Raw genomic sequence first — 48,360 nt, forward strand, 5'->3', positions numbered from 1 at the left:
CGTCAACATTTCTTCGATCATTGGCTCGAAGGGCGGCTTCGGCCAGACCAACTATGCGGCCGCCAAGGCCGGCATGCACGGCTTCACGAAGTCGCTTGCGCTCGAGGTAGCAAAGAAAGGCGTGACGGTGAACACGGTTTCACCCGGCTACATTGCGACGAAGATGGTAATGGCCGTGCCGCAGGAAATCCGTGAAACGAAGATCGTTCCGCAAATTCCGGTAGGCCGGCTGGGGGAGCCCGAAGAGGTCGCCTCGCTTGTACTGTATCTGTGCTCGCGCGAGGCCGGTTTTGTCACCGGCGCCAACATCGCCGTAAACGGAGGGCAGCACCTACAGTGAGCCTGATTGAGGTTCCCGGCCAGCACTTTCAAGGTCTTTGTCGGGCGAACCTGGTAACCTGGCGGTCTGTTTAATGACCGCGGGCGTGAAACGATGTTCGAAGAGGTGATGGAGCGATTCGAGAAGCAGGCGCCGATCAGCGTGATGGCCCGATTGACGCTCGAGCATGCGATAGCGCCGGAATGGGTGAATGAGGTGTTTGCCGCGAGCCGGCAGCGGCAGTATCCGGGGTGCCAAGCCGGAAACCCAGAATATGCAGTGCACTAGATATTTCGGATTTCCGGCCGGCGTTGTCGGGTAGCAGCAACGCATTGCTGCGCCGCTGCCCCCTGAGAACGTAGCGCGCAAGTTTCCCCGCACTACGCTCAAGCCTTTCTAAGCCCCTTTGCAGGAACCGGCTTCACAACCTCGAACGTCAGTCAATCAAACGTACTGTGGCGGCTGAGCCCATCCTCATCGTCTTCAAGTTGAATTCCTTCTCCGCAGAGCAGAACGCTTCTGGAGATAGGACTCCCACTTGGGATCAAAGGGATTGACTGCTGCCTGGATTTTGCAATGACGCCGTATCGGGGTGTCCGATACGTAGGCCAGCCTGACCCAGCTTAGCCTTGCGGACTCGTCCAGGATGGTTGCCGCGAAGACCCAGTGCCGAGACCCCATGCAATGGAAGTACCGGTGCTTGATCCGTAACCGCGAATTTAGGCACACCGTAACGGGAAGCGTTCGCGATAGATGATCGAGCAAGGCCGCATCGCGGCGATCGGGATCGATCAGCGATGTCCAGGCTTTGGTAAGTGTGAGTTCGATGACGCGCGGGCGAATGGCCCGTGCGTCATCGCATGTCGCTCAGACTCAGACGGTGGATGCCACGGTTTTTTGTTGTTCCGCGTAGTTGAACGGTAGCAGGTCCGTGACGTCGGCGTCCGGTGCGCGCTGCGGCAGCTCCTTCAGGATGTGCAGCAGGTACGGGCGGTGACATCGCCGCGAAAATCGAAACCCTGAAGGAGGTGGCCAAAGCCTATTTCATCCGTCTGTACATGATCGAGAACGGCATGTTGCCGGAGCTGGCCCAGCTCACCACGATGGATGAGGACGGCAAGCCACTCGTTGATGTCTACAGCATGCAGACCGAACACATTGAACAGCTGCAGAAGGCGTTCGGCGAATTCTTCAAGGGCCTGTTGCCGATCACCAACCGGGCGAACGAGAAGTTCAAGACGGTGCAGGACAAGAGCACGACGGAAGCCACCGACAGTTACTCATCGGGTTCGGATACATCGGGCGGTGATGACTGCGGTTTCGGAGGCGGGGGCGGGGAAAACATGGGGCGCGGTGAAATGCCGGACTTTGGCGCCGGTGAGGAGGGACTGGGCGTCACGCAGCCAGGCGAAAGGGGTGAACACGAGCCTGCAGAAACTGGATCGGAGTCCGGAGGGCGTGGCGACGAAGGAGGTGAGGCTACTTCGTCAGAACCGGAGAAAACGACAAGGAAAGGGAAGGGGGGAAATGAGGAGGAAGAAGAACCCAATGAGGGCGACGAAAATTCGGGCTCGTCGATTTATTGACCGACAGAGGAAAGGCAAGGTGCGTCTAATCCAGGCGAACTTATCGCGCTTGTTGTCCTTTCCCTGACGTTTGCCGGTAGCGCGTTCGCACAGGATTACGCTCATCACAGAGCCGATGCACATCGCGCGGCAACTGAGCGCCGCATGCATGAACATGACCAGCGCATGCATCGCGATGCCCGTGATGACCGGACGCACCATGATCAGATGGGCCAACGAGAATCACGACGATCATATGGCGCATTAAAGTTCGCGATTTGCTGCACCTGCCTGTTGGCGGATTATGGGGATGTGTGCCTACTGGCTGGGCCGTGGCGTGTGATATTCTCTCCGATCTCGCTGCGGGTCAGCTCGATGTCGCATGCCACGGTTTTATCCATGGATGTCTTGTTGAGCGCAGAAATTCATCAAGCATCTTTACCGCTGGGGGACGAATGAAGCAGACGGTCGGATACGGAGACGCGACCACAACGGGCGGCCGGGTGATCGGCGCGAGTTCCACGACGTTCGAAAAGTCGAAACGAATGTCAATGGGCGGCGATCTGGCCACCTGCGGCAATTGTCAGGGCACGTTCCCGATCCACGGTACCGTCAATACCTGGACCGAAGGCGGGAAGTCGATGGTCGGACATCTTGACCTGGTGCTGTGCCCCTGCAAACAGAACCGGGTGCTGGCGTCGTCGGCCACCACGATCTACATCATGAACGATGGCCGTAGTTCCGGTGCGGTCGCGACACCAGTCGCGCAGGCAGGCGTGTTGCCTTTCCAGCATGGCGGGCAACCGACGCAGGGCGCCACAGCGAAACCGGCAGTGAACAGCGTGACCGGTGCCTCAACCGAACCGCGGATTTGTCCCGATATGACCGATGAGGCACTTCGGACGCTGATGATGCAGCTTCGGGACAAAGCGGTTGCGCTAATTTACGCCCGGGTGGCGGAACTTGGTTCGTGGACACCCGCTGCGAAAGCGCGCGTGCAAACATGGTTCGGTCGGCACGACGGCAAAATTCGTCAATACCTTCTCGACCGATTGCCGAAACTTGCAGAGTTCATGCAGACCCTGCGTCCACAAGACATCCTCAAATGGACGGCCGCCAAGGGGACCTCGTTGTGCGATCTTTTGATTCCGTTCGTTGACGATGGGTACCGCGTTGCTCAAGTCTGCCCGCCAGATAACACGCGTGTTATCTATATATATCCGCCCTTCTGTACGCTTCACGATGACTCACGGTCCGAGCCGTCCAGACTTTCAACATTGGTTCACGAGTGTACGCACTTCGAAGAGACTTTCGGTGCTGTAGACGTAAAGCAGGATGATACGGGTCCTGCTCTGCTTAGCTACTGGGCACAGCATGCTTCCGGCAATTCCCCGAAGGACCAGCCGATGAGGAATGCGGCGAGTATCGCGTACTACATTGCTCTTGAAGCAGATAAAGATGAATATAAAGCGACGGGCGATGTGCTCGATGAGCTACTCGGTCCCTGATACACCCGATCTTCGATACGCGCAAGTCTTCAGGTACACCCAAATGAGAATGGGGTTGGAAGCTGTTGGCCATTGTCGTTGGCCTGAATCTTTTCGATGACGATTGCTCCGACGCAACGTTGCATCCGATGTGTCAAAAAAACACGGCCAGACCGCATCCAGTCGGGTGTGACGAGACAACAGCGTGTGATGGACTTCGCGGCCGACACTCAGTCCGCGCGCGGCATTGGTCATGAGTGACCTGTGAGCAGTGTGCAGTTCATCGTGAAGCTGAGCATTGCGTTCGAAATCTGAACCCACTGATGCCGCGTCGCCGGAATCCCTTTTCAAGTCATGATCCACGATATCCCCGACCGCTCTGTTACTTTCACCCGCGTTCCGAACTCGCCGCGCTTCCTGCTGTTCCTGATCTGCCTGTTCGCCTCCGCCGGGCAACTCGCGATAGACATCTACGTGCCCGCACTGCCCACCATGGCGCGGTTCTTCGCTACGTCACCGCAGGCGATCCAGATGAGCGTGTCCGGTTACCTGGCAGCCTACGCGTTCGGCCAGCTCGTTTTCGGGCCGGTTTCCGACGCGTACGGCCGCAAGCGCGTGCTGGCGTTCGGGCTAGTGATCTTCACGATCGGCTGCCTGCTGTCGCTCGCCGCGCGGAATCTGGAGACCTTCATTCTCGCCCGCTGCCTGCAGGGTTTCGGCATCGCCGCCACCAACCTGCTCGCGAAGGCGATCATCACCGATTCGTTCTCCGGTCGGGCGCTGATGCACGCGTTCACCTACATGGCAACGGCGTGGGGGCTCGCGCCGATCGTGGCGCCCGTGATCGGCGCCCACCTGCAGACGTGGTTCGGATGGAGGTCATGCCTTGTCTTTCTGCTCGCCTATTCGCTGGTGATGTGGGGGCTGCTGTGGTGCTATCGCGAAACGTTGCCGCGAGCGGTGCGCCTCGCGCCGCGCGCGCTGATCACGAACGCGGGCAAGGTGCTCTCGAGTCCGGTGTTCCAGAGCTGTTTTCTCGCGCAGGGCCTGTGCTACAGCATCCTGCTCGTCTTCAACATCGTCGGGCCGTTCATGGTGCAGAATACGCTGCACAAGCCGCCGACGTATTTCGGCTACCTCGCGCTGGGCATTGGCATGATGTATTTCATCGGCGGCCTGTCGAACTGCGTGCACGGCCCGCGTCTGCCGGGCGTGGAGCAGCGCCTGCGCATCGGTGCGCGCCTGATGGCGGCTGCGTCGATCGCGATGCTGGTGCTGGCGCTGACGGTCGGTCTGCGCGTGTGGACGCTCGCCACGCCCGTGCTTGTGATGGGGCTCTGCGCGGGTGCGATGTATCCGCCCCTGATGGCCAGAGGCAATTCGCTGTTCCCGCATATCGCGGGTCTGACGAGCGCGATCCTGGGGTGTGCACTGCTGCTCGTGTCGTCGGCCATGATGGGGCTCGCCGGCTTCGTATCGGTGCAGGTCCTGACGCCGCTCGCGATCTTCTTCGTGATCCTCTCGTTCACGGTCGTCGCGATGGTGACGAAGCTGCTGCGTCATCTGCCGCGGGTGCAGCCCGACGCCGTCGTGCGCCACCACAGCGAGGCGGCCTGAGCGCGTTAATGCGACCCACCCCCAGACATCGTTGATTGGCAGCCTCGAACAGGACAGGCTGGCAGGCCATCAACCGGATGTTGCGCGGTGGGCAACAACCATCTGTTACCGGTTGTGCTCCGGGTTGATCATCCGCTCGACGCGCATGCGCCCGGGCGGCTCGAAATACGTGCCGAAGCGCACGAGTCCGGCCTTCTTCAGGTGACACGTCATCCAGAAGCTCACCAGCAGGCCGGGGTCCGGCCGCTCGTCGATCTCGACATCGATTGCGCGGATACGCGGCTCGAACTTCAGCAGCGTTGCCTCCATCTGGTTCCTGAGATCGTGAACGGAGGCGGGAAGATTCCGGTACACATCGGTGAGATCAGGTAGCCCGTAGTCGGGCACGTGCTTCAGCGCTCCGGCGCGCGTGTTCAGGATGCGCCGGATATTCGCCTGGACGCTGAGAATCTCGAGCGTCCTGTCGTCGTGAGCTTCGAGCGGCTCGCCGTCGATATGGCCGAGCAGCATCTCGTAGAGGGAGGGACCGGTGGGCATCGCATTGACCTCAGATCGAAGCTTCGGTGGCGGGAGCGTGGCGGTAAAGCGTGACCGTTGCGTCGTGTTCGCCGTCCACCCGATCCACAAAATCGATCGTAAGATTGCCCTCATCCGACATCGATAGCCGTATCCCGGCGGGCGCCGCGCCGTCGGCCATCCGGGCGAGCAGCTCGCGCGATACCGCGGGCAGAATCCGCTGGTTCAGGAAAGCGTCAACGCTGCGCGCACCGGACTCACGGGCGAGACACAGTTGCGCGAGGGCCGCCGTCAGCGCGTCGTCGCTCGTCAGCGCGACGTTGTGCTGCCGGTGCAGCCGTTCGGCCACCTTGCCGATCTTCAGTTTCACGATGGATTCGAGTGCCGCCGCCTCAAGCGGCCGGTAGACGAGCGTCTGGAAGCGGGCAAGCAACGCCGGCTGGAAATGCGCGAGGAGCTGCGGACGGATCGCCTCGAGCAGTTCATCCTGCGAGATGGCCGGATTCTCTGCCGTCGCCTCGTCGATCTGCGCGCTGCCGAGATTCGACGTCATCAGGATCACGCAGTTGCGGAAATCGATCTCGCGGCCCTCGCCGTCGCGCATCGCACCGCGGTCGAACACCTGATAGAAGAGGTCGAGCACGTCGCGGTGCGCCTTTTCCACTTCGTCGAGCAGGACCACGCAGTACGGCCGTTGCCGTACCGCTTCGGTCAGCACGCCGCCCTTGCCGTAGCCCACATAGCCCGGCGGCGATCCCTTCAGTTGCGAGACCGTGTGGGCTTCCTGATACTCCGACATGTTGATGACGGTCAGCGCCGATTCGCCACCGAACAGCAGGTCGGCGAGCGCGAGAGCCGTTTCCGTCTTGCCAACGCCGGATGGGCCGGCGAGCAGGAAAACACCTAGCGGAGCGTGTTCGGTTTTGAGGCCGGCTTTGGCGGTGCGCAGGCTCTCCGCGAGCGCGGCGAGTGCATTGTCCTGCGCGACAACGCGCTGGGCCAGGCCGTGTTCAATCGCAAGCAGGCTGCGCAGTTCGTCTTCAACCAGATTGCCGACAGGCACACCGGTCCATTCGGACACGACACGCGCGATTGCCTGCGCATCAACGTCGGCGAAGATCAGCGGCGTCTTGCCCTGCGCATCCGACAGGCTGCGCTGGGCGGCCTCGAGCGCCGCACCGTCGCTGCCGGCTTCCCGATGGCCGAGCAACCCGTTGACCAGTTCCAGTTCGCGCGTGTAGCGTTGCTGCAATTGCTCACATTCCGCTTTCGCCGCGGCGAGTGCCCCGGTCAGCGTCTCACGCTCACCTGCCAGTCCCGGCACACCAACCTGCTGGTCAGAATCGAGTGTGGCGAGTTCAAGTTCCAGCGCGCTCACCGTTGCGGCTGCACGCTGCAGGTCCGGCGGCGGCGATTCGAGCCCCATGCGCACACGTGCGGCAGCCGTGTCGATCAGATCGACCGCCTTGTCCGGTAGTTGACGCGCCGGGATGTAGCGACGCGACAGCTTCACTGCCGCCGTAATCGCTTCGCCGCGGATATGCACGTTGTGGTGTTTCGCATAACGGCTCGCCAGTCCGCGCAGCATCAGGCACGCCGCATCGTCGTCGGGCTCCTCGACCTTGATGAGCTGGAAGCGCCGCTCGAGCGCGGCGTCGCGTTCGAAGTATTCCTTGTATTCGGCCCAGGTGGTCGCGGCGATGGTGCGCAGCTCACCACGCGCGAGCGCGGGTTTCAGCAGGTTCGCGGCGTCGGCGCCGCCGGCGGCGTTGCCCGCACCGATCAGCGTGTGGGCCTCGTCGATAAAAAGCAGGATCGGCGCGGGTGAGGCCTGCACTTCGTCAATCACGTTCTTCAGCCGCTGTTCGAATTCGCCTTTGACACCCGCGCCCGCCTGAAGCAGACCGAGATCGAGCGTGAGAATACGCACGTCACGAATCACATCCGGCACGCTGCCAACGGCGACGCGCAGGGCGAGTCCCTCGACCAGCGCGGTCTTGCCAACACCTGGCTCGCCAACGAGAATCGGATTGTTCTTGCGGCGCCGCGCGAGCACGTCGACCATCTGCTGGATTTCGCGATCGCGGCCGAAGACCGGGTCGATGTCACCGCGCCGCGCTTTTCCGGTCAGGTCGATGGCGAAGCGGGCGAGGGCGTCACCGTCTGTACCACGGCTGACCCCAGGCGGGGGCGCCTTCCGTTGCGCCGGGCCGTCTGTCGGCGCAACACCGTCGGGCGATACAGGTGCTTCGCTTTCCGCGGCATCCTTTGCGTCCTGCCGTACCCCCTCGACCGAGTACCGGTCCAGTTCACGCAGCAGCCGCTGGATCTGGGTGGAACTCACGGACAGAAGCGGCCAGGCATCGGTCGCGCGCAGCACATGCGGCGCATCGGCAATCGCCTGTAGCAGGTTCGCCGAGCGGATCGGCTGCGCGGAATCACCGGCTGAGGCATAGAGCCAGGCGCTTTCGAGCACAGCCGCGAGTGACCGGGAAAGGGACGGCTTGCCACGCAGCTCGCGAGGCAGACGGTCAATCGCCGTGAGCAGGGCATTCCATACGGCATCGACGTCGATCTCATAGCGGCGCAGGATCGCGGGAATGTCGCCGTCGCCTGCTTCGATCAGCTTCAGCAGCCAGTGCTCGACGGTGATTTCACCGGCGAGGCGCGCATTACAGAGATTCGCGGCCGCCTCGAGCGCGCTTGCGCAATGAGGATTGAGTTTGCGAAGCAGGTGAGTGGTGTCGCGCATCGTCATGGTGGTACCCGATCCTGGGACGCGGCAGAAAGGAGGTCCGCCGGTAACAAAAAACGCCAGTCCACAAGGTGAACTGGCGAAAAGAAGGCCGGTACACAACCGATGCGAGGATCAGTCGGGCCAGTACCGGCTTCCGGAGAGACTGTCTTTTAGGAGCGCTCGTTCCACGTGTCCTTGTGGATGATGTTGCCGTCCTTGTACGACCACGTGACCGTCTCGTAGCGCAGTTCGACTTCTTCGAGGTGGTTGTGCTTCTCGTATGCCGGGTTCTTGATGTCGAGCATCTTCGGCCGCACGGCGACGACTTTCACGTTTTCGAGTTTGGTGTTGAAGTATTCCTTTTCCTTGCCCGCGTCGTCGATCTTGTACCACCTGAGCTCGACCGACTTGAGCGTCTGGCCACTCGTGACCGCCTTGTAGAGGTACGGTGTCGACGCGTCCGTTTCCTTGGTCAGCGTGACCGGCTTGTGCACTCGCGCGCCGGTGAGCTTGCCGGTGTTGGCGTCGGTCGGGATGCTCACGCCATGATCGAACGCGGTGATCTCGATGCTGCCTTCACGCCCCTGGACCGTTACCGAACCCTTGACGTCCGCACCGCCGTCGTCCTTGAACCACGCATATGCCGGAATTGCCATTGCTTCTACTCCTTTTGCAGGTACTGCGACAATCGCCCGGAGCGAGCCCCCGAGCCTGGATTTTCCCGAAGCGCTCGCTCCGGGGGCTAAAATGTTGTGGCGGGTTCAGCCGCCCAAGGCGTCGGGACCACCGGGAACATCTGGCACGAGCGTGATTTCCACACGCCGGTTCCTTGCCCGTCCGTCTGCGTTGTCGTTGCCTGCGATTGGGCGCGTGTCGCCATATCCCTGAATGGCGAACTGCGTGACCGGCAGGCCCGAGACTTCGACGAGCCAGTCGCGCACGGCGCCTGCGCGTGCGACGGACAGTTTCAGATTGCTGTCGGGGCTCCCGGCGTTGTCGGAGTAGCCCGCGACGAGGATCCGCTTGTCCGGGTGTGCCTTGATCATTTCGAGTGCGCCGACCATCGCACGCGTTGATCCGGGCTTGAGCTGGGCGCGTCCGCTGTCGAACAGCGACATGCTGTCGAGCGTCACGACCGCAGGCGGCGCAGGGGGCGGCTGATACGAGGCGATCGCACTGTTGAGCGCGGGGATAAGAGCCGCGCCACGGTACATGCCGAACGAAAGTCGCAATGGCACGCCACTGCGCTGGTATTCCTGCAGCCTGTCGCGATCCGCAACGAGCGTCTTGAGTGCGTCCCGCCGTGCAGCGTCATGCGCGGGCGGAATCATCGAGAACCGGCCCAGATCTGCCCCAACCTGCGCGAGCTGGCTCCGGTTGTTATGCCCGGAGGACCAGAAAGCGACGGCGGCGGCACACGCAGCGATGCACAGCGCATGAGCCAGCGCGCGAAGCCGCGGTGAAATCCAGAGCCGTCTCGGCATGGCTTCGATCAGGGCCTGTGGCAGTGGCCACGGTGCTGGCGATGGGCCGAAGGACGGGAGCACGAGTTGCGTGCGCGCCTGCAATGCTGAAGCCCAGGCACTGCTCGTCTGAACGGCCGGTCCGCAGTCGATCCACCCTGCACCATACAGAGGGAAGGGTGTGGCCGGCTGCAGTCGATCGCGCAACGGACCGACAACCGCGCGCTGGGTCCAGTCGACGAGCGCCGACAGGCCGGCGGCACGCCAGGCAACGGAGCGATCCGTGTCCAAGGCTCGCGCCCTACCTTCGGCGCCCCGTATGACGGATTCGAACCGGCTCGCGTTTGTGATCGGTGTGGCCGACGACACGCCGTACCATGTGGGTGAAGAGCCGGGCTCCCATGAATTCGCAGTCAGTCGCTGATAGACGGCGAGATACCCGGGCAGACGGCTACCCAGCATGCGCGACGCGTCGCTAAGCGCCTGGCGCACGAGGCGCATCTTCTGCGTCAAGGCGTCATCGTCAGGGTAAAGCGCCGGGGCGATGGCCAGGACGATGCCGTCGGGCACGCGGCCATCGCGCCACCGTCGCACGGCAACCGCGAACTGCGGAAGGCTTTGGGGATTGTCCACCCGCAGCCAGATTGCCCCGTCGCCCACGTGCGCGAGCAGGTCATTGTCTGTGCCGCGATTGAAGATTGCATCCAGCCCGTCGCCAGTGACGAGCACGACAGGCATCCGTGAGCGGAGGCTCTCAGGGAGGCTGGTCATGCTTCGGGTCAGCGCCGCAAGCACGACGGTGTCCTGTTCTACTCGATGTCGCATACTGACCGTTCGCAAGGCGATCAGTGCTGCGCCGGGCGTAAGCGCGGCGCCCGCGAGGCACCAGGCGAGTCCGGTCCCGACTGGCACGACGGCCAGAACGAGGAAAATCGCAAGAATGGTCGCCAAAGCAACCAGTGTCCGGTAAGGGTAGCCCGAACGAATGCCGTTGCGAAACGAATCGGGTGCTGCGGGCATTACGATTTCGCCGCGAGCAGGTGCGACACCTGCAGATCAAGTGCCTGTCCGGCGGCGACAAACACAATCACCGCGGCGGCGCACGCAAGCCCAGCCACCGCCCAGGGCGAGAGCCGGTAGAGCCAGTCGAGGCCGCGCGTGCGTGCTGCATCGACGATGAGTCCGTCATCGCCTTTTGGCGCGAACCGTGCGAGAAGGTCGTTTAACGCCTTGACGACCGCCGTGCGCTGGGTCGCGCCTTCACGGGCGTAGCGTCCTTTGAATCCAAGCCCAAGCACCACGGCATAACACTCCAGCAGTTCAACGTTGGGCGGCGCTTCGCGCATCCGCTCGGCCAACCGGTCAAAGACATGTTCGCCGGCGTCGTGCTCGCCGAACCGCTCCACCTGCAGCGGCTGGGCTGCCCACTGCGAACGGATTTCTTCTGGCAGCTGCACGAGGACGGTTTCGTCAAGCAATCCGCATTGTGCATAGACCGCGTCGCGCTTCACGTCGGCAGGGGCGCGACGCGCTTCGAGTGCGCTTTCGAACTCCTCGACCAGTTCAAGGCAGCGCTGCCTCAACTGGGGAACGGCAGCGGTCGTCGCACCCTGCGCGAGCAGGGACACCTCGAGCGCGGTGTTCCGGAACAGGGCGACGAGGGGAAGAGGGGCGAGCGTCGTCATCGAAGGGCTCACGAGGTCAGCACGGCATACAGTTCAAGGGATGCGTCAGCTACCGTGGTGGGCAGATAGATCTGGCAGGCATGGGCCGCAAGCATTCGCGCGTGCGCGGCGTCGGTGGCGTCGAGTGCGAAATACTGGTTCTCGAGGCGCACCGGGATGGCCGCTGGCACGCGCTGTACGACCCTGAGCGGGACACCGGGGAGCGCCGAGTTGACAATGTGCGCGATGTCGTCGGGCGCGCCGATCTTGCAAAGCTTGGGGATCTGTTCGGCGAGATCAAACGCCGGCAGCGCTGCGCTGACCGACAGGTAGTAGTCAGCGCCTTCCAGCAGACGCTCATCCTCGAACTGTCCAGTCCACGTCGTCGGGGTCTTCTTCGTCAGACCGATCGGAACCACCCGCGACGGAATCACCGCATCCAGCAGATCACGGATCAGCGATTCGAGCTTCCCGAAGATTTCATCCTGACGTGCGTGCTCGTAGGGCGGAATCTCGGTGAGCGCCGTGCCGGTCGAGAACGTCATCAATGCCCCGGTCAGGCGGGCGAGCACCATGTACAGTCGCTCGGGAGGCTGATAGGGACGGTTGACAAAAAACCGCAGCTCTGGCCAGTGCGTGTGAAGGCAGTGCATCAGCCAGAAAAGTGACACGTCCGCCACACCGAACTCGGCAACCTGATCGATGCGCTCACTGCGCCTGCCGGCCAGCGCCGTCGCTTTTGCGAGCAGGATGTCAGCGATACGTGCCACGCGATCCTCGTGGCGTGTGTGGCCACTGAGCGTCAGGCACGGCGGCACATACGCGGGATCGACCTCAAAGACGCCCTGTGTACCCCGGATAAGCCTTGCAATCGGGCAAACGACATCATCTGCGTGCGATTCGAAGTCGAAGAGCAGGCGCACCGCATGGCGCTCGACGGCCATCTCCACGTCAAGCGAGCCATTCACATCCGGCACCTGGACGTATTCGCGAAAGTACCGCCGCGGGCGCGCGAGCGTCTCTTCTTCCATCTTGCAGTTGTTTCCTTCCGCGTTGACCAGCGGAAGGGCGGCCAGTACGACGACGCTCTGCACGTCCAGTGCGATGTCGCGGCCCAGGTCACGGGCAGGTGGCAGTGCGTCGGCAATCGACGTGTCGATCGGGGTGCCATCCACGAACCGGAGTTTGAGCCCCTCGAGCTTGAGTCGACCCAGCTCAAGCGCTTTTCTGTCGACGTCGACGCTCAGCACCCCCCAGGGCTCGGCGACCGCGAGGGGCGCGAACTGCTGCTGTGCGAATCCCCACCAGCGATCCTGTTGCTGGAAGTGATGCTGGGCAAGGACGAGGCCCTCCTGCCAGAGCGGTTTGAAGGTCCGCATGGTGTGGTTATTGAGTTTACCTAATAATCGTGAACACGGATTTTAACCACAAGCTGCAGTGATCCGTCTATAGCGACGCGCGACTATTGTGATTTCAAAATCAAAAAGAATTTGTCGTGACGTCAACTGGGACTGGCATTTATAAGTTTTTGACATTCTTGCGGTCTGGTTTTTAACAATTTCTCAAGAAATGTTGTGAAAAATAGGATCTATCTGATTGACATATGGATGCTGGCATGAGAATTACGCGCGACACAGGCTTATCGATTTATGCCAGCACATCTCAACATTTTGAGGAACAGTTAATGTTCGCCATTCCTCGCAATTGATAATGAAGTTTGAGACGAATTTCCATTTGACGAGTGACGGGTTTACCGCGTCTAATGCAGTCCTCACTAAGTATCGGGTAGTGCGCGCGTGATGTGGGTAAACCCAAACCCATGAAGTCATCGAGTGGCGGATCAATGTGGGCGCGACGGGTTTGCGCTGGTTGTTGCTTGATGCACGCCGCGCTCTTGAGTCTCATCTACCGTAGAGGGATGCATGGCAGACAGCTATCAGAAAGAAATTCCCAAAAGCAGAATACAGATCAGTGTCGACCTGCACACGGGTGGCGCACAGAAGCGCATGGAGCTGCCGCTCAAGTTGCTGATCGCGGGCGACTTCAGCGCCGGTAAGTCACGGGGCTCGCTTGCGGAGCGCAAGAAGGTCGACGTCAACAAGTTGAACTTCGACAGTGTGCTCGGAGAATTCAACCCGGAACTGAAAGTTGCCGCGCAGAACACGCTCGCTGATGACGGTTCAGAGTTGCCGGTGTCGCTCAGCTTCAAGGCGATGAAGGACTTCGAGCCTGAGCAGGTGGCACGCCAGATTCCGGAGCTGCAGGCGCTGCTCGCAATGCGCAACCTGTTGCGCGATCTTAAATCGAACCTTTTGGACAACGGCACGTTCCGCCGTGAGTTCGAGAAGATCCTGAAGGATTCGGCGCTTTCCGACCGCCTGCGTGGTGAGCTTGCGCAGATCGCGACTGCGGCGACGCAGCCTGAAGGCCATGCCTAAGCGGAGCAGGCCCAAGGCCGTTTTTACCGCATCCCGGACACACGTAGCGATAGGACATCCCATGGAACGCAACGAATCCCAGCAAGGCAGCGCGATCGAAACGGTCGTGCTTGAGAGCGGCAGCGTCTACGAGTCGTTGTGCAGCAAGATCAACCTGAAACCCGTCAGTGCAGCGCGACCGCTTGAGGCTTTCCAGGATAACGACCTTCTCTCCGAGTCGTCGGCCGACGAGCGGCTCGCGCGGGCGATGAGTGTCTTCATGAATCTCGTGGTTGACGCGAGCAAGCCCGTCGATCGCCTCGACAAGTCGCTGCTCGATTTCCACATCGGCCGGCTCGATGAGCAGATCAGCCGGCAGCTCGACGCGGTCATGCATACGCCCGAGTTCCAGGCGCTCGAGGGGTGCTGGCGGGGCGCGAAGTTCAACATCGACCACACGGACTTCCGTAGGAACGTGCGGATCGAACTTCTCGATCTCTCGAAGGAAGCACTGATGCAGGATTTCGAGGATAGCCCCGAGATCATCCAAAGCGGACTGTACCGGCACACGTACATTGACGAATACGACACGCCGGGCGGCCAGCCGATCAGCGCCCTGATCAGCAACTACGAGTTCACCAATTCACCGCAGGACATCGCGCTGTTGCGTAACATCTCGAAGGTGGCGGCCGCTGCTCACATGCCGTTCATCGGCTCAGTCGGGCCGAAGTTTTTCGGCAAGGAGACGATGGAAGAGGTGGCGGCCATCCAGGACATCGCCAATTACTTCGACCGCGCGGAATTTATCAAGTGGAAGTCGTTCCGCGACACGGACGACGCCCGATACGTGGGCCTGACGATGCCACGTGTACTTGGCCGGCTCCCTTATGGCCCGGACACGACGCCGGTGCGTGGATTTAACTACCAGGAAGACGTCAAGGGTCCGGACCACGACCGCTATCTGTGGGTCAACGCATCGTTCGCGTTCGCCGCGAACATGGTGCGCAGCTTCATGGACAACGGCTGGTGCGTGCAGATCCGTGGGCCGCAGGCCGGTGGCAAGGTCGAGGATCTGCCGCTGCACCTCTATGACCTCGGCACCGGCTATCAGCCGAAAATCCCCACGGAAGTGCTGATCCCCGAGACGCGCGAGTTCGAATTTTCCAACCTCGGCTTCATCCCGCTGTCGTTCTACAAGAATCACGACTTTGCCTGCTTCTTCTCGGCCAACTCGGCGCAAAAGCCGGTGCTGTACGAGACCAAGGAGGCGACAGCCAACAGCCGCATCAATGCGCGCTTGCCGTACATTTTCCTGCTGTCGCGCATCGCGCACTACCTGAAGCTGATCCAGCGCGAGAACATCGGTACGACCAAGGACCGGCGTCTGCTCGAGCTTGAGCTGAATACCTGGATCAAGGGGCTGGTGACGGAGATGAAGGATCCCGGCGACGAGCTGCAGTCGTCGCACCCGCTGCGCGAGGCCAGGGTCATCGTCGAGGACATCGAGGATAACCCGGGCTTTTTCCGCATCAAGCTGTTCGTCGTGCCGCACTTCCAGATCGAGGGTATGGACATCGGTCTGTCGCTGGTGTCGCAGATGCCCAAGGCCAAGAGTTAAAACCAGCCTGCTGGTCCGCGTGCTTCACCTCGGTGAGGTGCGCGGCCAGCGACTGTATTCCCTAACGCCAATACGCGAGAAATGCATGAAATCCAGTCAGCTCTACCACCGTCCGTCGTTCGCATTCGTTTCCGCCTCCTGGACCGCTCTGCTGGTAGGCGTCATTGCCTATGTCGTCGGGCTCTGGAACGCCAGCATGCAACTGAATGAAAAGGGCTACTACTTCGCTGTGCTGGTGTTGGCGCTGTTTGCAGCTGTGTCATTGCAGAAGAGCGTGCGTGACAGGCTCGAAGGCATACCGGTAACGAACATCTACTATGGCCTCGCTTGGTCCGCCCTGATCATCGGCGTCCTGCTTCTTTGCATTGGTCTTTTCAACGCTTCGCTGGCGCTGAGCGAAAAGGGGTTCTACGGCATGTCGTTTGCGCTGAGTGTGTTCAGTGCAATCGCGGTACAAAAGAACACCAGAGATATTGAAGCTGCGAGTGCTGCCGACATCAGGGGCGAGCAGCCGTTCGACTCGCGCGACGGCGGCACGCCGCTCGATGCGATCGATCGCGCGGTCTGACCAGCTCTCTGCCCCATCTGAAATCGCATCGTGTCGATGTGCGATTCGATTGAGCAGCCCCGCATGGTCGCCAGACTCGTACGGAGTGAGGAAAGCGGCTATCTGTAACTGCATTAACTAACGGTTCACTGCTGCGCCTAGCCATGTATAGGGCAGTGCGCAGCGTGACCTTTTGAGGGAGCAGCGAAAGTGGGTGTGAACGAAGCGAATGGCGTCCTCAAGCGGGGCACCCTGCAGCCGTATGATCTCGATGTGCCCGGTACCGCGAGCGCACTGGGCTTTGATGTTCTCGAATTCAGGGGCGTCGAGGAAGCCGGTGCGCCGACTTCCTGCAGAATCACGCTCACGCACGCGCTGGCTGACCTGCCACGTGCGGATTTTCTCACGAAGACCGCGACGTTTTCGATCCGCCCACCAACGCTGGCAGGGGTGCCGTTGCCGGCCGGGCCGGGGCGGCGCTTCCAGGGTGTCATCACCCAGTTTAACCAGCTTTCGAGCAGCCGGGATCAAACGACCTACGAGATCGTTCTGGAATCGCGTCTCGCGCTTCTGCGCAACGTGCGGCGCTGTCGCTTCTTCCTGGGCATGACGGCTCCCCAGATCGTCGAGCAGATCCTGCGGGAACACGGTTTTGGTGGGAGCACGAGCGACTTCGAATTCACGCTCCTGCGCGACTATGAGAAGCGCGCATTAGTTACGCAATGGGGCGAAACGGACCTCGAGTTCATCACGCGCCTCGCCCGGCGCTCAGGAATGTGGTTTGTGATGCGCGAGGGCGAGTATGGAGAGGTGACACATTGTGGTGACGACTTCACGCATTACGAGCGCAATGCGGCGTTTACCGCACCTTACAGGCCGGCCTCGGGGCTGGAAAGCACCGGCGCTGAAGCGGTGGAGTCGTTCGAGACGCGCACGAAGACCATTGCCCAGTCGGTGTCCGTGCGCCACTACAATTATAATGCCGCACCGCGGAAGATTGATGGCGAAGCGAACGTCGTACCCGATGACAAAACGACGTACGGCACGCCGGATGTCTGGGCTGCGGGCCACCTGACGGACGATCAGGCCGAATGGGAAGCGCAGTTGCGCCATCAGGCCCTGCTGTGTGAACAGGTCGTCTACACCGGCACGGGCAATGCACTGTGCGTGGCGCCGGGGCGGGTCTTCCAGTTCACGAACCGGAACTTGCCTGACGCCGAATACGGCCAGCTCATTACGCGCGTCGAACACAGTGGCTCGCGGAAGGTCGCGTACCAGAATACCTACACCGCGATTCCCTCACACCTGATCTACCGTTTGCCGCTGCTCGAAGAGACCTGGCCGAAGGTCCAGGGCACGGTCAGTGGCCGAGTCACGTCGCCGGACCGGTACAAGTTAGGCTATATCAACAGCAAGGGCGAGTATCAGGTTGCGTTTGATCCGGATCGTGATCCACGCATGGCGGGACTGACAAGCTGCTGGATGCGACTCGCGAAACCCTTCGCGGGCGCGAAGAATACCGGCTTCCATTTCCCGCTGATCGACGGAACCGAGGTGCAGATCGCCTTTGAAAACGGCAATCCGGATTTACCTTTTATCGCCCATGTCATGCACGACGAGGTCAACCCGGACCTGATCACGAGCGATGACCGCTGGATGAGCCGCAACGCGATTCATACGCAGTCGAACAATACCGTTCAGCTCGAGGACTTCCCTGGGGAAGAGCATGTAAAGGTTGCCACCGAGCACGGCAAATCTCAGCTCAGCCTTGGACATATCGTGGATCGGGACCGAAAGAAGCGGGGTTCCGGGCTGGAGCTTCGCACCGACCTGAAGGGCAGTGTCCGCGCCGGCGAGGGGCTTTTTCTGTCCGCCGACAAGCAGGAGAAAGCGCTTGGCGAGCAGATCGACATGAAGGCGGCGATTAACCAGATGCAGACCGCCGTCGCGCAGGCGCAAGGTCTTGCCGAAGGAGCGCGCGTAGCCCAGGCGGAGATCGCAGACATCAAGGCTGAGAACCGGTGGCTCAAGGAGAGTGTACAGGATCTGAAGAAGGCCGTCCTGATGCTATCTGCGCCAGCGGGTATTGCGGCCGTTACGCCCGAGCGCATGTCGATTGCCGCCGGCAAGGATGTCAATGTATCGACTGCGGCGGGCTTTAACGTTAGCACCGCGCGTAATGTAGTGATTGCCGCTGGCGAAGTCCTGTCGATGTTCGCAAACAAGATGGGGATCAAGCTGTTTGCAGCTCACGGCAAGGTCCAGATCCAGGCTCAGTCAGATGGCATGGACATCGTGTCGGAACAGGACATGCACCTGACCAGCGCTAGCGGCACGCTCACAGCCAACGCGGCGAATGGGGTGGTGATTGGCGGTGGCGGAAGCGCGTACATCAAGGTCGCAGGCGATAACGTCGAGATCGGTGGTTCGGGAAATCTGATCCTGAAAATCGCTGAGGTGAACAAATCGGGCCCTGGTGCATTATCGCTTCCCCTGCCAAAATTCAACCAGACCGACCTTAGGCACGACGATGTGTTTGTGCTGACCGACCAGCTGACGGGCCGCCCTTTGCTGGATCGGCCGTACCGGATTCAGCTGGCGAGTGGCAAGATTGTCGAGGGTGTAACGAACGCAAAGGGCGAAACATCGATCACACAGGACGATATCGCCCAAGGGATCAAACTGCTTCCGAAAACGGGCAAGGGTGCTTGAGATGAATGACGAAATCCAGACGACGAATACCGGTGACGTCCTGGCCGACGCGGGGGCGCCGCGCTATCAGCACGATTATCCGACGCGCGTGCTGCCGATGCAGACGGACGTCCACGGCAAGCCTTACTTTGATTCATATCTGACGCCAACAAGCTACCCGGTCCGGTCCGAGGCGCCGCTTCCTCCGCACCTGCCAGGCGTGATCATCTTCGTCCATGGCGTCAATTCGGAAGGCGAATGGTACGACGCAGCGGAGGCCGCCCTATGCAGGGGTTTGAACGAACGGTTAAATCGGACCGATCTGAAGGAGAACAGGTATATAGACAAGGATCCGATAACGCAGAAGAAAAAGCCGCGTGAGGTCGATCCTGATTGGAAGGGCCGGTCCCCGGTGATACGGTTCTATTGGGGCTACCGGGCGCCGGGGGGGCAGGAAAAGAATTGGCAGATCGCACTGAAGAACGAGCGCGGAACGGACTTCTGGAACCAGAAGGACTCCGAACAGCCCGGGCCATGGTACTGGGGCGGCGGCCCGTTTGCGAACGGTACGAACAACCTGCAACAGCTATGGAGCAAGGAAGGCACAAAGCGGCATGTGGCCGGCTTTTTTGACGTTCAGCTCTTCAATCCGGAATGGGACCGGGAGCTTCACGACTGCCCCCCGCGAGACTATTGCGCGCATGCGGCGGAACGGCTGGCGTCACTGGTCGATGATATCCGCAGGGAACATCCGGGCGATACCGTGACTATCATGTCGCATAGTCAGGGAACCATGATTGCCCTTGCCGCCACTGCGTTGTGCGAGAAGCGCGCACCTGACGCCGTCGTGGTCATGAATTCGCCCTTTGCGTTCGACGACAAGATCACCGACTACCTCATGTGTGGCAATACGCGTCCGACCGAGGGTGCCCGCGCGCGCACATTCAAGGCGATCGCCCAGCGGATCGGTGAGAACAGGAAAGTCCTCGGTCCAGACGACCTGAAGCATCTGCAGGTCGGAGCCACCGCCGACATGGATTTCTGGAGGCCAGACGTTGCCCTTTCGAATGGCGTATCGGAACGGGATAACCACGGTCGACTGTACGTATATTTCTGTCCGCACGATCGCGTGATGGGATCGAAGCCTCTGCAGAGTATCGGCTGGCAAGGTATCGACGACAAGCTGCTCGCAGAGCTTCGCGATACGGTCAAGCAACGGATGCTCGCTCGGGGGACCGCGTGTGGGGACGAGCCCGGAGTCAAGAATTTCGGCAAGTTGCCGCCGATACCCGACCCGATGAAAAAACCGGAACGGCCTGTTGAGCCACATATCGAACCGCCCAGGACGCCCAATGATTTCTGGAATGGCAACAAGACAGCGTTAGGTGCACCGCTGTGGGTGGTTCCCAACGAGAACCAGACCGTCACCGTTAATGCTGAGCGCGTTCCGAATCCGATTACGGCGGAGGAAATGTCGCAGCCTGTCCAATACCTCGGGGACGGCACCCCCGTTTATTTTGATCGAGCGCCGCAAACCATGCCTCCTTGGGGTGAAATCGACCCGAAAAATGGCGAATATATCGAAGGTGACTTTCCATATTTTGCATCCATCTACCAGCGGCAGTGGTACGAGGAGCGCGCGGACGTTTATGCGCCTACAGGGAAGATCCGTACCCTCGAATCGGATTCGGAACTTCAGGATCGCATTGCTTCGTACCGACCGATGCCAACCAATCACAGCACGTTGCCGCAGCATCAGGAGTTCATGCGGCGTGTGGCGGCATACGACCTGCCGGTCGGATTCTGCGACAGCTACCAATCGCCAGAATTCTGGGGCAAATTGATCCACAAGGCTGACTGGACACACTACGGAGAGGACCCCTATTTCATGTCGGGCGAACTTGCCGTGCCGAAGCAGCCGGCCCGAATCATCGATAGCGAAACCGTTGCGGAGGAGGCCAGCAAGGCTGACGCTGAGCAGCGCAGATGGAGAGGCGCATGAACATCCTTTCTGTTTGCCGGGTTCTGGTCACGGCCCTGATCGCGGGCATTGCGCTCCCAGGCTGCACGACGGATCTGTCAGCCCCGTCCTACCAGAAGGCGGCGGAAGAACCCCATTACGATGGACCGCCGAAAGTCATCTACCGGATCGACGATCACCGTTTCGTCTCGCTGGAAAACTACGACCGATGCTATGGGGACACCTACTACAACAACACGAGACTGGGGATTCGCCATAAATTGGCTCGCGGAGGGGGGATTGTGACGTATCTCGGCCGCCTGATCATTGACGACCCTACCGAGATGAATGTTGTTATTCCGTCGGCACCAGGAGGCGGATGCAGTTCGCGTGGCTGTAACGCCTCGCTGGTGTACTCCACCGATGGGGGAAATACGTTCCATGGCATGTATTACATCGAAGGGAGCCAGGCAGCAAGCAAGGACTCGGAGAGATACACCATTGCCGTGACAAAGGATAAGTTTTATGTGGCGGAAAGGTCGTACAACTCGTTTAACAGGGATCTGTATGTGAAAGAGTATCCGCTCGTCCGCGGGATTGATTTTGATCAGCCGTACCCGCCAGGTGTTCACGGCCGCAACTTTGCTGCTCCTGATACGCCGACCTTTCCGGTAGGGATCAGGACACCGTCCGGTCAGGACCGCTTCATCTGCGACATGTCGGTCTCCGATGGCACGTCAAAAAAATAGCAGGAACACGGACGTGCACCAACCTTTTGATCAAGGATAGCCTCATGAAAAAGCCCGCCTGTCTTGGCGATCCGACCACGCATGGTGGAAGGATCGTCACCGCATCCTCTACCTTTTCGCTCGATGACCGCAAGGCCGCCCTGCTGGGTGACCTCGTTTCATGTCCGCTGCACGGGGACAATGAACTCACGGAGGCGGGCGAAGGCATGACGGACGAAGGAAAGCCAATGATCATGTCCGGCTGTCACTCACGATGCGGATCGATGGTGTTGCCTGGCGAATCGGGCGTCTCGATCGAATGAGCATGCGCTGGCTGATACCTGATGTCACCGAACAAGCCGAACCGCACGCGCCTCCGATCTGGCAATACGGTGTCTTGTACCTGTTGATCCAGCTGGTCGGTGCTGGACTGGTCGTGCTTGCGTGGCCGAAGGGGCAGGCGACGATGACGCCCGCCTTCTGGATTGCCATCATCGTGCTGCCCGCGTTGCTCTGGGGCGCTGCCAGCGGAGCGGTTTACTGGCGTTACGAGGAAGTCCGGAACCAGTGCGCCTGGTGGAATCTGCTCGGAAGGGTTCGAAGCTTTAAATGGCGCAGTTGGGCACATGCGCGGGTCGCCATCGTCAGCAGCGTCGTGTTGACGCCTGAGGAAGGGCTTGCTGAAAGCATATTGGGTCTTGAAGGGGCTGCGCCCACCAATCCAGACAAAACGCTGTCACTGGATCAGTTCGGCACATCGCATGGACGCAACAGGCTGGAGGAAGTCTTTGCCAGTTTGTTGGCACCGCTCAGGAACGATATCGACAAACTCGCCCCATCGAACGACGTCGAGGTTGTGTTACACGTCGGTAGGGAAGACTGCTCACGAGATCTGGTGCGCGTATGGAAGCGTCTGGAATTCCGTGGAGAGCCGGCGGTGAAGTGGCTGGCGGCCGATGTTGAATGGCCATTGGCCGAGCGGTGGTTCTCTGAGCCGGTGCCCTCCTGCCGTATTGTGCTCGCGTGTCAGCTACACCGCGAAGGAGAGAGCGAATTTTCGGAAGTGGCTGTCGGCCTCGTGCTGGGGAACCCGTCAGCATTGGGGGCGCGGCGCTCGGGCATCAAGCCCCAGGCGGTCATATTCAGGCCGATCGTCGCCGAGCCGGATGACATTGCACAATCCCTGTCGACGCTACTGCGGGCCGAACAGGCGCCCGTGAACAAGATCCGGCATGTCTGGATGAGTGATCTCGAAAAGATCACAGGCCGACGCACCGACGCAGCGGTGCGGGAGGCAAAGCTCGACGTCTCCAGTCACGACGTCGACCGTGCGATCGGCAAGCCTGGTCCCGCCAATCCGTGGCTATTGCAAGCCGTCGCGGCAGAGGCGGTTCAGTATGGGGAGGGTGCACAACTGGTCGCCACCGGCTTCAGGAGTGCCGCGACGCTAAACATCGTCGCATCCGGAACTGAGGCGCCCGATGCGCCGCCCCATGGAACGAGCGACGTGGTGTCGATTGGCTGGCTCATCGCGATGACCTCGCTTTTCGTCTTCATCTTTGTGAGCGCGAGGGTCTTCATGCCGTCTGACAGGGACGGGCCGCTCATTACGATGCTGCTTGCACTTTGTCCTCTTTTTGTCGCATTGCAGGTTGCGATCACGCTCTATATGCGCCGCTCCACCGCACGCAGGTTCTGGCAGCAGTTCTCCTGAATGACCTCGCGTCGCAAACCACTTCCCGAACGCTGCTTTGAGCGATAGAACATGGTAAAGCCAGTTGTCCATAACCCCCAGGCACCGCATACGCGCGGCGCGAGCCTGATCGTATTTGCCCTCGCGCTGCTCATGGTCCTTGGCTTGCTGACGTGGCTCGCTGCACGGCAGTACGAGTGGTCCAATGCACGGCTGCTGGGCATCGAACTCGCGGTCGTCATTGCCGTGTTCGCGTTGATCGGCGGATTTGTGCTTTCGGGACGAGGTACACGCGATGCGCTGCAGGGTACCGGGCGTTCGGGGCAAAGCGCGCTGGGTACTGGAGCTGCTTCCGCGGGTGCCGTGACGCTGAAGGATCTTGCCCGCATACTTTACCTGCGGCACGGTCTGTTCTGGCGCTACCGGGAATCGTGGCTGCTGCTTGTCGGCAATGCACACGCCGTTGCCGCGCATATGCCGGATCTCGCGACGCAGGCCTGGCATGCGAGGGGCGAGACGGTTCTGCTCCACTGTCCCGTCGACCAGAACGGCCTGCCGGACCGGACATGGCTGAGATGCCTCGCGCGTCTGCGCTGGCGCAGACCCCTCGATGCGATCGTATGGCTGACCGATCCGTTCGAGGACGAACTGTCGGCGCAGCGTTCGGCGGCCGCAGCGAAAGCGACGCTCACGCAGATCTCGCTCGGTTTGCGCTGGTCCGCACCGCTGCATGTGGTCACGGCTACGGGCCTTGCCGCCGTCGACAGGGATGGCGAGGAGACGATTGGCTGTACGCTGCCCCGCCGCTACGATGACCGCGCGGTGAGCAGTGCATTGCAATCCCTTGGCCAGCGCCTCGCGGTCATCGGAACAAGCGTTGTCGCCCAGGACGGCCGAAGGCGCTATCTGGCAGAACTCTCGCAACGACTGGAAAACTGGAGCGTACCGCTCACCCGGTTTGGCGCCGTTCTCGCGCAATCGCGTCACATGCCAGTCGAGCCGCGCGGGACATGGTTCCTGCCGGCCAAGCGTCAAACGCCGTCAACGCCGAACGACGAACTCGTTGTGCCGGCCATCTGGCAGCGGATCGGATCATTGGGGCGCCACGCGGGCGGCCGCCGGGTTGGCTGGCATCCGTCTACCGTAGGTGCTGCGATCGTCGGCACCCTGGCTTGCCTCTGGATCGCCGGAATGTTTATCTCCGGTGCAGCCAACACGCGTGAACTGCTTTTTGCAAACCAGCTGACACAACATCTCTCATCGACCCGAGACGGCCGCACAGGTCTGCACGCGCTGCTCGATCTCCAGCACAACATCGAGCGTTTCGAGTATCGCGCGTCGGCAGGCACGCCGTGGTATTCGCGCTTCGGCCTGAACCGCGACAGATCAATTCTCGTCGGACTGTGGCAGGCCTATACGCCCGCGAGTCGTCGTCTGCTCGTCTCACCGGTGCAGCAGGGGCTCGAATCGTCGCTGACAACCGTGGCTGCGATGCGTACGGACGTCTCCGACGCGGCAACGACCCAGCAGGCGCTCGCCGGGCACAAGACACTACGCACATACCTGATGCTGGCTGAACCGAAGCGTGCCGACGCGAAGGTGATGGAGCCTGAACTCACGCGAAACTGGTTCACGAATGCCGACCTGACAACGGGCGAGCGCCAGGATCTGGCTCACCAGTTCTTCCCGTTCTTCGCGCAGCATCTTCCAGCCCATCCCGACTGGGCGATCCAGCCCCGAGCCGACCTGGTCAACGGTACGCGGCAGACACTGCTTGCGATCACGGGCGTCAAGAATTCAACGGATACGCTCTACCATTTGATCCTTGACGCGGCGGCAGGAAAATACGGCGACCAGACTCTCGCGACGATGCTGGCCGGTACCGACGCAAGAGGACTTTTCCACACGTCGGTGACGGTGCCCGGCATCTATACGCGGCAGGCGTTTGACGGGCAGATTGCACAGGCGATCGATGATGCCGCGGCGCGGCAGGACGTTTCGACAGACTGGACGCTTGGCGTAACGTCGTCCGTGCAGCCACGCCTGGAGTCGGCCGAGGTGCTGCGCAAGCAACTCCGGCAGATGTACTTCGACGACTACGCGCAGCACTGGCAGAGCTTCGCGAACTCGATCCAATGGGAACCGGCACCCACGCTTCCGGCAGTCGCCGAGCAGTTGCGCCTCTTTGCGGACGCGCGGCAATCGCCGCTGATCGCGCTGATGAAAACACTCGACTACCAGGGGCGCGCGGGCGAGAACGTGGCGTCGCTGTCTGATACGCTCGTCGCCAAGGCGCAGAACCTCATCGGCAAGCATGAGTATGCCGGGCAGGCGGAAGGCGAAGTCAAGGCGCTGGTGCCGGCCGCACCGCTCGACGCAGCCTTCGGTCCGGTCTTGCGCCTCGTGAGCCCCGTCCAGGCGCAAGGTGGCGCCGCTTCCAGCGTGAGCATGTCGCGCTATCTCGACGCCGTGACGACGTTACGCCTGAAACTCGAAGCGATGACGAACAGCGGCAGCATGGACGATCAGGCGAAGCAGGTCGCCCAGTCACTGTTCCAGGGCAAGAACTCCGACCTTTCCGATACCCGTAACTATGCTGGCCTGATTGCGGCGAGCCTCGGCGAGCAATGGTCGGGCCTCGGAGAATCGCTTTTCCTGCGCCCGGTCGATCAGGCCATGCAGGCGGTGCTCAAACCCGCGCAGGTGAGTCTGAACGACGCGTGGCGGCAAAGCGTCGTGGAACCGTGGGCGAGGTCCTTCCAGGGACGCTACCCGTTTGCGTCCAGCGGCGATGATGCGTCGTTTCCCGAACTGGTGCGCTTCATCCGCGACCAGACGGGGCTCATTCCCGCATTCATCAACCAGCAACTGGCCGGTGCCCTTGAACTGCACGGCGACCAGTGGGTTCCGAGCAGTGCGGGTGGGCAGGGAATACGGTTCGATCCAACCTTCCTGCACAACCTTAACGTGCTGCAGGGTATCGCGTCGCACCTGCTTGCATCGGGTGCCGCGCAGTATCGTTTCGACCTGATGCCGCAACCGACGGGCGATGTGACCGAGACGCTGCTGACGATCGACGGGCAGAAGCTCAAATATTTCAATCAGGCCGATCGCTGGCAGCCGTTTGTGTGGCCGGGCAACGATCTGCTCGTCACCGGTACCCGCCTGGAGTGGCAGACCGTTCAGTCGGGGCTGAACAAGAGCTTCGAACGCGATGGTCGCTGGGCATTTATCCGCATGCTGGAATCGGCCCATGTCGAGCCGTTGTCGAACGTGCGCTTCAGGCTCACCTGGTCGGCGAAGCCTGGCTCTTCGGGCGTGACGCCTCCGTCAGCTGGTACCGCCGCGGTGCCGGTACCAGCGAGTGATCCGGACAGCCTGTTGCCGGGCACGCCGCTGGCACCGCTCCCGAAAGCCCTTAGCCATCCGATCACCTACGTGATGCGAACTGACGCAGGCAAAGGGCCTCTCGAGCTGCTCGCGCTGCGCGGCTTCACGATGCCGCCGCGTATCTTCTCGCCAACGCCAGGTCCGGCGGCCATGAAAAGCGCCGGCCCTCCGCCACTGCCTGCCTCAGCCGTTGCAGCGGCGCGGCACGCGGCTATCCCGCTGCCGCACGGTACCGTTTCTGACGTTGAGTGATCATGTTCGCGAATTTCCTCAAGCAGCTTTTTGGCGCACGCAATCCCGATGAACTTGCGCGTGCACGCATCGATACGTGGTCCGACTGGCTACAGCCGCTACCCTCGACCGACGGTAGCGGAGTGGGGCGCGACCCTGGCTACGATGATGCGTTCATGGTGGTCAAGGAAGAGATCGGCAAGCTTTCCGATGTCGACAACGCCCTGATCGCGAGTTCGTGCGAGCAGCTCATCAAGGAGGTCGGCAAGGATCTGCGCCTCGCCGGGTACTACGTGTTCGCCCGGGTGCGGCAGGACGGCGCGACGGGCTTCGCCGATGGACTGGAACTGGCCGCGGCGCTCGTCGACCGCTTCGGCCCGGCATTGCTGCCCTCGCGTGCTGAAACGAAGCGCAACGCGCTCGAATGGATTGCGACCGCGCGCGTGCTCGATCAGCTCGACCGGCACGATGCCTTTGCGCCCGCCGACCTCGAACGCGCGATGGCGGCCCTGAATCTCCTCATCGGGAGCACGGGCGAGTGGCCCGAGGCGGCCCGACCGAACCTCCAGCCGCTGGTCTCACGCTTCGGAGGCAAGGAAGAGCCAGCGCGGACAGACAACGACGCATCGGTTGTGCGCCCGGGCGTATCCGCGCTGTCGTCAGGTGGAACGGCGATCGCCTCGATCGAATCAGCGCGCGATGCGCTTGAGCAGGCGCGCATGGTCGCCCAGTTCCTGCGCAATCAGGAGAACGGCTATCTGCCATCGGTTCGCCTGATCCGCTGCGTGCGCTGGGACACGCTTCACGACGTGCCGCCGGCCGATGGTCAGGGGCGCACGCGACTGGCGCCGCCGCGTCCCGAACTTCGCCAGCAACTCAAGCGCCTCGTACTGCAGAAGCAGTGGCACGAGCTGCTGGAGCGCGTCGAAGGTGCCTACATGGAGGGCGTCAATCACCTGTGGCTCGACCTGCAGTATTTCCAGCACGTCGCGCTCGACCATGCCGGTGCACCGTACACGGAATGGCGCGACATCCTGCGGGCAGACTTTGCATTGTTCCTGGAACGTCTGCACGGGATCGAACGTCTCGCCTTCAGCGACGGTACCGCATTCGCCGACGATGCCACTCTGGAATGGATCGCCAGTCACGCGGTCGTTCGCAATCTCGACGAGGGCGAGGCACTCGCCGCGCTGCCCGTCTCGACCGACGATGGGGATGGCGCTGCGGCTAACTGGCAGGAAATGGAGCAACAGGCGCGCGAGCTCGTGCAGGCTCAGGGAATCGAGGCGGCCTTTGCCTGGATCGACGGTCTGCCCGGTATCCGCTCAGACCGTCAACGCTACCTGCAGCGCTGGGTCATGGCACGCGTCGCGGATCACGCCGGACGTCCGGACGTCACCCTTCGCCTACTGGCCGAACTGGACGCAGGTGGCCAGCAGTTCCAGCTCGCCGGGTGGGAGCCATCGCTGACGTTCGAGGTCAAGCATCACCTGCTCAAGACGCTGAAGGCATCCATGAACCGCAAGGATGCCGACAAACTGTCCGTTACCCGGCAGATCGAAAAACTCGGTCACGAAATGACCGTGCTCGATCCAGCCCGGGCCATCGCCGCTTTGTAAAAAGATACCCTGAGGAATATTGCATGGACGACGATTCCACGCTGCGCTATTACGAATCCGAGATGCGCTACCTGATCGCGGCTGGCCGGGAGTTCGCGGAAGCCCATCCGGATCGCGCACGCATGCTCAATCTCGATCGCGTGGGCGACCGGGACCCGTATGTGGAACGGCTTTTAGAGGCCTTCGCATTCCTCATCGGGCGTTTGCGCAAGAAGCTCGACGACGAGTTGCCGGAAATCACCGAGTCGCTGGTGAGCCTGCTGTGGCCACACTATCTGCGCACGCTGCCGTCGCTCTCCGTGCTCGAATTCGAACCGGACTTCGGCACGCTGCAGAAGCTCGAATCGGTTCCCGCTGGCATCGAGGTGAACTCCGACCCGATCGGCGCCGAAGGCACGCGCTGTACCTACCGGACCACCCAGCCAGTGGACCTGCTGCCGTTGCGGCTGAAAGCGGCGGGGGCTGCGGCGCGGGCTGACGGGCGCTCGACCATCCGCCTGTCATTCCATATCGAAGCGCAGTCGCGGCAGAACACGCTCAGTGCGCCCTACCTGCGGCTCTATCTGAAGGCCGACCGGCCGGTCGCGATGGCCCTGCACCTTGCGCTTACGCGCCATGTCGACGATGTCCTGCTGCGTATTCCCGGTGCGCATGACGGCGAACCCCGATCGCTTCGCGACGCGTATTTTGCGCCCGCTGGTTTCGGCACGGATGAACGGCTGTGGCCCAAGCCGGACAACGCGTTTGGTGGTTATCAGCTGCTGCTTGAATATTTCAGCTTCCCCGAGAAATTCCTCTTCGTGGATCTGTTCGGCATCGACCTCGCCGCGCTGGCACCGAGCGTCACCGAATTCGAGGTCGAAGTCGTGCTGAACCGGACGTATCCAGCGGATCTGCGATTCTCCGAAAAGAACATCCGCCTGTTCTGCACGCCGATCATCAATCTGTTCCGGCTCGATGCGGAGCCTGTGCGCGTCAATCACCACGAAACCGAATACGCGGTACGGCCGCGCCAGCGTCACGGTGGCAACGTCGAAACGTATTCGGTCGACGCCGTGGATGCGCACGACCACGGCTCAGGGGCGCGTGTCGAGTACGTGCCCTTCTCCAGCTTCAAGCATCGCGGCGGCATGCTGCGGCACGACGCGCCGGAGCGCTACTATCACGCGCGCGTGCAGCAGGGGGCGAAGGGCCTTTACGAAACGTGGGTGGTGCTCGGTGGCCACGCGTGGGAGAACGCGGAAGATCTGCCGCGCGAGACATTGTCGCTGCGCGTCACCGGCACGAACGGGATGCTGCCGCGCAAGGGTCTGCGCGAGGCCGGCATCAACGAACTGATGAGCGGCGTGTCGAACGTGGCGCGCGTGCGCAATCTCGTGTCGCCGACCCTGCCGTTGCACCCTCCGACGGGCGACCGCTTCCAGTGGCGGGTGCTGTCGCATCTGGCGCCGAACTACCTGTCACTGATCGATGCCGAAGTGCTGCGCGGCACGCTTGCGCTCTACGACTGGACCGACGGCGAGATGAATCGCCGGCGTCTTGACGGTATCCAGAAGGTCACCCGCAAGGGCCTGCGCAAGGTAATGGGCGGGGCGGTCGAACGCGGCCTGCAGATCGAGGTCACACTCGACAGCCGGGCGTTTGCGGGCGAAGGCGACCTGATGCTGTTCGGCGAGCTGCTGCACCGCTTCTTCGAACTGTATGCCGACGTGAATCTTTTCACGCAACTGGTGATCGTCAGCCTGCCGACCCAGGAGCGTATCGAATGGCCGGCGAGCAAGTCGGACCGGTCACCGATATGAGCGAAGCGGACGACGTGCGCTACGACATGGGTGGCATGGGCTTGCGAAGGCCAAAGCTCGCGCCGTTCGTGCGTGCGGTGCTGGCCAGCGCACCGCGCATGAACATCTTCCAGCTCTGCCGCCTGCTCGAGCTGCATACACCGGAGCTCCCGGGTTTTGGCTCACGGGACGCGGTGGCGCACGAACCGGTGCGCTTCCGGCCGAAGGCGCTCGTGGGCTTTCCAGGCTCAGAAGTGGCGGGAGTGGAGTTCGATGAAGAGCGGCCAGAGGCGCCGCCCTCGGTGCGCACGACCTTCCTCGGGCTGTACGGTGTGGACGCGGCGATGCCGTCGCACCTGATCGATGACATCGTGCTGCGGCGCGAAGGACACGAGAAGGCAATGGCCTTTCTCGACATCTTCAACCATCGCATTGTCACGCTGCTTTACCGCGCCTGGCTCAAATACCACTATCCGGTCAGCTTCCGTGCGGGTGGGACCGATGAGATCTCGAACTATCTGCTGTGCCTGGCAGGTCTCGGAATTGGTAACGCGGCGCACAAGTCGGGCCTCGCCCCTTCAAGACTGCTGGCGCTGCTGGGGCTGTTCACGCAACGCTCCCGCCCACCCGAAGGGCTCGCGGGCGTGGTGCGGCATCTGCTCGACGGTGCACAGGTTGCGGTGCGCGAGTTCTATCCAGTGTGGGCGCCTGTCGGGACACCCCAGGGGCTGACGGCCCGCCCGCCGCGGCGATCGGCGGGCGGTACGGCACTGAGCGGCCTGGGCGACGGGCACGTGCTCGGTTCCCGCCTGCTCGACAATTCACAGGCGGTGCTCGTCACCATCGAGCCGCTCGATGCCGCGCAGACCCACGCGTTGCTGCCGGGCGAACCGCTGCATGACGATCTGATGCGTCTTGTGGCCGTGTATCTGGGCCAGAAGTCCGACGCAATCCTCCGCATGAAGATCCCGGCATCGAATGCGCCGAAGCTCGCGTTGACGGCCGGTGCGGCGCCCGCCGGTGTGCACCGGCCACGGCTTGCGTGGACCGCGTTGATTTCGCCAGCAGCCGACCAGATGGTGACGATTCACCTTGGCCGGTACGACTCCCTCGAATGCGAAAATTAAGGAGATCCGATGCGGATAATCCCAATCATGACTGTCGTGTGCGCAAGCGCGCTGGTGTCGGCGTGCGGTGCGTGGCAGTCGGTGTCGGACGGTACCGCGGGTGCGTATAACGCCGTGTTCCACAAGACGGTCAAGACGCTAAACGTGGACCTGAGCGCCCGCGCTTCGCTGAATAGCGGAACAGGCGAGCAGCCTCTATCAGTCGCCATTCGCATGTACCAGTTGAAGGACCGCAAGGCGTTCGATGCCGCTTCCTACGATGACCTGCTGCAGAACGACCGCACGGTGCTTGCACAGGACCTGCAGGATACAGCGAGCGCAATTGTCACGCCGGGAGGAGCGATCAACCTGTCGCAGCCGATGCGCGCCGACACGCAGTATGTCGCGATCGTCGCATTCTTCCGCGATGCCGCAGGCGGCAGTAACTGGCGTCGCGTGTTCCAGAAGAAGTCGCTCTCGGCGGATGACCCGCTGAAGCTGCAACTGGTCGACGACGAACTCGTTGTGGCTGGCGACGTACCGAAAGTGCGGCCCGCGCCATGATTGCGGCGAACCTCTTCGTGACGCCGAGGAACTGGCCAGCCGCGCAGGGACTGGTGACGGCTTCGGCGCAGTCCGTTTCGCTGGCCACGCCTGCGGAATGTGTGCGTCGCGTGGGGCAGCATTTCCCGGACATCTGGCCGAGGCTCGATCGGCTGCGCGTGAAGTATGCCGACGGAGCACACGGATTCCCGGATCACTGGTACCTGCCGTTTAACGGTATCGTGCCGGTGCTTGATGATCTGCTCGAAGAGATGGTACAGGCCGGCGCGCGGGTCGGGAACGTGCCTGGCGTCACCGTCAACATGCTGGCCACTCTTGCGGGCTGGCGTGTCACTCAGGGCGTCTACCGGTTCGATCCGACGCTGTATAACGCATTGATTGCGACGCCCATCGAAGGGAAGCTTCCAACGGAATTGCTCTCGCGCCTGCCGGAATGGACCGTCTACATCGAGACGCCGGGGATGCGATGGGCGGGTGAAACGCTGCACGGAGTCTTCGCGCAGGTTGGGGACCTTCACGACGGGGCGGAGATACTGACGTTGGTCGCACATACCGCAGGCCCCAACCATACCGTGTCCGGCGTCTCGATACGGCTCGACGAAGAGACGATTGAAGCCTCGCTTGAGGCAGTGTATTTCCGTCACGCGGCGAAAGGCCTGGCGCTGGATGCGGATGAGTTCTCCACACTTCATGTCGTACCGCAGCTTATTTCACTGCTGCTTTACCTGTGCAGCGAGGCGGCCGAAATTGGCGATGGCGCACATCGCCCGGTCCGACCCGTACCGCGAAAAACGAAGAAGGGCACACGCATGTTCCCGGCCGAACGACCAGCGGCATGGGGCGTTGGCATGCGTCTGGGGGCCGCTCTGCGAAGAACCTGGAACGACGAGGACCGGGCCGGCAAGGTACCAGGATCAATAAACGCTAGTCCGCGTCCTCACGTGAGACGTGCTCATTGGCATAAATTTTTACGTGGATCTCGACAGAACCCGAAGCCGGTGTTGCGATGGCTACCGCCGATGCCGATCAACGTCGATGCAAGCGACGATCTCGTGCCAACTGTCCGGCCAGTTGTCGCGGCCGTGTCGGCGCCACGGTCCAGCTCTCCAAAGACCGACCAATGAACAACAAACCTGATTCTCTTCGAAGCACGGGTGCCGGCCTGCTAGCCAATTGCCCGGGCGAATCCCCGGTCCACCTCCCCGGAGGTGTGCGAACGGATTTCCCGGACAGCAACCATCTGGCCGAAGGGCCGGACGGCGACAGGGTTCTGGTTTCTGAGTCGGGCAGTTCGCTAATGAACTTACATCCCGGGCATCGCATAACAGCCGCCGTCATGAGCATGTCGCCGCCTTATGTGCTCCTTTTTGCCGCGTGGATCAGCGCGTTTGTCTTCGGCGTATACATCATCGTGTTTTACGGCGGAGCGCTGTTCACGGGCGGCATGCAGGACTGGAATCAGGTGCTGCCGCAGCTCTATGAAGAGGCATCGAGACCAGCGACGTTCGCGATCGGCGCGCATTTCTTCGCTGGCGCGGTCGTGCTGCTGCTTGGCCCGCTTCAGCTCATTCCGGGTCTGCGCGCGAGAACGCCGGCGCTCCATCGCACAACAGGACAGATCTACGTATTCGCGGCGCTTGGCGCCGGACTTGGCGGCCTGGCGTATCTGGTGCTCAGGGGCGCAGTCGGCGGCTTCGCGATGGATGCTGGCTTTGGTGGCTACGGCACACTGGTCATGCTGGCGGCGGTCAACACCGTGCGCCACGCCCGCGCGCGTCGCTTTGCGTTACATCGCGCATGGGCGATACGTCTGTTCGCGCTCGGCATCGGCTCGTGGCTATACCGGATCGACTACGGCATCTGGCTGAAGCTCGTGGGCGGGATTGGGCACACGCATACTTTCGACGGCCCTTTTGACCACGTCATGAATTTCGCCTTCTACGTGCCCAACCTGATCATTGCCGAGTGGATCATCCGGGCGCCACGCAGCAGAATGACTGTGCAGACACCGAACCGCATTTTCCGCGCGATGCTGATCGTCGCAATCTGCATGGTTCTGGTATCGACGGTCCTGTTTACGCATTCGTACTGGGGGCCTCACATTGTCGCGCGATTTGTTGCACCGCGCGGCGTCTGACGTTGAGCGTGGGCCATGATTCGTCAAATTGTCGCCAGTCAAAAACCACCGGCAAAGCAGGTGGCTTGAAATTGTGAGCGTCTCAAACGCACCCATAAAACCGTGAGCCGCCCATGGGCGGCTTCATGATCAGTTTCATCTGGTCGATCGCTGTCTGAGTGCCGGGCGAGCAGTCCGGCGCGACGGCGGGGAAGGGCGTGCAAACGAACACACAAGCATCAACAGCAGGAGAAGGCGGACATGCAGGAACAGGAATACAGTGCGGGAATCGGAGATCTGAAGAACCTCGCTGGGCAACGCTCGCGCGAGGGCAACGCGCAGAGGCCGGATCGGGTTGGGTCTCGCTGGACACCGGCGCGGGCCATCGCGAGCCTGCTCGGCGCGCTGCTGTTCGCGTGGGGATTTCTTCACCTGATCCTGGTGCTCGTGTTCCCCCGGGCTTCGCCAGTTCATTGATGCGCGACATGGGCGCAAGCCGGATTCTGTCGCACCGTTCGACGGAGAAATGAAAAATGATACGCTATCCTTACTAAATTTCATCATGCTGACGAAAACCCGTTTTACCATTGTCGTGCTTGCGAGCGCCGTGAGTTTTGTCGGGCTGCCCGGCTGAGCCGGACCGGCAAGCCAGCCCATGCCATCTGATGCGCGGATAGAAACAGGTCACATCACGGGCAAAAGACTTCTCGCCCAGGTTGATCAGTCATCGTCCTCCCCGGTCAGCGCCGGCGTGGGCGGTGGCGCCATCAGCGGTGGTGGCGGATTCGGCGGCGCCGGACTGGGGATCGATCTGACGAACCTGTTCAGCCATCCAGCGAAGACACAAAACGTCTACGAATACGAGCTCACCACCGCCGCTCATCAGGTCCTGAAGATCAACAGCAGTGTCGAACTGAAGGAAAGCGACGTCGTGTCGGAGCAGCCGGGCATGTCACGAATCGAGGCATCATTTGCGTGCTGACAGACCGATCGCCTGGCGTGAAAGGCTCGCGAACGTCGCCTGCGCGCATGGCGGGTCGCGCTGCAAGGCGGCACTGGAGGCGCCCGGACGGGTTCGTGCTGAATCCTGCTATCGCGAACCTGACCCGTACGCGCTGTTCGATCCCGACTCCGGCCAGTGGCATTTCATCGCCCGTCAGACATCCTGATTGATGCTCCGAACCATGACAACTTCAACGAAGAGGCGGGGCGGGTCGCCGCCACTGACGATTGAGCAGATGCAGGCCACTGCGATCGCGCGCGGAGGCCGATGCCTGTCGACGCAGTACGTGAATTCGACAGCAAAACTGGAGTGGGAGTGTGCCGAGGGACATCGCTGGTTCGCGTATCCCAGTAATGTCAAACGCGGCACCTGGTGCGCAGCCTGCGTGAAGGAAAGGACGTACCGGACCCTGGCCGACGTGCAGCAGGCCGCCCAGGCGCGCGGTGGCCGCTGCCTGTCGGAAAAATATGAGAACAACTACACCCACCTGCTGTTCGAATGCGGCACCGGCCACCGCTGGCAGGCCCGAGCGCAGTTTATCCTGAAGGGGACATGGTGCCCGCACTGCGCGCGCGCCCAGCGGCGACGCACGCTTGAACAGATGCGTGAACGGGCCGCCCGCCGTGGCGGACAGTGCCTGTCGGAGACCTACGTTTCCCCACCGCAGCAGTTGCTGTGGCGCTGTGCTGCTGGTCATGAATGGAAGGCAACGGCCAACACCGTGTATGACCACTGGTGTCCCGAATGCAAGGTCAAACGCCGCCGTCTGGGGATCGGGAACATGCATGAGCTGGCCGCTACGCGCGGCGGCGCCTGTCTCTCGACTGACTATGTCAACACGAAGACGCCGCTCGAGTGGCAATGCGCGAAAGGACACCGGTGGCAGACGCCGCCCATGACAATCATCGCGGGAAGCTGGTGTCCCAGCTGCAGCCAGAAACGCTACACGCTGGCCGACATGCAGGCGCTGGCCCACTCGCGCGGCGGCAAATGCCTCTCAGATACCTATGTCTCAACGCTGCGTCATTTGCAGTGGCTATGCGGGCAAGGCCACGCGTGGTCGACAACGCCCGCGATCGTGCTCCAGGGCCACTGGTGCCCGGAATGCGCGATTCTGGCGCGGTGCGGAAGCGACAAGGCTCGCCGCAAATATCTGGCGGCGAAGTCGCGCCCGCTAACGAATGGATTGCCGACAGAAAGGAAAGCGGCAAGGTAACAGGACAGACATGACGAAAGCAGAAAAGAGACGCGCCTCGACGTCGGCGCAGGTGGTGGAATGCATGACGCCGGACACCGTGTATAGCCTGGCACAGATCGCGCGGCTCATCGGCACCGGTCCGCCCGAAGCGCAGCGGCTGCTGTCGGCGTGCGTGGCGAAAGGCAAGGTGAAAGAGTCGCGCGCCGGCAAGCGGGCTGCCTACAGCCTGCGCACGGAAGAGGACATCCGGATCGAACGTGAGCGCGCAGCGTTGAACACACTGCCGCGAGGCGTGCTGCAGGGCTACGACGTGACACATCGCCGCTTCCGGGAACTGTGCATGGCGACCCGCGGCCCGCTTCCGGGCGCGCCGGATCGCAACGTGGACGGCCCGCCCGATGAGTGAGCGAACCGATGGACCCAGAAGTCCGGACGCGATGAGCGGCAACCGACACTTTTCTGAAACAGTCAAAGCATGAACATGAATGAATTTCGCCGGCTGGCAGCAAAGATCGATCAGCACATGCAGCAGCTTTCTGCCCAGCAAGTCAACGACGCACAGGCCATCATCAACCGCATGATGGGATACGTGCCCGATCTGCACAGGATCTGGGTCGGAACATCCGACGATCAACTCATCGCACTGTCCAACGAATTCCCCGGTTTTTTCCGCTACGCCCTGATCATGGAAGAGGCGTTCGAAGCCGAACGCAACAAGGCATCGCGGCCCTACGACGGCATGGCCCGGTGTTCCGAACAGCAGAGGCAGCTGGGGGCTCAATTGCTGACAACGGCGGCAACACTTGAGCGCGGCTATCAGGCGTTTCGTGGAAGCGGCAACCTGCAAGTCTTCCAGTCTCAAGTCGACGAACTGGGCAGACTGCATCGTCAATGGCTTTCCGATCTGGAAAGCTTCAAAAGCTCTCTACGCTCGCAGGGCACCGAACCCAAGGTATTGGAGTACGTGAATGAAGCGTTCGGACGTATTGCCGAGCGCATCAGGAAACTTGCAGGTTGAAGTGGTGGCGGAAATTTCTGGGGATGCCGGCTTGGGACTCCGATAGGGCCGCGTAAAAATTCGTCGTCGTGCCGATCGTCAGGTTGATTCACACATCACCCCATCGGGTAAAATATGGGCACCCCGCCGCTCGCCGAAATGATTGCGCACAAGCGCCGTATCGAGTCGCACGTCGGCGACAAGCGATCAGCATCACGTCTACCGTGTATCACCGTGAGAACTCCATGAATCTCAATCCCGAATTCGACGAGCCATTGACCGACGAAGAGTTGGATTTCCTCGAACGCTTTCTTTCGAGCAATGCCGTTTGCGACGATACGATGGACGCCGTCATGTTGCATGGCTTTCTGACCGCCGTCATTTCTGGACCGAACGTGATCATGCCGGGCGCGATTTTTCCGTGGATCTGGGATGCAAGGCACGCAACACGTCAGCCCAGATTTCTGTCACCAGGTCGGGCACGCAAGGTCACCGGGCTGATCATTCAATACTGGAACGACGTCAACAACACCCTGAATCACTGTCCCGATCTGTTCACGCCTCCTCTGCACACAACCGAGTGGAAGGGTGAAGAGATTCTCATCTTCGACGAATGGTGCGAGGGCTATTGCAAGGGCATCGGCATCGACCGGGAAGCCTGGGAGCCGCTGATTGAACGGCACCCCAGTTGGTTCAATCTCATCCTTTTGTTCGGGACAGCCTCCGGATACGAAGATCTGGTGCAGCGGGATTACACGGTCGAGCAACGTCGATCGTTCGCAAACCTGCTCACGGCCTCCGCGCTCAATATCCATCAATACTGGTGCGAGGAGCGCCGGAAATTGATGGAACAAGGCGAGCGGCCAGACATGATCCCGGCAGTTTCAAGGCCGAAAGACGGGGCAAGCAAACAGACCGGGCGCAGGGATCTGGCCGCGCAAGACGAGAATGAGTTCGAAGACCTGTTCCTGGTCGATTCGCTCGGCCGTCCGACGGAAGAAGCGTTTCACCCACTTGCATTGTCCCCGCTGTCTACGACCATAACCCGCAGCGGCACCTCTGTCGATGTACACATCTATCGGTCCGATAATGATGGCCGCGATGGCTGGGTGCTGGAAATCGTCGACTCGTTCGGGACGTCCACGGTTTGGGACGATTTGTTCCCGACCGATGGCGCTGCGTTGACCGAAGCGTTCAATGCAATCGACGCGCATGGTATTGAATTGGTAACGGGAGAGATACCAGCGCACGCAACGAAGCACTGAGCGCTGTGAAAGGGTTTCCGGCTTGAAATCCCGTTTTCGATGCCATATGCACGTCACGTTTATTCGAGCACAACCATTCTGACCTGCCCGTGCTCGGGTAGTCGCGGCGGTACGCGCGCGATGCCCCATGCCGTGAGCAACGCGTCGAATAACGGACCAGAGGAGCTGTTGGGAGCAACTGGTAGCGGCCGACCGGTCAGCCGGTACTGGACTCGCTCGCTGAGTCTGGCACCGGGTCGCCGGATGCGTTCGATAAGAGCATGCCGTCCGTTAGAATTTCATGACCGGCGCCACGTAGCCGGTCGCAGGAGTGCGCCTAGGTGCTGCCAACACTATGACGGGCCGTTCACCGCCTCAAACCTGTTTCAAGGAGTGTCCGAGCCATGCAGAATGTATTTTCCGGAATCCCCGTGCTTCGATCAAATGTTTTGTGGGATGCGCTGGCAGGATTCTCGATGCGCCTTTGCGCCGCCCTGTTGATACTGGGTATCGGCTGGTGGATCTCACTGCGCGTTGCGCGCTGGCTGCGTCAGATCCTTACCCGTCAGGCGCGCGTAGATGCCACGCTGCGTCCGATCCTGTACGACACGAGCCTGTGGGGCATTCGCGTCGTTGCGATCGTCGGGGCGCTGTCGCAACTGGGCATCTAGACGGCCAGCATCGTGACGGTGCTCGGTGCTGCTGGCCTCGCGATCGGTCTCGCGCTGCAAGGCACGATGCAGAACATCGCGGCCGGCATCATGCTGTTGCTGCTGCGTCCGTTCAAGGTCGGCGACTATATCGACGGCGGGGCAGGTAACGTCGCAGGCACGGTCGAGGAGGTCAGCCTGTTTACGACGCGTCTCACAAAGCCCGACGGCATCTGCGAATACGTGCCGAACAGTGCGCTGTGGAGCAATTCAATCCGCAACTACAGTCGCAATCCGACCCGCAGGCTTGATCTGGAAGTAGAAATTTCGATGCGCGATGACGTGGATCGCGCGCTTACCGCACTACGCGCGCTCGCCAGCGCCGATCCACGGGCGCTCAGGGAGCCGGCGCCCCAGGTAATGGTCAACCGCTTCGACGACAGTACGGCCGTGCTGAATATCCGCGTCTGGTCGAATATCGACGTATTCTGGGACATGCGTTGGGATCTCGCGCGACAGGTGCGGCGAGCATTGACCGATGTGCAATGTTCACTGCCGCTGCGGGCTCGTGAATTGCACATTGTGCCGGATGCGAAGGGCAGTGACGGGCCGGTCGACGGTCGGCCCGTCACGCAATGACGCCTGTGCGGTGTAATCGTGCGAAATCTGGCGGTAGTCGCATGCAGAGCCACTTGCAGCAACGCTGGGCGGCTCCACGGCTTTTGCGCAACCGGAGAGTGTGCACATCGTTGATCGATAAGAAGTTTCAGGATCAAACCGCCACGAAAAGGACGACTACCCCTAACGGGCCCGTAATGCGTCGAGACGGGCAGCGCATTTTGCGCTCGAGCCACCGCGCTTGTAGGCCTGTAACGCCTTCCCGTTGTCTGGAATGACGTCGCCCGGAGCACTTCCATCCCAGCGTCCCTCCCAGTACAGGCCAAGGTTGTAGGCGGCCGGACGGTGCCCCAGTTCCAACGCCGTGGCGTACATTTCCTTGGCCATTTCGAGGTCGGGGTCCAGGCCGCGTCCGAGGCGCGCACTGTCGGCGAGGGCCGCGGCCGCCATACCCCGCAGCGGGTCGATGGCGGTATCGTCTTTGATGACATCGCCCAGCATCGAGTGGCCAAGCTCATAGTCAACCGGGCCACCGGTTTCTGTGAGCAAGGACAGCGCGAGTGCCACGCGCAGCGCAGGGTGCCGGTCAGGGCCAACCCGTTCAATCAGACGCCGGCCGAGGTAAGGCGCCCCCGACAGCGGGCTCGCGAGCAGGCCATTCGCAATGGCCGCTATAGATTCAAGGGAAAGAAATCCGGTCTTGTTTGCTGATACAACGTGCCGGAAGAACTTCTCCACGTCGAGCGACGGGTCGCCCCTGCGAAGTTGTGCCCATTCGTGTTCAATCTGGCTAAACCAGCTGGAATCTACAGGCATCAGATTTGGGCATCCTTTGGTGAGTGATGAGAACGATGATACCTCACCTTAGCTGTTACTTGGCTCGAGAGGATTCCTTATCTGATCTGCACACTCGCATCGCATAGGAGCACAGCACCATGGGATACCAGACAGTGGCGGGTGTGGCGCGTAGGCTCGACACCTTCGTGATCTACACACGTGACGGCTTCGTCGCCGAACAGAAATGAGCCGACTTTCGAGACGGCTGCTGATGGCCGCAGGCCGCCCGACCTATCAGCACGTCATACTGGCATGCGTGCTGGCGGCTCAATGAAACTTCAGGCACGGTGGCCGCCGATTCGAGCGGCGACAATCGCAATAGAACTTATGTGGCGCCGGTGTTTCTCGCGACAGGTATGGCCCTGACGGCCTCTGCTTCGGGTGAACCGTGGATAGATTGGGACAGCTACTGCATGGTCGTCGTGATCGGCGCGATCACGCATGCCTCGATGGACTCTTCTTCCTGCGACTGCATCCAGAGGCCTGGCAATACATCATCGTACAGCCCGCGGAAACTCTTCAGAACAGACTGCGCGCTCACCTCGGCGCTCTCTGCGACTTCCCTGAGCGCCCCGATGAGAGTCTCGCGATTTGTCTTTGACTCGTGGCACAGTTCCAGTTCGCGGGCGAGCGAGGCGAGCCTCCCGAACACCTCTGCGTGAAGGTCACCAATATGGAGCGCGTTGCTGGCCATGTTTTCGAGCAGGGCAATACGGAGCGTGCGTCTGGAAAATCGCGGAGAGTCCTGGGTCACGTTCTGGTTCCTTATGTTCTGGCTCCGATAAAGTAGGGGTATCGTGGAAACCATGGTTTACATATTCAGGAATGCATATCGTTTTGATTATTAAAGAGCTCGTGTGGATGTGGAAAATCAGGCGCCAATATCCCATACTCCGCCGTCCCGGCTTGCATCTCTGACGAAACGAGCCTGAGGGCGATGTCCCATGCCTGGGCAGCGGCGTGCCTTTCGTCACCCGCCATCGCGGACTGAATTGCGCCGTCGAGTATCATGACCAGTTGCCTCGCGAGCAGTCTGGCAGACGGACGACGTGGCACGATTCCTGTCACGATATCCTGAAGAAAGTTCTGCAGGTGCTCTTTCTGCGCAGCCGCCGCACGCATGATCTCGACTGAATGAGAATGGAATTCGTGGAGCGCGCCAGCGAACATCCCCTCCGTAAAATCCCGGGCCATGAGCCGGCGTTCATGCCACACAAACACCTGATGCAGCCGCTCTATCGGGGATGTCTTTCGTGCGACCGCCTCGGCCATCAGCGTCAGCGACTGTTGCGCCCGTTGTGTCAGCACTTGCGTGACCAGTTCGTCCTTCGAGGCGAAGTGCCGGTACATGGTCATCTTCGCCACGCCAGACTCGCTAATGATACGGTCGATCCCCACCGCGTGATAGCCGTCTCTCGCAAAGAGACGCGTCGCGGTGTTAACGATATCCTGCCTCTTCGTGCTCATGGAAGCCGCCTGCCTGCAAAATGGGGTAGTGGTCGGCAAGCAGGCCCTCCCCATCGCAAAGGCACTGGCATAACGGATTTCCTGTCGGATTGAAAAGAACATCTACCCATCGGGAGGTACCGGTCCGCACAGCCCAATCAGGCGGAGCAGCCGCTACCGTCGGTAGGCCACGGAGAAAGCGCGTCCCACACCGGACCATCTTCGCCGTCTCGAGGCGTGGTGAACTTCAGCGACGCCAGGTTTGCGCGCGCTTCGCGTTCGACCTGTTCGCATGCTTCGCGCAGGCCGGCGGCGATCGCAGTCCGGTCCGCCTCGGACACGCCGGACCGGGCAGTCGCACGCGCCATCGCGCTGATGCGCGCAAGCATCGCCACCTGGCGGTAAGCGGAGGTGAGCGCGCCACGCCTGACACCTTCCAGAAGCGCGTTGCGCTTGGTAAAGCGGATGATCTGCACACCCAACTCTTCAACTGAGACCGGTCGGTATGATTCGTTGCTCATCAGGACTCCTATATAGCGTCCTCAAAAAACGAAACTTTCTTCCAGCAATCTTTAGTGCTGCGTATCGGTCGACGGCGCGATACGGCAGGCGTGATACAGTGCCCCGCAGTCGGTATCGTGCCCAGGCGCCCCGACCAGATGCCGCAACAGCCGGTTGCGGATGCCACGAAACGCGCCGACGTTGATGCGCTCGTTCAATTCCAGGTGCACCGTCGTTTCTTCCATACGGGCAAATAGCGCATCCCGTTCGGTCGCGGTTATACAGTCGCTGTCAAGCGATTCAACCAGGGCAACCAGCGACACAATATGCTCGTAGTGCATCCGGTGGGCCACCTGCACACCCTCCATGAATTTGTCGAGCAGGTTGAGCAGGCTGTCGGTGCTGGTCGACTCGTCAACGTACTGCGGAATGGATCTGTTCACTCGATGTTCCTCAGGTTGGATGTCCGCGGAAATGACACGGTGACAGGATGGATCAGTCACCAGCAAATGCGGTCCGGTTTGACGTTACTGCGGCACGTCGATCGTTTGGCGCACCCGCAGGAAGTAGGTACGACATTGTGCGTGCCCGGCTGCCTGGCTCTGAATGTCAAACCTGGGCTCGCCAGTAGTTGAACGTGGCATTGACTATGGAGGGTTGCAGCAGGAAGTCATGCGCGGCCTGCGCAAGATCATCCCGCACCGGCTTTATCGTTCCCGCAGCCATGGCGCGCAGGGCCGTCTCCGCAGCTTTTTCAATCGACACGGCAAGGTAGATGGCCTCCTCGATCGACGCGCAGGCGCAGACGTGCCCGTGATTGACCAGCAGGGCTGAGCGATAGACGCCAAGGGCCTCCGTGATGATCCGCCCTTCATCATCTCCGATTGGCACGCCGGGCCACTCCGGCAGGAACCCGCAATCGTCGTGGAACATGCACGCATCCATATGGGCGACTGGCAAAGGGACGCCCAGCATTGAAAGCGCGCTGACGTTCGTCGGATGTGTATGCACAATCGACTGAACGTCGGGTCGATGGCGGTAGATCCACGTATGGAAACGGATGGCCGGATTAGGGATGCCCGATCCGCTCATGACATTGAGTTCGTCGTCAACCAGCACCATCGTTTCCGCGCTCGCGCATGCGAAACTCGAGCCGAGCGCGGGCGTCCAGTAACCGTGGCTAAACGTATCCCGCCATGAGATCTGTCCGGCCAGGCTTGCCATATGGCCTTTGGCGTAAAGGATGCGACAGGCAAAAGCAAGCGTGTCGAGATTGGCCTGCACGCCCGCAAGTTCGGTATTGAGCATATTGGAACCCGCCATCATGTCAACGTGCATCGCGTCCCGCTCCCTGTTTCATGAAAGCGCCCTTCATGAGTAGCGTGCATATCGCGGCGACACTTGCCAAGGCACCAATGTAGATTGCAACGGCTTGCAAACCGCCGTGACGGGCTACCAGGAATGTCGCCACGATCGGTGCCAGACCTCCTCCAATGGCGGCGGCAAACTGGATACCAATCGAGATACCGGTAAAGCGCACGTCGGCAGGAAACTGGTTGGCAAACAGCGCGGACTGGGGCCCGAAGAGCATTGCATAGTTGACGCCAAGCGCCAGCGCGACAGCGCATTGCAACGCGAGCAGGCTTCCGCTATCGATCCACATGAAAAGTGGAACAACGCTGAGCGCCATGAAAACTGCGCTGGCGGCATAAAAGCGGCGCACGCCGACGCGGTCCGCCAGCCAGCCGAACAACGGCAGCGTCACAATCTGCAGCGCGGCTCCCAGACCGACCGCGTGCAGAACTTCGACCTTGCTGAAACCAAGTCGGGTTGACGCGTAGGCAACGAGGAAGACCGTGAGCACATAGTAGAGGGTCACTTCCGGAAGTTTGGCCGCGATCGCCAGAACCAGAGGCTTTTTGTGGCGGGCAAGCAGCTGCCACAATGGAATCCTCACCTCCTGGCGCTCTACCTCGACCCTGGTGAATGCCGGTGACTCGCCAACCCTTCGACGGATGATGATGCCAAGAACGACAAGTATGGCGCTTGCCAGAAAAGGAACTCTCCAGCCCCACGTCTGGAATGCCTGCTCTGGAAGTTGGCCGAGCAGGCCAAATGCGCTGGTCGAAAGAAGAAGGCCTATCTGCGGGCCCATTTGCGGCAAACTGCCAACGAAGCCAGCCCGTGCTGATGGCGCATGCTCTACCGCCATCAGCACGGCGCCACCCATTTCACCACCCAGCGCGATACCCTGAAGGATGCGCAAACCGACAAGCAGTACGGCGGACCATACGCCGATCGAGGCGTAACCGGGAATCAGGCCGATTCCGACCGTGGAGAGCCCCATCAGGAACAGCGAGAGGGTGAACGTTGACTTGCGGCCAATGCGGTCGCCGAAGTGGCCGAAGACGATGGCCCCCAGCGGACGCGCAAAGAGACCGGTCGCGAAAGCGCCGAACGAAGCTAGCGTGGCGCTTGCCGGATCGAGCGTTGGAAAGAACTGCCTGTTGAAAACCAGCGCGGCGGCCATGCCGTAAGCAATAAAGTCAAAACCTTCGATCACCGATCCAACTGAGGCGGCAACGATCGCCTTGCGACTATCGGGCGAAATGACATTTTCAGATGCTGATTCAGCAGTGAGGGTATCGCGCGCGATCACGTAATCTTCCACCAATATCTCCGGATAGAGGAAACCACAGCAGGGAATAATGACACCGGGCGATATTAGCGCGAATTATCTTCAGCAAAACTCAATAATCGGACAACACTGAGTTAACGGTTTGTTATTGCAGACCACCTGCGATCATTTTTGCCACGCCAACCACCTGCTCAATAGAGGCAGACGTGTCTGATTTATTGTTAAAAATTGTCATAATGCGACGTGGCGCGATCGCAGGCAGTGAACGACGCACGATGCCGCGGTCTTCTACCATATCCTGCGGCAATCCTTCCGGGAGAATGGTCAGCCCATCCGTCAATGAAACCAGTCGCAGGATAAGTTCAAGCGAGTCACATTCGATAAATGGATGGAGACTGCGGCCACAGGCGCGCTCGACCATCCGTCGCATTGCGTACTGCCTTGGCGGCAGGATCAGCTTGAGTTTGTGATAGTTCGTGAGCACTTCCGGGTCAAGATAGGCCGTTGCACTTCCGTATAGCGCCAGACGCTCCTCAAAAAGGAACGTGCTTGTCAGTCCGGCCGAATCAACGGCCGTGTCGTACACGAAACCCACATCGACGATGCCGCGCTCCACACACTCGACGACATTTGTCGAACTGTCGCAGTGAATATTCAAACCGGCATTCGGATATACCCTGAACAGCCCCCGGGTCAATTGAGGAATAAACCATGGGACCAGTGTCTGCACCGCAGCGATTCGCACGGAAACCATTTGCTCCGCCCCCTGCGCCAGCGACTGCGAGAGTGCATCATCCAGTTCGTTGAACAGGGGCTCGACTTTCAGGAGCAGTGCCTGGCCATCGGCGGTGACTGCCATGCCTCGGCCATTGCGACGAAATAGCAGTTTGCCGAGCGACTTCTCAAGGGCCTGGATATGCCTGCTCAGCGCCGGTTGAGTCATACCTTTTGCATTTGCCGCCACCCGCAGAGAACCTGCCTTTGCGACGGCAATAAACATACGTAGCTGGGTGTCCCGGCTCGAGTCAAGTTTCATTGAGATCCGTATCTGTGCGCGTTCGGCTACGACGTATGGAACCCTCTACCTGAAAGAACCCCGGTGCGTCTGCACCGGGGTTCAGTATCTGCCACGTCGTTCCATTTTCAGACCGCAGACACTGCGGGTTTTGGGATGTGCTCCGGGCACTCACGCAGTAATCCCGATGCGTTCAGGGGCGCACCGCCGTCCCCAGGGAGCACCACACCGGTGCGCGATTATGCACGCCCCTTTTACCGGGACGCAACGGACAGGATCTGTTATATGCGGATTGAATACGCCACAGAGCCCAGTACTACGATCGCACAGGCTATTCCTGCCCAACACCCACAGATTGAAAATGACACATTCACCAGACTGACACTCAGCCCGGCAATCGGGCCTCTGGCTTGAGTCACAGGCGGATTTTCAGAACGGGACGCGAAGGGAAATGGCTCTTTGACGAGGCGAATGTCCGCTGGCCTGTCGCGGGCGAGGCGGCTGCGTGAGTGAGATGCTGAGCGCCCGAATGGGCGCCCAGCCGCAAGGTTACGGTGCCGTGATCGACATCGAGTGATGGAAGATATTCAGCGGATCATAGGCTGTCTTGACGCCCTGCAGGAACGGGTACATGTTGAGGTAGTACAAGGTCTGCCAGTTCGGGGGCGCTGGATTGTTCAGTTTGAGCATCGCGATGTCCGGGTAATTGATATAACAGCCTTCATAGTAGGAGCTTGGCTGTGTTGATGTGGCGGGGAAGTAGGGATATGGCGTTCCCTCAAATCCTTGGGACGATGTAAGTTGATGCACGCTGGAAAAAAGATTGTCCAGCCAGCTGATATGCAGATCATCGTTGACAGGATTGGTCCAGTACGTCTGGTATTGCAGCTTCATGACCGACGCCCGCTGGGGAACGGCGGTATCGGCAAGTCGGGCTGGATTGTTAATGGCTCCGCCATAATTGGACACCTGAACCGAGGCCTGCCTGAGCTCATTTCCGGCGCTCATGTCCGTCAGCGCGTTGTACATGGCGTTGAGTTCGGCATCGACAAAATTCTGCTTCATGTAGGAAGACGCGTATTTGCTGCGCTGGTTCGCACCCGACCCGTTGTTGTTCTGGGCCGCATACAGCCAGTCGAGTGCCCGGGCACCTGGCGGCAGCGGACCGATATCCCCCTGGCGTGCGGTGGAGGTCGGTGAACTGACGACAGGAACCGACTCGTACGGCAAGTAGGTGGTCTCGACAGTGGGATTGAACGGTGCAAACAGCTGATAAAATTCATTCAGTGCAGCCGTATCATCCAGTCCGCCGTCACGATCACAATAGAAGGCGGAAATGCTTATCTGCCCGGATGATTGATGCGTAAGTCTCATGGATCCCCACAGCCCGTCAGTCTCTGGACTGCTTGCGGCATGGTCCACGCACCACTGCCCAAACGTCTTCGCAAGATTGATGAAGATTTCCCGCGTCATACCGGCCCAGCTGATCCCTATGGACAGCAGGGCGATCTGCCGGGGAGCGTCGGGCAGCGAATCGAAGTAATAGTTCGTGATAACGCCAAAATTCCCTCCGCCGGCGCCACGGCAGGCCCGCCATAAGTCTTTGTGCGCATTGTCAGCTGTGGCGTGTACCTGGACAACGCTCCGGGATGAATCAACCGTCAGGACATCGACAGCACTGACCCAATCGCAGCTGAGACCGTGAAGCTTTGAAAGGTAACCGAAGCCGCCGCCGCAAATATGTCCGCCCCCGCCCACTGAGTAACATGATCCGCCGGGGTAGGTTTTGCCGGTATTCTTGTACAGGTCGACGTAGCTGTTCCAGTTCTGCGCGCCGCTGGCCATTTTGAAGCCGTAATGATGCCCTTCGACAGTAACGTCATACTCGACCTGGTCGCACAGCCCGATGTCGATGATGACGCCACCTTCATTGTTCGATACAAAGCCCTCGTAGCAGTGCCCGCCACTACGTATCGTTGGCCGAAGTTGCCGTGTCAGCGCTTCGGCCAACGCAGCGTGCACATCATTTTCATTGCGACAGACATAAATCCTTTGAGGATTTTCGCCCTGGTCCGGGAAGCGGAGATTAAAACCCTTTATCAAGGTCTCGTAACGCGAATCCGAAGCATCAATATCCTGAAATGCCATTCTTTTTCTCCTTTCATAATCAGGTGCGCAGCCAGATTGTTAGCACTACGATGTGTTAATGTAAATTTGAAATCAACGTGTCGCATCAAGAAAAATAGTGACCGAAAGGTGGCTGCTGAGACAGTCTAGATGCTATGTGGGAGGGCAGCGACAGAAAGCCCGACTGGAGTAAAACGGGAGTTGCACACTCGTTTTCTCCGAAGGAGCACGCAAATGGATACGCCTGACACAGCCCT

General features: G+C 60.8%; 42 protein-coding genes and 1 pseudogene. 28 read left to right on the plus strand and 15 right to left on the minus strand.

Annotation, left to right across the window (positions count from 1 at the left end):
* From KHO33_RS37625 to KHO33_RS37650, 6 genes are all read left to right on the plus strand, one after another.
* A partial coding sequence (locus tag KHO33_RS37625) for an SDR family oxidoreductase (protein ID WP_200567798.1) occupies positions 1 to 340 on the plus strand: 340 nt, incomplete at its 5' end.
* Between the two features lie 93 nt (positions 341 to 433).
* On the plus strand, positions 434 to 607 hold the full coding sequence (locus KHO33_RS37630) for a hypothetical protein (RefSeq protein ID WP_200567797.1): 174 nt from the start codon (positions 434 to 436) through the stop codon (positions 605 to 607).
* A 659-nt stretch (positions 608 to 1,266) separates the two neighbouring features.
* Positions 1,267 to 1,905: a hypothetical protein gene (locus KHO33_RS37635; protein WP_211629278.1), complete on the plus strand. Its 639-nt coding sequence runs from the start codon at positions 1,267 to 1,269 to the stop codon at positions 1,903 to 1,905.
* 144 nt (positions 1,906 to 2,049) lie between these two features.
* Positions 2,050 to 2,343 carry a hypothetical protein gene (locus KHO33_RS37640; RefSeq protein ID WP_200567795.1) on the plus strand — a complete coding sequence of 98 codons (294 nt, stop codon included), beginning with the start codon at positions 2,050 to 2,052 and terminating at the stop codon, positions 2,341 to 2,343.
* Entirely contained in the window at positions 2,340 to 3,392 is a 1,053-nt protein-coding gene (locus tag KHO33_RS37645) for a M35 family metallo-endopeptidase (protein WP_200567794.1), read from the plus strand. The genes KHO33_RS37640 and KHO33_RS37645 overlap by 4 nt, the downstream gene beginning before the upstream one ends.
* A gap of 333 nt (positions 3,393 to 3,725) precedes the next feature.
* Positions 3,726 to 4,988: a multidrug effflux MFS transporter gene (locus KHO33_RS37650; RefSeq protein ID WP_200567793.1), complete on the plus strand. Its 1,263-nt coding sequence runs from the start codon at positions 3,726 to 3,728 to the stop codon at positions 4,986 to 4,988.
* Positions 4,989 to 5,093: 105 nt separating this feature from the next.
* Here KHO33_RS37650 and tssE read toward each other — a convergent pair whose 3' ends face one another.
* The 6 genes from tssE to tssK form a co-directional block, all read right to left on the minus strand.
* Positions 5,094 to 5,525, minus strand: coding sequence for a type VI secretion system baseplate subunit TssE (gene tssE, locus KHO33_RS37655; protein ID WP_200567792.1), 432 nt, complete (start codon positions 5,523 to 5,525; stop codon positions 5,094 to 5,096).
* A 10-nt stretch (positions 5,526 to 5,535) separates the two neighbouring features.
* Positions 5,536 to 8,262, minus strand: a complete 2,727-nt coding sequence (tssH, locus tag KHO33_RS37660; RefSeq protein ID WP_200567791.1) for a type VI secretion system ATPase TssH — start codon at positions 8,260 to 8,262, stop codon at positions 5,536 to 5,538.
* 149 nt (positions 8,263 to 8,411) lie between these two features.
* Entirely contained in the window at positions 8,412 to 8,897 is a 486-nt protein-coding gene (locus KHO33_RS37665) for an Hcp family type VI secretion system effector (RefSeq protein WP_200567790.1), read from the minus strand.
* Between the two features lie 105 nt (positions 8,898 to 9,002).
* Positions 9,003 to 10,724 (minus strand): OmpA family protein, encoded by a 1,722-nt coding sequence (locus KHO33_RS37670; RefSeq protein ID WP_200567789.1) that lies wholly within the window; start codon positions 10,722 to 10,724, stop codon positions 9,003 to 9,005.
* Positions 10,724 to 11,389, minus strand: a complete 666-nt coding sequence (locus tag KHO33_RS37675) for a DotU family type IV/VI secretion system protein (protein WP_200567788.1) — start codon at positions 11,387 to 11,389, stop codon at positions 10,724 to 10,726. Before KHO33_RS37675 ends, KHO33_RS37670 begins: the two co-directional genes overlap by 1 nt.
* Before the next feature lie 8 nt (positions 11,390 to 11,397).
* Positions 11,398 to 12,747: a type VI secretion system baseplate subunit TssK gene (gene tssK, locus KHO33_RS37680; protein ID WP_200567787.1), complete on the minus strand. Its 1,350-nt coding sequence runs from the start codon at positions 12,745 to 12,747 to the stop codon at positions 11,398 to 11,400.
* Between the two features lie 543 nt (positions 12,748 to 13,290).
* On the opposite strand from tssK, the gene tssB reads away from it, so the two are divergent.
* The 22 genes and pseudogenes from tssB to KHO33_RS37790 all read left to right on the plus strand — a co-directional run bounded on the left by tssB (position 13,291) and on the right by KHO33_RS37790 (position 39,560).
* On the plus strand, positions 13,291 to 13,806 hold the full coding sequence (gene tssB / locus KHO33_RS37685) for a type VI secretion system contractile sheath small subunit (RefSeq protein WP_200567786.1): 516 nt from the start codon (positions 13,291 to 13,293) through the stop codon (positions 13,804 to 13,806).
* Positions 13,807 to 13,867: 61 nt separating this feature from the next.
* A complete protein-coding gene (tssC, locus tag KHO33_RS37690; protein WP_200567785.1) occupies positions 13,868 to 15,403 on the plus strand; it encodes a type VI secretion system contractile sheath large subunit in 1,536 nt (511 codons plus the stop codon).
* Between the two features lie 85 nt (positions 15,404 to 15,488).
* Positions 15,489 to 15,971, plus strand: a complete 483-nt coding sequence (gene yiaA / locus KHO33_RS37695) for an inner membrane protein YiaA (protein ID WP_200567784.1) — start codon at positions 15,489 to 15,491, stop codon at positions 15,969 to 15,971.
* Between the two features lie 195 nt (positions 15,972 to 16,166).
* Positions 16,167 to 18,662, plus strand: a complete 2,496-nt coding sequence (locus tag KHO33_RS37700) for a type VI secretion system Vgr family protein (RefSeq protein ID WP_236074806.1) — start codon at positions 16,167 to 16,169, stop codon at positions 18,660 to 18,662.
* A gap of 1 nt (position 18,663) precedes the next feature.
* Complete coding sequence (locus KHO33_RS37705) at positions 18,664 to 20,643, plus strand: T6SS effector phospholipase Tle3 domain-containing protein (protein WP_200567782.1); 1,980 nt, start codon at positions 18,664 to 18,666, stop codon at positions 20,641 to 20,643.
* A complete protein-coding gene (locus tag KHO33_RS37710) occupies positions 20,640 to 21,350 on the plus strand; it encodes a T6SS immunity protein Tli3 family protein (protein ID WP_200567781.1) in 711 nt (236 codons plus the stop codon). The genes KHO33_RS37705 and KHO33_RS37710 overlap by 4 nt, the downstream gene beginning before the upstream one ends.
* 44 nt (positions 21,351 to 21,394) lie before the next feature.
* Complete coding sequence (locus KHO33_RS37715; RefSeq protein WP_200567780.1) at positions 21,395 to 21,652, plus strand: PAAR domain-containing protein; 258 nt, start codon at positions 21,395 to 21,397, stop codon at positions 21,650 to 21,652.
* Between the two features lie 2 nt (positions 21,653 to 21,654).
* Positions 21,655 to 23,043, plus strand: coding sequence for a hypothetical protein (locus KHO33_RS37720; RefSeq protein ID WP_200567779.1), 1,389 nt, complete (start codon positions 21,655 to 21,657; stop codon positions 23,041 to 23,043).
* A gap of 51 nt (positions 23,044 to 23,094) precedes the next feature.
* A complete protein-coding gene (locus tag KHO33_RS37725) occupies positions 23,095 to 26,664 on the plus strand; it encodes an ImcF-related family protein (RefSeq protein WP_200567778.1) in 3,570 nt (1,189 codons plus the stop codon).
* On the plus strand, positions 26,664 to 28,262 hold the full coding sequence (gene tssA / locus KHO33_RS37730; RefSeq protein WP_407946214.1) for a type VI secretion system protein TssA: 1,599 nt from the start codon (positions 26,664 to 26,666) through the stop codon (positions 28,260 to 28,262). Before KHO33_RS37725 ends, tssA begins: the two co-directional genes overlap by 1 nt.
* Positions 28,263 to 28,285: 23 nt before the next feature.
* On the plus strand, positions 28,286 to 30,064 hold the full coding sequence (gene tssF / locus KHO33_RS37735; RefSeq protein WP_200567776.1) for a type VI secretion system baseplate subunit TssF: 1,779 nt from the start codon (positions 28,286 to 28,288) through the stop codon (positions 30,062 to 30,064).
* On the plus strand, positions 30,028 to 31,170 hold the full coding sequence (tssG, locus tag KHO33_RS37740; protein ID WP_234480859.1) for a type VI secretion system baseplate subunit TssG: 1,143 nt from the start codon (positions 30,028 to 30,030) through the stop codon (positions 31,168 to 31,170). The genes tssF and tssG overlap by 37 nt, the downstream gene beginning before the upstream one ends.
* Positions 31,171 to 31,179: 9 nt before the next feature.
* A complete protein-coding gene (gene tssJ / locus KHO33_RS37745; RefSeq protein WP_200567775.1) occupies positions 31,180 to 31,713 on the plus strand; it encodes a type VI secretion system lipoprotein TssJ in 534 nt (177 codons plus the stop codon).
* Entirely contained in the window at positions 31,710 to 32,837 is a 1,128-nt protein-coding gene (locus tag KHO33_RS37750; RefSeq protein WP_200567774.1) for an AcrVA2 family anti-CRISPR protein, read from the plus strand. Before tssJ ends, KHO33_RS37750 begins: the two co-directional genes overlap by 4 nt.
* 212 nt (positions 32,838 to 33,049) lie before the next feature.
* Positions 33,050 to 33,850: a DUF2306 domain-containing protein gene (locus tag KHO33_RS37755; protein WP_234480858.1), complete on the plus strand. Its 801-nt coding sequence runs from the start codon at positions 33,050 to 33,052 to the stop codon at positions 33,848 to 33,850.
* Positions 33,851 to 34,090: 240 nt separating this feature from the next.
* Complete coding sequence (locus tag KHO33_RS37760) at positions 34,091 to 34,306, plus strand: hypothetical protein (RefSeq protein WP_200567772.1); 216 nt, start codon at positions 34,091 to 34,093, stop codon at positions 34,304 to 34,306.
* A 178-nt stretch (positions 34,307 to 34,484) separates the two neighbouring features.
* On the plus strand, positions 34,485 to 34,811 hold the full coding sequence (locus tag KHO33_RS37765) for a hypothetical protein (RefSeq protein ID WP_200567771.1): 327 nt from the start codon (positions 34,485 to 34,487) through the stop codon (positions 34,809 to 34,811).
* Between the two features lie 256 nt (positions 34,812 to 35,067).
* Positions 35,068 to 36,048: a hypothetical protein gene (locus KHO33_RS37770; RefSeq protein WP_200567770.1), complete on the plus strand. Its 981-nt coding sequence runs from the start codon at positions 35,068 to 35,070 to the stop codon at positions 36,046 to 36,048.
* Between the two features lie 10 nt (positions 36,049 to 36,058).
* Positions 36,059 to 36,436, plus strand: coding sequence for a hypothetical protein (locus KHO33_RS37775; RefSeq protein WP_200567769.1), 378 nt, complete (start codon positions 36,059 to 36,061; stop codon positions 36,434 to 36,436).
* Between the two features lie 69 nt (positions 36,437 to 36,505).
* The gene (locus KHO33_RS37780) at positions 36,506 to 37,048 is read left to right on the plus strand and encodes a transposase (protein WP_234480857.1); all 543 of its coding nucleotides are present in this window, start codon (positions 36,506 to 36,508) and stop codon (positions 37,046 to 37,048) included.
* A 224-nt stretch (positions 37,049 to 37,272) separates the two neighbouring features.
* Positions 37,273 to 38,292: a UPF0149 family protein gene (locus tag KHO33_RS37785; RefSeq protein WP_200567768.1), complete on the plus strand. Its 1,020-nt coding sequence runs from the start codon at positions 37,273 to 37,275 to the stop codon at positions 38,290 to 38,292.
* Positions 38,293 to 38,675: 383 nt separating this feature from the next.
* Positions 38,676 to 39,560 (plus strand): annotated as a pseudogene (locus KHO33_RS37790) (mechanosensitive ion channel family protein).
* Positions 39,561 to 39,722: 162 nt separating this feature from the next.
* On the opposite strand, the gene KHO33_RS37795 reads toward KHO33_RS37790, so the two are convergent.
* From KHO33_RS37795 to KHO33_RS37835, 9 genes are all read right to left on the minus strand, one after another.
* The gene (locus KHO33_RS37795) at positions 39,723 to 40,355 is read right to left on the minus strand and encodes an SEL1-like repeat protein (RefSeq protein WP_200567767.1); all 633 of its coding nucleotides are present in this window, start codon (positions 40,353 to 40,355) and stop codon (positions 39,723 to 39,725) included.
* Between the two features lie 427 nt (positions 40,356 to 40,782).
* Positions 40,783 to 41,130, minus strand: coding sequence for a hypothetical protein (locus tag KHO33_RS37800; protein ID WP_200567766.1), 348 nt, complete (start codon positions 41,128 to 41,130; stop codon positions 40,783 to 40,785).
* Positions 41,131 to 41,195: 65 nt separating this feature from the next.
* The gene (locus KHO33_RS37805; RefSeq protein WP_200567765.1) at positions 41,196 to 41,843 is read right to left on the minus strand and encodes a TetR/AcrR family transcriptional regulator; all 648 of its coding nucleotides are present in this window, start codon (positions 41,841 to 41,843) and stop codon (positions 41,196 to 41,198) included.
* Positions 41,844 to 41,980: 137 nt separating this feature from the next.
* A complete protein-coding gene (locus KHO33_RS37810) occupies positions 41,981 to 42,343 on the minus strand; it encodes a hypothetical protein (RefSeq protein WP_200567764.1) in 363 nt (120 codons plus the stop codon).
* Positions 42,344 to 42,394: 51 nt separating this feature from the next.
* Positions 42,395 to 42,766, minus strand: coding sequence for a hypothetical protein (locus KHO33_RS37815; protein WP_200567763.1), 372 nt, complete (start codon positions 42,764 to 42,766; stop codon positions 42,395 to 42,397).
* Between the two features lie 166 nt (positions 42,767 to 42,932).
* Positions 42,933 to 43,661, minus strand: a complete 729-nt coding sequence (locus KHO33_RS37820; RefSeq protein WP_234480856.1) for an aldolase — start codon at positions 43,659 to 43,661, stop codon at positions 42,933 to 42,935.
* Positions 43,651 to 44,994, minus strand: coding sequence for an MFS transporter (locus tag KHO33_RS37825; protein WP_200567762.1), 1,344 nt, complete (start codon positions 44,992 to 44,994; stop codon positions 43,651 to 43,653). The genes KHO33_RS37820 and KHO33_RS37825 overlap by 11 nt, the downstream gene beginning before the upstream one ends.
* 112 nt (positions 44,995 to 45,106) lie before the next feature.
* On the minus strand, positions 45,107 to 45,997 hold the full coding sequence (locus KHO33_RS37830) for a LysR family transcriptional regulator (protein ID WP_200567761.1): 891 nt from the start codon (positions 45,995 to 45,997) through the stop codon (positions 45,107 to 45,109).
* Positions 45,998 to 46,525: 528 nt separating this feature from the next.
* Complete coding sequence (locus tag KHO33_RS37835; RefSeq protein WP_200567760.1) at positions 46,526 to 48,124, minus strand: FAD-dependent oxidoreductase; 1,599 nt, start codon at positions 48,122 to 48,124, stop codon at positions 46,526 to 46,528.
* Positions 48,125 to 48,360: the final 236 nt, after the last annotated feature.

It is taken from the genome of Paraburkholderia nemoris (assembly GCF_905221015.1).
GTDB lineage: Bacteria > Pseudomonadota > Gammaproteobacteria > Burkholderiales > Burkholderiaceae > Paraburkholderia > Paraburkholderia nemoris.

Bases quoted from the DNA above. Each gene is read 5' to 3' on its own strand.
- tssC (WP_200567785.1), top strand. From the start codon at position 13,868: ATGGAACGCAACGAATCCCAGCAAGGCAGCGCGATCGAAACGGTCGTG.
- KHO33_RS37640 (WP_200567795.1), top strand. From the start codon at position 2,050: ATGCATGAACATGACCAGCGCATGCATCGCGATGCCCGTGATGACCGG.
- yiaA (WP_200567784.1), top strand. From the start codon at position 15,489: ATGAAATCCAGTCAGCTCTACCACCGTCCGTCGTTCGCATTCGTTTCC.
- KHO33_RS37820 (WP_234480856.1), bottom strand. From the start codon at position 43,661: ATGCACGTTGACATGATGGCGGGTTCCAATATGCTCAATACCGAACTT.
- tssJ (WP_200567775.1), top strand. From the start codon at position 31,180: ATGCGGATAATCCCAATCATGACTGTCGTGTGCGCAAGCGCGCTGGTG.
- KHO33_RS37710 (WP_200567781.1), top strand. From the start codon at position 20,640: ATGAACATCCTTTCTGTTTGCCGGGTTCTGGTCACGGCCCTGATCGCG.
- KHO33_RS37670 (WP_200567789.1), bottom strand. From the start codon at position 10,724: ATGCCCGCAGCACCCGATTCGTTTCGCAACGGCATTCGTTCGGGCTAC.
- KHO33_RS37780 (WP_234480857.1), top strand. From the start codon at position 36,506: ATGAACATGAATGAATTTCGCCGGCTGGCAGCAAAGATCGATCAGCAC.
- tssG (WP_234480859.1), top strand. From the start codon at position 30,028: ATGGCCGGCGAGCAAGTCGGACCGGTCACCGATATGAGCGAAGCGGAC.
- KHO33_RS37715 (WP_200567780.1), top strand. From the start codon at position 21,395: ATGAAAAAGCCCGCCTGTCTTGGCGATCCGACCACGCATGGTGGAAGG.
- KHO33_RS37795 (WP_200567767.1), bottom strand. From the start codon at position 40,355: ATGCCTGTAGATTCCAGCTGGTTTAGCCAGATTGAACACGAATGGGCA.
- KHO33_RS37675 (WP_200567788.1), bottom strand. From the start codon at position 11,389: ATGACGACGCTCGCCCCTCTTCCCCTCGTCGCCCTGTTCCGGAACACC.
- tssK (WP_200567787.1), bottom strand. From the start codon at position 12,747: ATGCGGACCTTCAAACCGCTCTGGCAGGAGGGCCTCGTCCTTGCCCAG.
- KHO33_RS37720 (WP_200567779.1), top strand. From the start codon at position 21,655: ATGCGCTGGCTGATACCTGATGTCACCGAACAAGCCGAACCGCACGCG.
- KHO33_RS37835 (WP_200567760.1), bottom strand. From the start codon at position 48,124: ATGGCATTTCAGGATATTGATGCTTCGGATTCGCGTTACGAGACCTTG.
- KHO33_RS37810 (WP_200567764.1), bottom strand. From the start codon at position 42,343: ATGAGCAACGAATCATACCGACCGGTCTCAGTTGAAGAGTTGGGTGTG.
- KHO33_RS37760 (WP_200567772.1), top strand. From the start codon at position 34,091: ATGCAGGAACAGGAATACAGTGCGGGAATCGGAGATCTGAAGAACCTC.
- KHO33_RS37630 (WP_200567797.1), top strand. From the start codon at position 434: ATGTTCGAAGAGGTGATGGAGCGATTCGAGAAGCAGGCGCCGATCAGC.
- KHO33_RS37805 (WP_200567765.1), bottom strand. From the start codon at position 41,843: ATGAGCACGAAGAGGCAGGATATCGTTAACACCGCGACGCGTCTCTTT.
- KHO33_RS37645 (WP_200567794.1), top strand. From the start codon at position 2,340: ATGAAGCAGACGGTCGGATACGGAGACGCGACCACAACGGGCGGCCGG.
- tssF (WP_200567776.1), top strand. From the start codon at position 28,286: ATGGACGACGATTCCACGCTGCGCTATTACGAATCCGAGATGCGCTAC.
- KHO33_RS37775 (WP_200567769.1), top strand. From the start codon at position 36,059: ATGACGAAAGCAGAAAAGAGACGCGCCTCGACGTCGGCGCAGGTGGTG.
- KHO33_RS37755 (WP_234480858.1), top strand. From the start codon at position 33,050: ATGAGCATGTCGCCGCCTTATGTGCTCCTTTTTGCCGCGTGGATCAGC.
- KHO33_RS37650 (WP_200567793.1), top strand. From the start codon at position 3,726: ATGATCCACGATATCCCCGACCGCTCTGTTACTTTCACCCGCGTTCCG.
- KHO33_RS37665 (WP_200567790.1), bottom strand. From the start codon at position 8,897: ATGGCAATTCCGGCATATGCGTGGTTCAAGGACGACGGCGGTGCGGAC.
- tssE (WP_200567792.1), bottom strand. From the start codon at position 5,525: ATGCCCACCGGTCCCTCCCTCTACGAGATGCTGCTCGGCCATATCGAC.
- KHO33_RS37770 (WP_200567770.1), top strand. From the start codon at position 35,068: ATGCAGGCCACTGCGATCGCGCGCGGAGGCCGATGCCTGTCGACGCAG.
- tssH (WP_200567791.1), bottom strand. From the start codon at position 8,262: ATGACGATGCGCGACACCACTCACCTGCTTCGCAAACTCAATCCTCAT.
- KHO33_RS37765 (WP_200567771.1), top strand. From the start codon at position 34,485: ATGCCATCTGATGCGCGGATAGAAACAGGTCACATCACGGGCAAAAGA.
- KHO33_RS37830 (WP_200567761.1), bottom strand. From the start codon at position 45,997: ATGAAACTTGACTCGAGCCGGGACACCCAGCTACGTATGTTTATTGCC.
- KHO33_RS37725 (WP_200567778.1), top strand. From the start codon at position 23,095: ATGGTAAAGCCAGTTGTCCATAACCCCCAGGCACCGCATACGCGCGGC.
- KHO33_RS37750 (WP_200567774.1), top strand. From the start codon at position 31,710: ATGATTGCGGCGAACCTCTTCGTGACGCCGAGGAACTGGCCAGCCGCG.
- tssB (WP_200567786.1), top strand. From the start codon at position 13,291: ATGGCAGACAGCTATCAGAAAGAAATTCCCAAAAGCAGAATACAGATC.
- KHO33_RS37785 (WP_200567768.1), top strand. From the start codon at position 37,273: ATGAATCTCAATCCCGAATTCGACGAGCCATTGACCGACGAAGAGTTG.
- KHO33_RS37705 (WP_200567782.1), top strand. From the start codon at position 18,664: ATGAATGACGAAATCCAGACGACGAATACCGGTGACGTCCTGGCCGAC.